The sequence below is a fragment of the Streptomyces sp. NPDC056835 genome (assembly GCF_042789485.1).
Taxonomy (GTDB): Bacteria; Actinomycetota; Actinomycetes; order Streptomycetales; family Streptomycetaceae; genus Streptomyces.
The window spans coordinates 1-57,671 of sequence record NZ_JBHUBB010000042.1 but is presented as its reverse complement, the minus strand read 5'-3'; the positions used below and the strand labels follow the sequence as shown (position 1 = coordinate 57,671).

Sequence of the window (57,671 nt, the reverse complement as noted above, 5' to 3'; positions counted from 1 at the left end):
GACCTCGAAGTAGAACCAGACATCTTCCTCGTCCCAGTAGCAGCGCATCCATGTCTTCACGAGCCCATGATGGCGGTGGTCTGCACGAACCGTGACGCCGACTTCAGCGGCCTTGCTCGCGTATCGGTCATAAAGAGGCAGGTCAGGAAGGTACTCCGGCCTCGGCTCCTCTTTCGCGGCCAACTCCGGCAACCCCGATCGGTAACCGGTATGGACCTCTCGGACATGAGCGGCCCGCACCCGCACTCCCTCTTCGTGATCAGTGAAGGGCTCGGCCTGCATGCCCAGGACATCGTCTTCCCCGGCGACGAAGCCCAGGCGTGGCTGACCGACAACGTCCTCACCGAATACGACATGGCCCCCGATGGCAGCGACTTCGCCGCCATCCACCGCGCGCAGAACATCCTGTTCGGTGTCTGGGCCAACACCGCGCTCCTGGCAGCCGAAGGCCGTACGGACACCGAACTGGCCGCCTACCTGTCCCGCTGGGCCCTGCTCTCCGACGCCGAGACCGGCGCAGCACTGGCCTCACTACGGGCCAGAGGTATGGCCCTGTACGTCCTCAGCTACTTCCACGGCTGGCGGCTCCTGGATTCCTGGCTCACCGGTCCTGACCGCAACGCCAGGACCCGCCGCCTGCTCACCGAGCAACTCCTCGCAGCTGACCTGCAGCCCGCAGCCTGACCCAGCCGGGCAGGTAGGGGTTGGACCGCTGCACAGACATCGCGGCAGACTCGCTCGCATGGTGCGTCTGCGGGTTCTCACGACCAACGACTGGCCGTTGTGGCGGGACGTTCGGCTCGCTGCGCTGGCTGAGGCTCCACACTCGTTCAAGTCCCGGCTCGAGGACTGGCACTGCGGTGGGAAGGAGCGGTGGCACGCGCGTCTGGCCATGCCCGAGGCTCACAACATCGTCGTGCTTCTGCGCGGGCAAGCGGTGGGCATGGCCAGTGGTCTTCTTGTGGACAGCGACGCCTGCGAGCTGAGATCGGTATGGGTCAGCCCCGAGGCTCGGGGCTGCGGCGTCGGAGATCTCCTGGTCGCGGTGGTCGAGGCGTGGGCCCGGCGTTCGGGCTCCAGCAGGTTGAGGCTGGCGGTGATCCCGGGCAACGAGCCTGCGGGACGCTGTATCAACGCCACGGGTTCGAGTTCTCCGGAGAACTCGGGGATCTCTTGTCCGACGCCGGGGTCAGAGAACAGGTGATGGTGAAGAACCTTCGCTGACAGGCGGAGACCCCTCAGTGCCAGGGGGTGTCGGCATACACCCTGGCCAGTGAGGTACGGAGCTCCGTCCCCAACCTGTAGGTGGGGCGTGCCCCTGCTGAGAAATCCACCATGAGTCGATCATGAAGTCTGGCGAGTCACCTGTGTCCAGTCCGCGGTTCTCACTATGAAAGGTCCGGACCGTGCTGCGGCCTTACTGTTCAGAGTCCTGCGCCTCCCTGCGCATCGCTCTGCCACCGGTCCTGGATGTCCCGAGGTAACGCTCCAAAGCCTGCTTGAGCACTTCGTACGGTGAGCAAACCTGTCGGCCTGCTTCAGCGTGCAGCCACTCCTGGAGCTCGCCGGGGAGGTACTTGGAGCGATTTGCCAGGTTCTCGAGCTTGGTCACCCAGCGGCAGTTGTCTGGGCTGTAGCCGCGGTCGTTGTCCCTGCGGTCGATCTCCTTGCCATCGGCATAACCGTTGGCAAGGGCCCAGTCCTGGAAGACGGCAAAGTCCTGCCATTCGTCGCAGACGGTGATGCCGCGTCCCACATAGCGGTGGGCGCTGCGAGTGTTGGGGCTGGAGCAGCGAAAGCGCATGCCGGTCCAGATTCGATGAAGCCGTGATGTGCACTGGCCGTGCTTGATCATCCGCTCGCGCCACAGGCAACCGCAGCTATTTGTCCGGCCGCTGCGCAGATTGCCGAGGCGCACTTCCTTGACCGTCTCGTCGTCGCATGAGCATTTCACCAGCGCGAAGTTGACGCGAGCTCCGGTGTTTATCTTGCGTACGCCTAACAGCTCGACGACGGTCAGCCGCCCGTACACGTCGCCCACCTGCGTCGGCGGCTGGGCAGCGGCCACGCTCATCCGTTGCCACCTGCAGGGCGCGTGCTCGCGCGTGCCGCCTGAAGGGCGTGCCGGATAACGGTGTAGGTGTCCGTACCGTCCGCGGCCGCGCGTTGCTCGAGGGCGGCGTGTAAGGGCTCGGGCAGGTAGCGGCTGCGATTCATCAGGTTCTCCAGGTCTGTCACCCACCGGCAGTTGTCTGGGTTGTAGCCGCGGTCGTTGTTGATTCGGTCGATGCTGAGGCCCTCGGCATAGCCATTGCCCTGAGCCCAGGCGGCGAAGGCGCGGAAGTTGTTCCACTCGTCGCAGACCGTGATACCGCGGCCACCGTACCGGGGATACTTCTCGGAATTCGGGTTCGAGCACCGCTCGCGCATGTGGGTCCACACGGAGTGGAGGCGGGTGCGGGACTGACCGTGGAAGCGGTAGCGCTTGTAGTGCTGGACCTGGCCGTTCCAAACACGCGTGACCGCGATGCGGTCCTCCGGGTCCATGTCAGCGCCGGCATAGCAGTAGCCGCACGGAGTGGCGACCCGGCGCTCCAAGTCGTCTTCGCGCACATCGATCTCGCGGCTGCAGTTCTGGCAGCGTAGCGGCACAAAGTACCGGTTGCGGGCCGCGGCCTGGCCGCTGCGGCCGGGTACCTGCTTGGCGACTGAGGGCCCGGTGACGGTGTAGATGCCGAGCTGGGTGCCGGTCGGTAAGGACTCTCGTTTGCGGGCAGGCACGGGGTGTTCCTTCCATCGATACTGGACACGCCCATCGTGCCGTGAGCCACTGACAGCGGGAGCGGCAAGGCGGTTCGGTCGAGGAAGCCACAGGCAGGGACGGCGGTGCGCAGGTTTGGGAACATGGGCCAGCCGACCTCTGTCCGTAAAACGCGATGGGTCCCCCACCGGGGCCCTATCCCGGGGCTGGCTAGCGATCGGTTGGCGCCGGACGTGCGACGGTCCTGTAGGCGAGGACTCTCGCCCGTACCGGGCTGGGGAAGGAACCGCGTACCCCGACAGGGGGCACCGTGGACTGGACAGCAGCGGCAACTTCCGCGCCGAACAGGGTGGGCTGCCTTCTGCGTCCCCGCTCGGCACGCTCGATCAAGGGCTGGCCCAGATCCTTTTCGAGCCGATTGATCTGGGTCACCAGGGCTTCCGGGTTGAGACCGAAGCTTCGGGGCGGCTTCGCCGAGAGTGGGGTAGGGCAATGCGGCGGCGAATCGCCGGAGCCGCTGCCATGCGTATTGGCTGGTGAGAGCCCTGCGCGGGATGGCAGGAGCGTCGGCGACCTCGTCGGTGGTGCGGAGGGCGGTGTCGTGGCTCGCTCCGCCGCGTCGTCACAGCACGCGGCCTGCCGCAGAGGGGACACCTTCGAGCTCAGCTCCCCGAAGGACTTCCAGGACCTCGGGGCTGAACAGCCAGTCCCTTCTATAGCCCGCTAGGAACCGGATGTTCTCCAGTTCCACGGCCGAAGGCTCGCTCCAGACCTCGTACTTCCATCCCGGTGATTCCACCGCCCGCCGAGTCCAGCCGAAGGTGAAAGCCACCTCTGGCTTGGACAACCGGTGCAGCGGCTTGACGTCGACGACCACCGGCACCTGCCCGGTGAGCAGGAGGTAGTCCGGGATGTGCCTGCAGACCTTCCCCTCCAGCACCGTCTTCAGCAAGAAGGGCTGGGCCACGATGCCGCGTACGGACAGATCGAAATCAGCGAAGAGCAACCGCGACAGCTCCAGTCGCGACTCGTAGATCACGTGATCGCGCATCGTCGCCGGCCAGTAGGTGCCCGAGTAGTGCTTCTGGCCCTTGTACCAGCGGAACGTCCGCCAGGGCATGGCCGAAGCCAGAGATTTGATTGGCTCCGTGCCCCAGAAGCGATCTTCGACGACCTGACCGTTCTGACGACGCACGCTCACAGTCGCAGCGATGTCCACCGCACCCTCAAGCCCACGAGTGACTGCCCGTGTAGCCAAGGTGCCAGCGCTCCCCGGGTGGAGAGGTCGCCCGTTCCGCCACTCGGAAGAGTGAACGCTCCGAGCTGCGAGTCTCACAATGGCTGCATAAATGCCATCCATTTGCAGCTGGCCCTGAGATTATGAAGCTGGATTTGAGACCCTACACATCGGGTTCTCAGGTCTGTGCCATGTCCACGAAGCGTGAGTAGTGGCCCTGGAACGCCACCGTGATCGTCGCCGTCGGGCCATTACGGTGCTTAGCCACGATGAGGTCGGCCTCACCCGCCCGCGGTGACTCCTTCTCGTAGGCGTCCTCGCGGTGCAGCAGGATCACCATGTCCGCGTCCTGTTCGATCGAACCCGACTCACGCAGGTCGGAGACCATCGGCTTCTTGTCCGTACGCTGCTCCGGACCACGGTTCAGCTGTGACAGCGCGATGACCGGCAGCTCCAGCTCCTTGGCCAGCAGCTTCAGGTTTCGCGACATGTCCGAGACCTCCTGCTGACGGCTCTCGGCCCGCTTCGAACCACCCGACTGCATCAGCTGCAGATAGTCGATGATCACCAGCTTCAGCTCGTTGCGCTGCTTCAGCCGCCGGCACTTGGCCCGGATCTCCATCATCGAGAGATTCGGCGAATCATCGATATAGAGCGGAGCCTGCGAGACATCCGGCATACGACGGGCCAGCCGGGTCCAGTCCTCGTCCGTCATCGTGCCCGATCGCATATGGTGCAGCGCCACTCGCGCCTCCGCCGACAGCAGACGCATCGCGATCTCATTGCGCCCCATTTCGAGCGAGAAGATCACACTCGGCAGATTGTTCTTGATCGACGCGGCCCGCGCGAAGTCCAGAGCGAGCGTGGACTTACCCATGGCGGGACGGGCCGCGATGACAATCATCTGGCCGGGATGCAGCCCGTTCGTGAGGGAGTCGAAGTCCGTGAAGCCGGTCGGCACACCGGTCATCTCACCGCTGCGCGAACCGATCGCCTCGATCTCGTCGAGCGCGCCCTCCATGATGTCGCCGAGCGGCAGATAATCCTCACTGGTCCGCTGCTCGGTGACGGCGTAGATCTCGGCCTGCGCGGAGTTGACGATCTCGTCCACATCGCCGTCGGCCGCGTATCCCATCTGCGTGATCTTCGTGCCGGCCTCGACAAGCCGCCGCAGCACCGCCCGCTCATGGACGATCTCCGCGTAGTACGAGGCGTTGGCCGCCGTGGGCACCGACTGGACCAGCGTGTGCAGATACGACGGCCCGCCGACGCGGGTGATCTCACCCCGCTTGGTCAGCTCGGCCGCCACCGTGATCGGGTCGGCCGGCTCCCCCTTCGCGTAGAGGTCGAGGATCGCCTGGAAGACGGTCTCGTGCGCGGGGCGGTAGAAGTCATGCCCCTTGATGATCTCCACCACATCGGCGATGGCGTCCTTGGAAAGCAGCATGCCGCCGAGAACCGACTGCTCGGCATCGAGATCCTGCGGCGGGACCCGCTCGAACCCGGGAGACCCACCGTCCCAGGCACCACTGTCCCGGCCGCGCTCGTGCTGCTCCTCGCGGCCCTGGCCCTCGCCACGGCGCTGCCGGGAGACAGGCAGACGGTCACTGGGACCGGCGTCGGTCCAAGGGTCGTCCAATGGCTCGGGAATGCTCACCGGCCACCTCCTCACGTCCGCTCAGCGGACCTCGCCGTGCCACTCTTTCTACGGCACGACACTGACAAAACGAGAGGCCTGACTCCGGTTCCGGCGCGTCGGACGCCGGTCCACGGTAGGCCCGTCGGCACCGTCAGCCAATCTGGTTATCCACAGGCCATGTGGACGACCGATCAGATGCTGTGGAGAACCCCTGCGATCCTGTGCACGGACCGGGGGACAGCACTGTGGACAAACTCATAGCAGCTCTGCCGCACCCACCCTGAGCTGGGGTTTTTCCATCCACCGACTGTGGGGGAGAAAAACTTTCCCGACTGGACCAAGATCAGAACAAACGGCACACAGCCGAGCCTCCACCGGACAGTCCAGTAAGGACCCAAATGGCATTGCGTCACTTACCTGTGGAAGATTAGATTGAGCGCATGACAAAGGCTCCCGCGATATCCAGGACAGGCCCTCGACGGCACGATCGCGAGATCATCGCCCTCGCCGTTCCCGCCTTCGGCGCTCTCGTCGCCGAGCCGCTTTTCGTGATGGTGGACAGCGCGATCGTCGGCCATCTCGGCACTCCCCAACTCGCCGGACTGGCGATCGCGGCGGCCCTGCTGACGACCGCGGTGAGCATCTTCGTCTTTCTCGCCTACGCCACCACCGCGGCCGTGGCCCGGCGCGTGGGCGCGGGCGATCTCCAGGCCGCCATCCGCCAGGGTATGGACGGTATCTGGCTCGCTCTTCTGCTCGGCGCGGTAGTCATCGCCGTCACGCTGCCCGCCGCACCGTGGCTTGTCGGTCTGTTCGGGGCATCGGACACCGCCGCCCCCTATGCGGTGACCTATCTGCGGATCTCCAGTCTCGGCATCCCCGCCATGCTGGTCGTGCTGGCCGCCACTGGCGTGCTGCGCGGGCTCCAGGACACCCGGACGCCGCTGTATGTCGCCATCGGCGGGTTCGGTGCCAACGCGGTGCTCAATGTCGTGCTTGTCTACGGTGCCGGTCTTGGGATCGCCGGTTCCGCCTGGGGGACGGTGCTGGCTCAGTGCGCCATGGCGGCCGTCTATCTGGTGGTGGTGATCCGCGGAGCGCGCCGGCATGGGGCGTCGCTGCGTCCCGACGCGGCGGGGATACGGGCGAGTGCCCAGGCCGGCGTGCCGCTGTTGGTTCGTACGCTGTCGCTGCGTGCGGTTCTGATGATCGCCACGGCGGTCGCCGCGCGTCTGGGTGACGCGGATGTCGCGGCCCATCAGATCATTCTGTCGTTGTGGAGCCTGATGGCTTTCGCGCTCGATGCGATCGCCATCGCGGGACAGGCGATCATTGGCCGCTATCTGGGGGCGGGTGACACTCAGGGCGCCCGGGATGCCTGCCGTCGCATGGTGCAGTGGGGTGTCGCGGCGGGTGTGGTGCTCGGTGTTCTGATCGTGGCGGCGCGTCCGCTGTTCATTCCCTTGTTCACCGGTGACCAGGTGGTGCGGGACACGTTGCTGCCGGCTCTGCTGGTGGTGGCCGTTACCCAGCCGATCTCGGGGATCGTCTTCGTGCTGGACGGTGTGCTGATGGGCGCCGGGGACGGCCCGTATCTGGCGGGAGCGATGCTGGTGACGCTGGCGGTTTTCGCCCCGGTCGCTCTGCTCGTTCCTGCCTGGGGCGGTGGTCTGACGGCTCTCTGGTGGACGATGGGGCTGATGATGGGGGTCCGTATGCTGACGCTCTGGCTGCGCACCCGCTCGGGCCGCTGGCTGGTCATAGGCGCCACCCGCTGACGGGAGAACACATGCCGTGTTTCACGTGAAACACGGCCGGTCCCGAACGGTCTCAGGGACGACGAGAGGGCCGCATCCCCTGGGGGATGCGGCCCTCTCCATGTACTGCTGAGCGCTTTGCTCAGGCGGCGATGACCTCGACGCCGAGCTTCGCGGCGACCTCGGGGTGCAGCCGGACGGACACCTGGTGCGAGCCCAGGGTCTTGATCGGCGAACCGAGCTCGATGCGGCGCTTGTCGACCTCCGGGCCACCGGCGGACTTGATCGCCGAGGCGAGGTCGGCCGGGGTGACGGAGCCGAAGAGGCGGCCGGCGTCGCCGGAGCGAACGGCCAGACGCACCTTCACGCCTTCGAGGCGGGCCTTGATCTCGTTGGCCTGCTCGATGGTGGCGATCTCGTGGATCTTGCGGGCGCGGCGGATCTGCGCCACGTCCTTCTCGCCGCCCTTGGTCCAGCGGATCGCGAAACCACGCGGGACCAGGTAGTTGCGAGCGTAGCCGTCCTTGACGTCGACGACGTCGCCGGCGGCACCGAGGCCTGAGACCTCGTGGGTGAGGATGATCTTCATGATTCGGTCACCCTTCCCTTATCGCGCGGTGGACGTGTAGGGCAGCAGCGCCATCTCACGGCTGTTCTTGACTGCCGTGGCGACGTCACGCTGGTGCTGCGTGCAGTTGCCGGTGACGCGGCGGGCACGGATCTTGCCGCGGTCGGAAATGAACTTCCGCAGCATGTTCGTGTCCTTGTAGTCCACGTACTGGGTCTTGTCCTTGCAGAATGCGCAGACCTTCTTCTTAGGCTTGCGCACAGGCGGCTTCGCCATGGTGTTTCTCCTGTGTGATCAAGAAGTGGGGTGCGAGCCCGCCCTAGAAGGGCGGCTCGTCCGAGTAGCCGCCGCCGGAGCTTCCGCCCCAGCCGCCTCCATTGCCCCCGCCGCTCTGCGGCTGCTGCTGGCTGCCGCCAGCCGGCGCGCTGGTGGCCCACGGGTCGTCGGCGGGTGCTCCGCCGCCGCCCTGCTGGCCACCACCACCGGGGCCGCCGCCCCAGTTTCCGCCGCCCTGCTGGCCGCCGCCGTAGCCGCCCTGGCCACCGCGACCGGTGGTCTTGGTGACCTTGGCCGTGGCGTTCTTGAGACTGGGGCCGACTTCCTCGACGTCCAGCTCGTAGACCGTGCGCTTGACGCCCTCGCGGTCCTCGTAGGACCGCTGCTTCAGCCGGCCCTGCACGACGACGCGCATGCCTCGCTGAAGCGACTCGGCGACGTTCTCCGCCGCCTGACGCCAGACCGAGCAGGTCAGGAAGAGGCTTTCGCCGTCCTTCCACTCATTGGTCTGGCGGTCGAAGGTGCGGGGAGTGGACGCGACGCGGAACTTCGCGACCGCCGCACCGGACGGGGTGAAGCGCAGCTCGGGGTCGTCGACGAGATTGCCGACGACCGTGATGACGGTCTCGCCTGCCATGGGTGAACCTCTCGGCGGGGATTGCTTCTGGCTGCTTGCTGCTGCTCGGACCCGATGACCTCTGAGCTAGGAGCTCAGTGGGTCTCGGGACGGAGGACCTTGGTCCGGAGGACCGACTCGTTCAGGTTCATCTGTCGGTCGAGCTCCTTGACGACTGCGGGCTCGGCCTGCAGGTCGATGACCGAGTAGATGCCCTCGGGCTTCTTCTTGATCTCGTAAGAGAGACGACGACGGCCCCAGGTGTCGACCTTCTCGACCTTTCCGTTGCCCTCACGGACGACGGAGAGGAAGTTCTCGATCAGCGGGGAGACAGCGCGCTCCTCAAGATCGGGGTCGAGGATGACCATCACCTCGTAGTGACGCATGTGGAACCCACCTCCTTTGGACTCAGCGGCCACGGTCGTTCCGTGGCAGGAGGGTCGTGATGCGTAAGCAACGGTATCGGCCGCCACTGACAATCCGGCTCGCCGGGCGAGGGGATCGTTTTCTGGCGTGGGCAGACACCGGCGCAGACCGTACAGACTACTCACAGACCGGCTTCCGGTTGAAATCCGGCCGCCCGCGGACGCAATCTGTACACATCGGGTGTGCGCGGCGCTACGATGCGCCGCCTTCCGGCAAGGCCAGGAGGTGCCAGATGGCACACGCAATGCGACCGAACTCCGCCACCTCTCTGTTTTCCACGGACGGCAAGCGTCATCCGCTCCAGGACACCCTGGTCGCGGTGACGCTGACGCTGGGCGTTCTCGCCTTCGTCTCGGCTTTCTTCCACAATCTGCATCTGCTCAGTTCGTGGGCGGGGCTGGTGGGGATCCTGACGGGCGCGTACGGGCAGTTCATCTCCGTGACGACGCGTGAACGGTTCCTGATCATCATCGGGCTCGGCGCCTCGGCGGTCGGGTTCTTCCTCGGAATGGCGCATGGCGGACCGTTCGGTGGGGTCGTCGGATAGCCGGACGCTCCGCCCACAGCCAGACGGGGCGCTCCATCGGCGCAGTAGGCTTCGGCGCGAGAGCCGGAGCCCCTGTATCGATGGGGACACACCTGCCGAGGAGCGCCCCGCATGAGCCTGACCCTGAGGACCATCAGTCGAGAGCAGCATCTGGCGTATATCCAGAGTCTGCCGGCGGCGAGTCATTGCCAGGTCCCGGCATGGGCTGACGTCAAGACGGAATGGCGCTCGGAGAACCTGGGCTGGTTCGACAAGAACGACCAGTTGGTCGGCGCGGGGCTGGTGCTCTACCGTCAACTGCCGAAGATCAAGCGGTATCTGGCGTATCTGCCCGAGGGGCCGGTGCTGAACTGGTACGCCCCGAATCTGGACGAGTGGCTGCGGCCGATGCTGGCGCATCTGAAGCATCAGGGTGCCTTCTCGGTGAAGATGGGCCCGCCGGTGGTGATCCGCCGGTGGAACTCGGGTGCGATCAAGTCGGGTATCCAGGATCCGGATGTGAAGCGTCTGCGTGATGTCGAGGCGACACATATCGAGCCGCGTGCGTTCGAGGTGTCCGACCGGCTGCGCAAGATGGGCTGGCAGCAGGGGGAGGACGGCGGCGCGGGCTTCGGTGACGTGCAGCCGCGTTATGTCTTCCAGGTGCCGTTGGCGAACCGGTCGCTGGATGATGTCCTCAAGGGCTTCAACCAGTTGTGGCGTCGCAATATCAAGAAGGCCGAGAAGGCCGGCGTCGATGTGGTGCAGGGCGGCTACGAGGATCTCGGTGAGTGGCAGCGGCTGTACGAGATCACGGCTGAGCGGGATCATTTCCGGCCGCGTCCGCTGTCGTACTTCCAGCGCATGTGGACGGTGCTGAACAACGAGGACCCGAACCGTATGCGGCTGTATTTCGCCCGTCACGAGGGTGAGAATGTCGCGGCGGCGACGATGCTGATCGTCGGCGGTCATGTCTGGTACTCGTACGGTGCGTCGGCCAATCACAAGCGTGAGGTCAGGCCTTCGAACGCGATGCAGTGGCGGATGCTGCGTGACGCGTACGCGATGGGTGCGACGGTCTATGACCTGCGCGGGATCTCCGACTCGCTCGATGAGACCGATCATCTCTTCGGTCTGATCCAGTTCAAGGTGGGTACCGGCGGCGAGGCTGTCGAGTACATCGGTGAGTGGGACTTCCCGCTCAACAAGCTGCTGCACAAGGCGCTTGACATCTATATGTCGCGTCGCTGACCACGGCGGTGGCCGGCGGCCTTGCCCGGTGGGCGTCTCCGTGCGGCGGTCGGTTCTTCCCCCTTCGTTTCGTTCCCTCTTCGTTTCGTTCCCCCCTCGTCTCCTCTCCCCCCTCGTTTTTCCTCCTCGTTCATCCATCTCTTCGATTCACGGCAGCCGAGAGAAAGGTTCCGGACCGGCATGGCGCTCTCCCTCTACGTCGACACCGCGCGCTGGCGGGCGCACCAGAAGTCGGTCATCGAGCAGTTCCCGGGGGTTGTCCCGGTCTGCAAGGGCAATGGCTACGGCTTCGGGCATGAGCGTCTCGCCGATGAGACCACGCGCTTCGGCTCCGACATGCTGGCCGTCGGAACCATCTACGAGGCGGCCAGGATCAAGGACTGGTTCAGTGGTGACCTGCTGGTTCTCACGCCGTTCCGGCGGGGTGAGGAGCCGGTGCCGCTGCCCGATCGGGTGGTGCGTTCGGTCTCGTCCGTCGATGGCGTGTTCGCGCTGGTGGGCGCTCGTGTGGTCATCGAGTGCATGAGTTCGATGAAGCGCCATGGCGTGAAGGAGGGGGAGCTCGGGCAGTTGCACGCGGCCATTGAGGATGTGCGGCTGGAGGGCTTCGCCCTGCATCTTCCGCTGGACCGTACGGATGGTTCCGACGCGGTGGAGGAGGTCATCGCGTGGATGGACCGGCTGCGTGCGGCGCGGCTTCCGTTGCACACGATGTTCGTGAGTCATTTGCGCGCCACGGAGCTGGCCAGGTTGCAGCAGCAGTTCCCGCAGACCCGCTTCCGGGCCCGTATCGGTACGCGGCTGTGGCTGGGGGATCATGACGCGACGGAGTACCGGGGCTCCGTTCTGGATGTCACCCGCGTCTCCAAGGGGGAGCGGTTCGGCTATCGCCAGCAGAAGGTCGCTTCCGACGGCTGGCTGGTGGTGGTCGCCGGGGGGACGTCTCATGGGGTGGGTCTGGAGGCTCCGAAGGCGCTGCACGGGGTGATGCCTCGTGCGAAGGGTGTCGCGCGGGCGGGTCTGGCCACGGTGAACCGCAATCTGTCGCCGTTCGTCTGGGACGGCAAGCAGCGCTGGTTCGCGGAGCCGCCGCATATGCAGGTGTCGATCCTGTTCGTGCCGTCGGACGCGCAGGAGCCCAAGGTCGGGGATGAGCTGGTGGCTCATCTGCGGCACACGACGACGCAGTTCGACCGTCTCGTCGACCGCTGAGCGGGACGTCACCCAAAAGGCCGCGGAGCGCCCCTGGAGCGCTCTGCGGCCTTTTGGGTCGGTGGCCGGGGTTCTGGGTGGGGTCGCGGGCCCGGGGGCCGCTCAGACGGCTCCTGGCGGCCGCACTCCCCACTCGACACGGGGTGCCTCCACCGACTGGGCGGTGGGCTGTATCGGCCTGGCGGCCCCGCCGAGGACGAATCTGTCCTCCGCGCGGTCGAGTACGCCGCCCGACGGGTCGTCGGAGCCGTCGGTGCGTACGCCGTCCTTCTCGGGCATCAGGATGTCCCGTACGACCAGTGCGCACAGGTACAGCGTCCCCAGCAGATGCAGGGCGATGGCGAGCTGGTAGCCCTCGGTGGGCAGTCCCTTGTGGGCGTCGCCGCTCGTCGTATAGGCGAGGTACATCCAGATGCCGAGGTAGTACATGACCTCGCAGGCCTGCCAGATCAGGAAGTCACGCCAGCGCGGCCGGGCGAGGGCCGCCAGTGGGACGAGCCACAGTACGTACTGCGGTGAGTAGACCTTGTTGGTGAGGATGAAGGCGGCGACGACGAGGAAGGCGAGCTGGGCGAAGCGCGGCCGGCGCGGGGCTGTCAGGGCGAGCGTCGCGATGCCCGCGCACGCCAGGAGCATCAGGAGCATCGCGTAGTTGTTGACGGTGCCGACGTCCAGGGACTCGCCCGTGCGCTGGGTGATGATCAGCCAGAAGGAGCCGAAGTCGACCTGGCGCTCCTGGCTGAAGGTGTAGAACTTCTTCCATCCCTCGGGTGCGAGCACCATGACCGGCAGATTCACCGCGAGCCATGCGGCGGCCGCGCCGAGGACGGCCGTTCCGTACTCGCGGAATCTCCCGGCCCGCCAGCACAGCAGGAGCAGCGGTCCCAGGAGCAGTACGGGGTAGAGCTTGGCGGCGGTGGCGAGTCCGATGAGGATGCCGAAGGCCAGGGCGCGGCCGCGTGACCACATCAGCATCGCGGCGGCGGTGAGCGCCACGGCCAGCAGGTCCCAGTTGATGGTGGCGGTGAGTGCGAAGGCGGGCGCGAGGGCGACCAGCAGGGCGTCCCAGGGGCGGCGGCGGTGGGTGCGGGCGACGCAGACCGCGATGACCGCGGCGCAGATCATCAGCATTCCCGCGTTGACCATCCAGTACATCTGTTCGCGGTACTGCAGGGAGCCGCCCGGTGTGAGCCAGGAGGCGACCTCCATGAAGAGGCCCGTCAGTACGGGGTACTCCAGGTACTCCATGTCACCGTTGAGCCGGTCGAAGTACGGCACCAGATTGTCGGAGAAGCCGCGCCCCAGGAAAAGGTGCGGGATGTCCGAGTAGCAGGCATGGGTGTACTGGGAGCTTGCGCCGCGGAACCAGGCCCAGTCGTAACACGGCATCTTCTGCACCATGCCCAGCGCAAACATGCCGATCGCCACGAGCGCGACAACGCGTACGGGGGTGAGCCTGCTGCTGCCGAACCAGGCCCAGCGTCCGACCGGGCCGCCGATCAGCTCGCTGCCGGCCGCGGCGATCTCGTCACGCCGCGTGGGCGGCACGTCCGGCCGGTCCTGGTCCACGGATGTCTCTTCTGCGCTGGGCATGGCGCCCATCCTGCCGTACGCCGCCCGGAACACGGCGAGGGCCGCCGCACCGTACACGTACGCGAGTCGGTACGTGCCGGTGCGGCGGCCCTCGTGGCGGGTGGCGTGGGCGGCGGTCAGCCTCCCGAGCCTGCCCGCGGCGGTCAGCCTCAGGGGCCTCCGAAGATGCCTCCGCTGTCGTCGGGAGTCTCGCCGGGGGAGGACGACGAACTGCTTTCCCCGCCGGGACCGCCGTTGCCATTGCCCTGATTGGCGCCGCCATCGGAGCAGCCGAACGGCCGGTTGCAGGATTCCTCCGAGGAGGACGGCGTCTCGGACGGCGTCTCGGACGGCGTCTCCGAGGGCGTCTCGGACGGCGTCTCGCTCGGCGTCTCGGACGGCGTCTCGCTGGGCGTCGGGGACGGTGACGCGCCGCTGCCGTACCAGGCCTCTCCGATGGGCTCGGGCTCGGGGAACTTCACGGGCGGCTTCCCCTTGAGCGCCTCCTCCATGTAGTCGTGCCAGATCTCCGAGGGGAACGAGGCACCGTGGATCTTGTCCTGGTCACCCGTGCCGAACATCTTCAGGAACTCGCGGTTCTTGTTCGTCGCGTCGTCGTCCATCCGGTACATGTCGATGGCGGTCGACAGCTGCGGGGTGTAGCCCACGAACCAGGCCGACTTGTTGCCGTCGGTGGTACCGGTCTTGCCGGCCACCTCGCGCCCTTCGAGCCGCGCGTTCTTACCGGTGCCCTTCTCCACGACGGTCTTCAGTACATCCGTGACGTTGTCGGCGACGGCCGGGTCGAACGGGCTCTTCACCTTGGTCTCGTGCTCATAGACGGGCTTGCCGCTCTGGAGCACTTTGGTGACGGAGTAGGGGTCGCGCTGCTTCCCGCTGGAGGCGAACGTGGCGTAGGCGCCGGCCATCCGGATGGCGCTGGGGTCGGAGATACCGATCGAGAAGGACGGCACGTTCGACTGGGAGAGGGAGCTGTTCAGCAGCCCGGCGTCGATGGCGGCGTCACGCACCTGGGGGATGCCCACATCCATGCCCAGCTGGACGAACGGGGAGTTGGCCGATTCCTGCATGGCGTAGCGCAGATCGATGGGCCCGTAGTCCTTGTCGCCGTCGTTGACCTGCAGCCACTCCTTGCCTTCTTCGTTGGTCCAGATCGAACGGTCGTAGTTCTTGATCTTCAGCTTGTTGTCGCCGTTGTAGATGGTCTTGTCGGGCGAGATGGGTGTGCGGCTGCCGTCTTCCGGGGCGCGGACGCCGTCCCGCATCGCCGCGGCCAGGACGAACGGCTTGAAGGTCGATCCGACCTGCGCGCCGGTCTGGTCGGCGTTGTTGGTGAAGTGCTTGGTGGCGTCCTGGCCGCCGTAGATGGCGACGATCTTGCCGGACTCGGGCTCGACGGAGGCACCGCCGAACTGGACGTGTGTGTCGGTCTCCGGGCGCTTCTTGGGGTCGATGTTCGCGTCGTAGACCTTCTCGACGGCGGTCCTCAGCTGTTCGACCTTCTTCTTGTTGAAGGTCGTGTGGATCTCGAAGCCGCCCCTGGAGAGGTCGTCCGCCGTGAGGCCCCTGGTGTTGTTGTTGACGAAGTACGCCTTGGCGAGGTCGACCAGGTAGCCGATCTGTCCGCTCTGCTGGGTGTTCTTCTTGATCCCGTCCGGCGTCGGGAACTTGGTGTACTTGGCCCGCTCGGACTGGTCGAGGTAGCCGTCCTTCACCATCTCGTCGAGGATCCAGGACCAGCGCTCGGTGGCTCTCTGCGTGTTGGCCTCCGGAGTCGCCCTCGGGTCGATGGAGGTCTGGCCGGCGGGGTCGTAGTACGTCGCACCCTTGAGGAGCGTGGCCAGGAGCGCGCACTCGCTGGGGTTCAGGTCAACGGCGTCCTTGCCGTAGTACGTACGGGCGGCTGCCTGGATACCGAAAGCGCCTCGCCCGTAGTAGGAGGTGTTCAGATAGCCCTCCATGATCTCGGGCTTCTCCATATCGGTGCCGACCTTCATGGAGATGAACAGCTCTTTGAACTTGCGGGTCAGGGTCTGGCTCTGGTCACCGAGCCGGGCGTTCTTGACGTACTGCTGAGTGATGGTGGAGCCACCCTGGGTGTTGCCGCCCTTGGCCATGTTGATCAGAGCCCGGCCGATACCCATCGGGTCGACGCCGGAATCTTCGTAGAACGACTTGTTCTCGGCGGAGACGACCGCCTTCTGCATCGCGTCCGGAATCTGGCTGATCCCGACGATCTGCCGGTTGACCTCCCCACCGGTGGCGATCATCTGGGTGCCGTCGTCCCAGTAGTAGACGTTGTTCTGAGCCGTGGACGCTTCCTGGACATTAGGGATACCGACCACGGCGTATGCGATGGTCCCGGCGGCCAGAATGGAGCCGACGAAGGCGATACCGAGTCCGGTGGTCTGCTTCCAGGACGGCACCCAGCGCCGCCAGCCGTACTTGCCCTGGCGCGGGTAGTCGATGAACCGCTTCTTGTACGGCTCGCCGCGGCCACGTCCGGCGCCCCCGTCGTCCGCCCCGCGCCTGCGGCCACCACGCTGGGCGGCGCGTCTGGCTGCGGCGCGGCCACCGTAGGGCGGCTCCTCCTGATAGGAGCCGGAGGGTGAGGCCGAAACAGTTTCTCGGGACGGTGCTGCGCGGCGGCCGGATGGCGGCTGGGCTGCACGCCTGGCCGCGGCACGACCGCCACCCTGCGGCTGCGGCTGTTTGCGACGGTGCTCGCTCATCGAACGACTACTCCTCGGGCAGGCGCGGACGCCTGGAAGCGGCAGTTGAGTTCCGGTCCCCCCGAAATGAATACGGACCGGTCCGGCATCGGGCTCATCCGATATGCATCCGGTAAGCCGACAGTCTTGACGCTTACCGGCGTCACTCGGTTCCCGGTGGTCTGCATGCCGCACAGACTACGCACGGTCAAAACCCCCTGAGAGCTGAAGTTCACCCTAAATCGGGCAAGTTGCTTCCTGAGAATTGGTGATGTGACGCCGTTCACCATGGCCCCTCTTGTCGCGACCTCCACTCCGTTCTATCGTCGGGATGTATCGAGTCGATACATCAGTACGGCATAAGAGTCCGGACAGCGAAGGAGGCGACGGGTGAGCAGACGCTCGGGCATCCTTGAGTTCGCTGTCCTCGGTCTGCTCCGCGAGTCCCCCATGCACGGCTATGAGCTGCGGAAACGGCTCAATACCTCGCTGGGGATCTTCCGCGCCTTCAGTTACGGGACGCTCTATCCCTGCCTCAAGACGCTGGTCGCCAACGGCTGGTTGATCGAGGAGCCGGGGAGCGCTCCGGAGGACGCGCTCGCCGCTTCGCTGGCGGGGCGCCGCGCCAAAATCGTCTACCGGCTGACGGCGGAAGGTAAGGAGCACTTCGAGGAGCTGCTGTCCCACACCGGTCCCGACGCCTGGGAGGACGAGCACTTCGCGGCTCGGTTCGCCTTCTTCGGACAGACGGAACGTGAGGTGCGGATGCGGGTGCTGGAAGGCCGCCGCAGCAGGCTGGAGGAGCGTCTGGAGAAGATGCGCGCCTCCCTGGCCCGTACCCGCGAGCGCCTCGACGACTACACGCTGGAGCTTCAGCGGCACGGCATGGAGTCCGTGGAGCGCGAGGTGCGCTGGCTGAACGAGCTCATCGAAAGCGAGCGGGCGGGACGGGATCAGAGACGGTCCGGCCCCGGGAGCCCCGCTGAGCAGGAAGGCACATCAGGTGAAGCGGACGGCCTGCCCCGGCACCGGGATGCCGCGTCTTCCGGAGGCATGCCTCCGGGACATCCCGGCCCGCCGGATCCGTCCGCGGACACCACCAAGTGAGGTCCTGCATCTCCGCAGGGTTTCATCACGAACACTGACATCACACAGGGAGCAACCGGAATGGGTTCGGTACGCGTAGCCATCGTCGGCGTGGGCAACTGCGCCGCCTCACTGGTGCAGGGCGTCGAGTACTACAAGGACGCCGACCCGGCGGGCAAGGTACCGGGGCTGATGCACGTCCAGTTCGGCGAGTACCACGTGCGGGACATCGAGTTCGTGGCCGCCTTCGACGTTGATGCGAAGAAGGTCGGCCTCGACCTCGCGGACGCCATCGGCGCCAGCGAGAACAACACCATCAAGATCTGTGACGTGCCGTCCTCGGGCGTCACCGTCCAGCGCGGCCACACCCTCGACGGTCTGGGCAAGTACTACCGCCAGACGATCGAGGAGTCCCCCGAGGCGCCGGCGGACATCGTCCAGACCCTCAAGGACAAGCAGGTCGATGTCCTGGTCTGCTACCTGCCCGTGGGTTCCGACGACGCCGCGAAGTACTACGCGCAGTGCGCCATCGATGCCAAGGTCGCCTTCGTCAACGCCCTCCCGGTCTTCATCGCCGGCACGAAGGAGTGGGCGGACAAGTTCACCGAGGCCGGTGTCCCGATCGTCGGTGACGACATCAAGTCCCAGGTCGGCGCCACGATCACGCACCGCGTCATGGCGAAGCTCTTCGAGGACCGGGGCGTTGTCCTGGATCGCACGATGCAGCTGAACGTCGGCGGCAACATGGACTTCAAGAACATGCTGGAGCGTGAGCGCCTGGAGTCCAAGAAGATCTCGAAGACGCAGGCCGTCACCTCCCAGATCCCGGACCGTGACCTGGGCGCCGACAACGTTCACATCGGCCCGTCGGACTACGTCGCCTGGCTCGACGACCGCAAGTGGGCGTACGTCCGCCTTGAGGGCCGTGCCTTCGGTGATGTCCCGCTGAACCTGGAGTACAAGCTGGAGGTCTGGGACTCCCCGAACTCCGCGGGTGTCATCATCGACGCGGTGCGCGCCGCGAAGATCGCCAAGGACCGCGGTATCGGTGGCCCCATCCTCTCCGCGTCCTCGTACTTCATGAAGTCGCCGCCGGTCCAGTACTTCGACGACCAAGCCCGCGAGAACGTCGAGAAGTTCATCGCCGGCGAGGTCGAGCGCTAGACCGGGTCCTCCCCCGTCACGATGAGAAGGGTCCCCGGACTGCTGGTCCGGGGACCCTTCTCGTCCATGCGGGAGCCGCGTATGTGACGCTGGCTCAATGTCTGTCGTGCGTGATCTGCGTGTGCTCCTGCGCCTCGGAAACTTCCGCCGACTGCTGGCGGTCCGGCTGCTCTCCCAGGCGGCCGACGGTGTCTTCCAGGTGGCGCTCGCCACGTACGTCGTCTTCTCCCCGGAGAAACAGACCTCGCCCGGCGCGATCGCCTCCGCTATGGCCGTGCTCCTGCTGCCGTATTCACTGATCGGCCCGTTCGCCGGACTGCTGCTGGACCGCTGGCAGCGCCGCCAGGTCTTTCTGTACGGGAATCTGCTGCGGGCCCTTCTCGCGGGCTGCACGGCGGTGTTGATCGTGGCCTCCGTGCCCGACTGGCTCTTCTATGTCTCGGCGCTGTGCGTAACCGCCGTCAACCGGTTCGTTCTCGCCGGACTCTCGGCCGCCCTGCCGCGTGTGGTCGACGACGAGCGGCTCGTCCTCGCCAACTCGCTTTCTCCGACTGCCGGAACGCTCGCCGCGACCGCGGGCGGCGGACTCGCCTTCGTCGTACGGCTGACGGTCGCGGACTCCGACGCGGCCGTGGTTCTGCTGGGCGCCGCCCTCTATCTCTGCGGGGCGCTCGCCTCGCTCCTGCTGGCACGCGAACTGCTGGGCCCCGGAGCGTCGTCACGGGGCCGGCCCCGACTGCGTGCCGCCCTGTCCGCCACGACGCATGGACTCGCGGACGGGGTGCGGCATCTGGCGAAGCGACGGGCGGCGGCCGGAGCGCTGGCAGCCATGACCGTGATGCGCTTCTGCTACGGGGCGCTGACGGTGATGGTGCTGATGCTCTGCAGATATGCCTGGACGGATCGGGAGGACAACGGGCTGGCGCTGCTCGGGCTGGCCGTCGGCATCTCCGGTGCGGGCTTCTTCGCCGCCGCGGTTCTCACACCCTGGGCGGCTGGACGACTCGGCCCGTTCGGGTGGATGGCACTGTGCGCGGGAGCGGCGGCCATCCTGGAGCCGGCCTTGGGGCTGACCTTCGCGCCGACGCCCATCCTGGTCGCCGCCTTCGTTCTCGGCTTGATCACCCAGGGGGCGAAGATCGCCACGGACACGGTGGTTCAGACGGCGGTGGACGATGACTTCCGCGGCCGAGTCTTCTCCCTCTACGACGTCCTCTTCAATGTCGCCTTCGTCGGCGCGGCGGGGGTGGCCGCGGTGATGCTGCCGCCGGATGGCCGCTCCGCGTCGCTCGTGGCGACGGTGGCCGTGCTCTATGCGGGCGTGGCCGCGGCCCTGATGTACGGAGCGCGGGGGCGATGTTTCACGTGAAACATCGCCCCCGGGGCATCGCGCGCGCGTCATGTTTCACGTGAAACATCACCCCGCGCGTTTCAGTTCTGCGCGGCCCACCATTCCTTGAGCGCGGCGACGGCCGTGTCGTGCTCCACCGGTCCGTTCTCCAGCCGCAGCTCCAGCAGGAACGTGTACGCCGCGCCGATCACCGGCCCGGGGCCGACGCCGAGGATCTCCATGATCTGGTTGCCGTCCAGATCGGGCCTGATGGCATCCAGCTCCTCCTTCTCCTGAAGCTGGGTGATGCGCTCCTCCAGGCCGTCATAGGCCCGGGAGAGAGCACTCGCCTTGCGCTTGTTGCGCGTGGTGCAGTCCGAGCGGGTCAGTTTGTGGAGCCTGTCGAGCAGGGGCCCGGCGTCACGTACGTAGCGCCGCACCGCGGAGTCGGTCCACTCGCCCGTTCCGTAGCCGTGGAAGCGCAGGTGCAGCTCCACCAGCCGGGAGACATCCCTCACCATCTCGTTGGAGTACTTGAGCGCGGTCATCCGCTTCTTGGTCAGCTTCGCGCCCACCACCTCATGGTGATGGAAGGAGACCCTGCCGTCCTTCTCGAAGCGGCGCGTCCGGGGCTTGCCGATGTCGTGCAGCAGCGCGGCCAGCCGCAGCACCAGGTCCGGCCCGTTCTCCTCCAGGTCGATGGCCTGCTCCAGGACGATCAGCGAGTGCTCGTAGACATCCTTGTGCCGGTGGTGCTCATCACTCTCCAGACGCAGCGCCGGCAGCTCGGGCAGCACCCGGTCGGCGAGACCGGTGTCGACGAGCAGCGCCAGGCCCTTGCGCGGGTGGGCGGAGAGGATCAGCTTGTTCAGCTCGTCCCGTACGCGTTCTGCGGAGACGATCTCGATACGGCCGGACATGTCCTTCATGGCCTCGACCACATCGGGGGCCACCTCGAAGTCCAGCTGCGCGGCGAACCGTGCGGCCCGCAGCATCCGCAGAGGATCGTCGGAGAAGGACTCCTGTGGGGTGCCGGGGGTGCGCAGTACCTGGGCGGCGAGGTCTTCCAGCCCGCCGTGGGGATCGATGAACTCCTTCTCCGGCAGCGCGACGGCCATCGCGTTCACCGTGAAGTCCCGGCGCACGAGGTCTTCCTCGATGGAGTCGCCGTAGGACACCTCGGGTTTGCGTGATGTCCGGTCGTAGGCCTCCGAACGGTACGTCGTCACCTCGATCTGGAAGCGCTGGTCAATATCTCCGACCCGGGCATCCTTCTGGACACCGACCGTGCCGAAGGCGATCCCCACTTCCCACACCGAATCCGCCCAAGGCCTGACGATCTTCAGAACGTCCTCCGGCCGGGCATCGGTCGTGAAGTCCAGATCATTGCCGAGCCGGCCGAGAAGGGCGTCCCTGACCGAGCCGCCGACCAGGGCGAGTGTGAATCCGGCCTCCTGGAACCGGCGCGCGAGATCGTCCGCGACGGGGGATACCCGCAGCAGTTCACTGACCGCACGGCGCTGCACCTGACTGAGGGCACGGGGATTGTCTTCATTGGCGTTCGGCACAACAGAAAAGGGTACGTGCCGCGGCCCCCGCGGGCGCCCCGGTTTCGGGCCGCCCCGCCTCGATGCGGAGGTTTCCGGTGGCTCATGAGATTCTTCCGATCATGTGGAGCAGTTCCCAGCACTTCGCCACAGCGCACATCGTTACCATGCGTGGACGCGGCAATTGACAACCACCAACGGCAACCGACGATGACAAGGGACGGGCGAGCGCGTGGCGGAGGCGGCAGACTTCCAGGGGATGGGTCATTCTCCTGCCCGCCGGTGGCTGCGGCGCACAGCCTCTGTGCTCGCCGGAGCGCCGCTTCTGGCGGGGTTGCTGGCCGGGATAGCGGCGCCCACGGCCCACGCCGCTCCGACGGCCACCGGCTCCCGTACGGTCCATGTGTCGCTCGACACACTGGCCCCCAGTGCGCCGGTGAAGGGCGACACGCTCACCGTCTCCGGGACGGTCACCAACGAGGGCAAGAGCACCATCACCGACGCCCAGGTCGATCTGCGGGTCGGCCCGCGGATGTACGGCAGGACGGCCATCGACGACGCCGCCGAGCGCACCAGTACCTCGGGTGATGTGGCTCCGATCGGCGGCAAGTACAAGGTCACCATCCCGAAGCTCGCCGTCGGCATCCCCCAGGACTTCGCCCTCTCGGTACCGGTGAGCAAGCTCGGACTCGGCCAGGACGGCGTCTATCAGCTCGGCGTCTCACTGACCGGACAGACCTCGTCCGCGCAGTACGACCACGTGCTGGGTATCCAGCGCACTTTCCTGCCCTGGCAGCCGGACGCGACGGAGGAGAAGACACAGCTCTCTGTCCTCTGGCCGCTGATCTCGTCGACGCGTCTGTCCGCGGAGACCGGCTCGGACGATCAGCAGACCCCGGTCTTCGAGAACGACGATCTGGCGGAGGAGCTTGCCCCCGGCGGACGGCTGGAGCAGCTGGTATCCCTCGGCAATCAGCTTCCCGTCACCTGGGTGATCGACCCCGACCTGCTCGCCACCGCCGACGCCATGACCAAGAACTACCAGGTCAGAAGCGGGGACACGACCGTCCCCGGCAAGAACCAGGCCGTGGCCACCAAGTGGCTCAACGCGCTGGAGAAGGCGGTGCAGGGACGCAAGGTCGTCGCGTTGCCGTTCGCCGATCCGGACCTGGCGTCGCTGGCTCACCGCGGCAAGGACGTGTCCGGTGCGCTCAGCCATCTGCAGCCCGCCACGGATGTGGCCGGGAAGACCGTGGAGACCATCCTCCATGTGAAGCCGTCCGTCGACTTCGCCTGGCCCGTGGACGGTGCGATCGACCCCTCGATCGTCGATGTGGCCACCTCTGCGGGTGCTCACAAGATCATCACCCGCAGCGACAGCCTCCAGGACAACCTGCCGTACACCCCCACCGCGGCACGGCCGATCGGCGGTGGGACGACAGCCGTCGTCGCCGACACCCGGCTCTCCACCGCTTTCCAGGGGGATATGTCGGAGGCGGGCGCGTCCACTCTCGCGGTCCAGAAGTTCCTCGCCCAGTCGCTGGCCGTGACGCTCCAGGACCCGGAGAATCAGCGCAGCATCGTCGTCGCTCCTCAGCGGATGCCGAGCGCCGCCCAGGCACAGTCGATGGCGCGCGCGCTGCGGGGCCTGGACCCCGAGCGCTGGACCGAGTCGTCCGATCTGATCACGGCGGCCTCGGCGACACCGGACTCGGACGCCACCACCAAGGTGCCCGGCTCTTCGCGTTACCCGAAGCAGTTGCGCGACCAGGAGCTGTCGACCGAGGTCTTCCTGGACATCAGGACGACGCAGGAGCGGCTGGACAACTTCCAGGCCATCCTCAGCGCTCCGGACCGGGTGGCCGCGCCCTTCGGTAACGCGATCGGCCGGGCGATGTCGACCTCGTGGCGTGGGGAGCCGGAGGAGGCTCAGCAGTACCGCGGCACGGTGGAGGACTATCTGGTGGGCCTCACCACCGAGGTGAAGCTCATCCCGAAGTCCGTCCTGACGCTGTCGGGGCGCAGCGCGACGATCCCGGTGACCGTCCAGAACCAGTTGTTGCAGGGCGTCCAGAATCTGGTGCTGCGCCTGAAGTCCGACAACCCGACACGCCTCAAGCTGGACGGCGACCGCGCGGTCGCGGAGCGGCCGATCAAGATCGACGGCGGGCACAGCCAGTCGGTGAAGTTCACCGGCGCGGGCAACGCCAACGGGCCGGTGCAGGTGACCGCCCAGCTGTACACGGTGGATGGCACGCCGTACGGCAGTCCGATGACGTTCCAGGTCAAGGTCTCCGAGATCACGCCCACCGTGATGCTCGTCATCGCCGGCGGTGTGCTGCTTCTTGTCCTCGCGGGGGTCAAGATGTACAGCCAGCGCAAGCGCGCGGTGGCCCGTAAGGCCGCCGCGGAGGACGCGGAGGACACGGACGGCGGAGAGGGCAGCGCAGACGGCACCGGCGCGGACGGGAACGCGCAGGACACGCAGAGCACGGACGGCGCGCGGGCCGCTGAGGACACAGATCCCGGGCAGCCGAGTGACCCGACACCGGACACCGGTCCGGAAAGCGCGGACGCGTCGGGCGCGGGTGAGAAAGTGGACCGTTGAGCGATGTCGTGGCCGGTCGGCCGGGGACGATGAGGTGGGGTAACCATGAACGCGCCGTACGACGGTGACCGTGGGCAGGGCGCGGGTGGCGACCCGGCGGGCCGGATTCCGCCTACTCCGCCGTCCGCCCAGGATCCCTATGTCCAGGATGCCTACAACCGGGACCCCTACTGGTCACAGGACCTTTCCGCGCAGGATCCGGTGACGGAGGCGCTTTACGACCGCGCCTCGCATCCGCCACCGCCTCCCGGCACCTACCCGGAGGCCCATCAGCTCTACCAGCAGCCGCCCACCCCGCAGAACGCGCCCGATCCCCGGGTATGGGCCCAGACCCCGCCGCCCGAGCCCTCCGGGCCGATGCGCCATCTCCCGTACGGAGAGGATCCGAGGACCACCCAGTTCACCGGCATCGACGACCTGGTCTCCCGGGCCGGCGACGAGAGCCCGCAGCCGGACGCGTTCGCTCACCTCTACCGCGACCAGCAGGGCTCGGGTCAGGTACTGACCGCGCCGGAGCCCGAAGCCGCGCCCGCACCGCCGCCCCCCAAGAAGTCGGGAGGCAAGGCCGCCGGTCTGCTCAAGTCCAGTGCCCTGATGGCCGCGGGCACGCTGGTCTCCCGGCTCACCGGCTTCGTACGGAGCCTGGTGATCACCGCCGCGCTGGGCGCGGCACTGCTCGGTGACTCCTTCACCGTGGCGTACACGCTGCCGACGATGATCTACATCCTCACCGTCGGGGGCGGTCTCAACTCCGTGTTCGTCCCGCAGCTCGTGCGGGCGATGAAGAACGACGACGACGGTGGCGTCGCCTACGCCAACCGGCTGCTGACCCTCGTCATGGTGGCGCTCGGCGCGATCGTGGCCCTCGCCGTGTTCGGGGCGCCGTGGCTGGTGCGTCTGATGTCCGACCCGATCGCCAGCGACGCGGCCGCCAACAACGTCGCCGTCACCTTCGCCCGCTACTGCCTGCCCACGATCTTCTTCATGGGTGTGCATGTGGTGATGGGCCAGATCCTGAACGCGCGCGGGAAGTTCGGCGCGATGATGTGGACTCCGGTCCTCAACAACATCGTCATGATCACCACGTTCGGTCTGTTCATCTGGGTGTACGGCACCGCCGCCGACTCGGGCATGACCGTGCAGACCATCCCCCCGGACGGCGTGCGGCTGCTGGGCATCGGTACGCTGCTCGGCCTGGTCGTCCAGGCGCTCGCGATGATCCCCTACCTCCGTGAGACCGGCTTCCGGTTCCGCCCGCGCTTCGACTGGAAGGGCCACGGCCTCGGCAAGACGGTCAAGCTGGCCAAGTGGACGGTTCTGTTCGTCCTCGCCAACCAGGCCGGTGTCCTGGTCGTCACCCAGCTCGCCACCGCCGCCGGCGTCGCGTCCGGCAAGGACGGCACCGGCATCCTCGCCTACAGCAACGCCCAGCTGATCTGGGGCATGCCGCAGGCCATCATCACCGTCTCCGTCATGGCCGCCCTGCTGCCCAGGATCTCCCGCGCCGCCCACGACGGCGACCCGGGGGCGGTACGTGACGACATCTCCCAGGGCCTGCGCAACTCGGCGGTCGCGATCGTTCCGATCGCCTTCGGGTTCCTCGCGCTGGGTGTCCCGCTGTCGATCCTGATGTTCTCGTCCAGCGGCCTGGAATCAGCACGCTCCATGGGCTTCATCCTGATGGCGTTCGCCCTCGGACTCATCCCGTACTCCGTGCAGTACGTCGTCCTGCGCGGCTTCTACGCCTACGAGGACACCAGGACGCCCTTCTACAACACGGTCATCGTCGCCGGGGTCAACGCCGCCGCCTCCGCCGCCTCGTATGTGGTCCTGCCCCCCCGCTGGGCCGTGGTCGGCATGGCCGCCTCCTACGGCCTCGCCTACGCGGTCGGCGTCGGTGTCGCCTGGCGCAGGCTGCGGAACCGGCTGGGCGGCGATCTGGACGGTGGCCGCGTGCTGCGTACGTACGCCCGGCTCTGCCTGGCGGCCGTCCCCGGGGCCCTCGCGGCCGGCGCGATCGCCTACGCCGTCCTGAACGCTCTGGGCAGCAGCGCCCTCAGCTCGCTGCTGGCACTGTTCGGCGGCGGTCTCGCCCTGCTGGCCGTCTTCTTCGTCGCGGCGAAGAAGATGCGGATCGAAGAGATGAACGCCTTGGTCGGCATGGTGCGCGGACGCCTCGGAAGGTAAGCGCGGCGCGGTCCAGCACAACCATCACTGGCTGCCGCGTGTCGTGCATAGCGTCCAACTGTGGGCACAATTGGCTTGGCTGTTGGATAGTGCGCAACGGATGGGGAGGCAGGAGCGACGGTGGCGGAACGTAGCACGGCTGCCGTCGACGTGGCCGACAACAGCGGTGATGAGCCGCTGACCGCCAAGGCGGGCAAGGCCACGACCGACGGGTTGGCGGAAGCCCAGGACGAGGCGGAGAAGTCCGCACCGGAGACGGGCAGCGAACGGCAGAACACCGAGCCGGGCATCTCGACGCCCGAGCTGCACAGCGGCCACAAACTCGCCAGACGCTACCGTCTGGAGGAGTGTGTCACCCGTCTGGACGGTTTCAGCAGCTGGCGAGCGGTCGATGAGAAGCTGCGCCGGGCTGTTGGCGTGCATCTCCTGCCGGCCGACCATCCGCGGGCCCGTACCGTACTGGCGGCGGCCCGGTCCTCCGCCCTGCTCGGCGACCCTCGCTTCGTGCAGGTCCTGGACGCCGTCGAGGAGAACGATCTCGTCTACGTCGTTCACGAGTGGCTGCCCGACGCGGTCGAGCTGACCGCGCTCCTCGCCTCGGGGCCGCTGGAGGCTCACGAGGCGTACCAGCTCGTCAGCCAGGTCTCCCAGGCCATGGCGGCGGCCCACCGTGAAGGTCTCGCCCATCTGCGGCTGACCCCCGGAGCGGTACTGCGTACGTCCACCGGTCAGTACCGCATCCGCGGCCTCGCGGTGAACGCCGCTCTGCGCGGGATCAGCGCGGACCGGCCGCAGCGCACCGACACCGAGGCGATCGGTGCGCTCCTCTACGCGGCTCTGACCCAGCGCTGGCCCTACGAGGCCGACGCGTACGGGCTCTCCGGCCTTCCCAAGGGCGTCGGGCTGATCGCCCCCGACCAGGTCCGGGCCGGAATCCATCGCGGACTCTCCGAGCTCGCCATGCGCGCCCTGATCAATGACGGCGCCACCGCCTCCCGCCAGGAACCGCCGTGCACGACCCCCGACGAGCTGGCCGCGGCCGTCGCGGAGATGCCGCGCATCCGTCCGCCGGAGCCCACGTTCACCGCCCCGCCGGAGTACCAGCGCACCACCTACCAGCAGGGCACCTACGGACGCTCACAGCCCGGCCTCGGGGCGCCTCCCCTCCCTCCGGTGGCGCCCCCGCCGCCCCCGCTGCAGAGCCGTACCGGCAAGGCGCTCAAGTGGACCGTCGCCGCGCTCCTCATCGCCGCGCTGGGACTCGGCAGCTGGCAGGTCGCCGACCGCCTCCTCGACGGGGGCAGCGAGAGCGACACCACGCCCACCCAGCCGGTCACCGACGACGACAAGGCGCCCAAGCCCCTCAAGCCGCTCCGGATCGCCGACGCGACGGAGTTCATGCCCAGCGGGTCCGGGATAAAGCCCGAACTCGCACCGAACTCCGCGGACGGCGACTCCGGCACCGCCTGGATCACAGCGCAGTACCAGAACTTCCCGAACTTCGGCAATCGACCGGACCGCAAGGAAGGCAGCGGAATCGTCGTCGACCTGGGCAGCGTGAAGGACGTGTCCGGTATCGACATCGCCATGTACCGCAGCGGCCAGAAGGCCGAAGTACTCGCCGCCGGTGCGGACGCGTCGGATCCATCGGCACTCGCGGACTTCTCGCAGCGCCTCACCAAGCTGGAGACGGTGGGCCGAACCCTCAAGACCACTCTCGACAAGCCCGTGCGAACCCGGTACGTATTGATCCACATCACCGAACTGCCGCGTGACGGGTCCGCCGACCGCTTCCGCGGAGGCATCTCCGAGATCAAGTTCACCGGCTGAGGGATCAGGGGAGGGGGGCTCACTGTTGGACGATGCCGCACTCGGCGACTCAAGCGACCAGGACCTTCTGAGCGCTCATGTCGCGGGCCACCCTCACGCCTTCGGTGAGTTGGTACGGCGCCATCGGGACCGGCTCTGGGCAGTGGCCCTCCGGACGCTGGGTGACCGGGAGGAGGCCGCCGACGCGGTCCAGGACGCACTGGTCTCCGCTTTCCGGGCGGCCCACACCTTCCGCGGACAGTCGGCCGTGACCACCTGGCTGCACCGCATCACCGTCAATGCCTGCCTCGACCGAGCCCGTAAGGCGGCCTCACGCAGGACCTCCCCCGTGGACGACACCGAGCGGCTGGAGCAGCTTCTTGAGCCTCACGAGTCGGCGGAGGCCCCCGCGGAGCGCCAGGATCTCCACCGTGAGCTGCTGGCGGCGCTGGCCAAGCTCCCCGTCGAGCAGCGGGCGGCCCTGGTCCTCGTCGACATGCAGGGCTACCCCGTGGCCGAGGCCGCCGCGGTTCTGGGAGTACCCACCGGAACGGTGAAGAGCCGCTGTGCGCGCGGCCGGGCCAGACTGCTGCCCATGCTCACGCATCTACGCGGGGCCACCAGGGATAACAGCGGTCTCAGCAGGGGAAGGAACCGGACGCCGGGGGCATCCGTCCCACCGGCATCGGAACCAAGAGACCCAGGACCAAATGATCCTGCTGGAGTGAAGGGCGGAGGTGGGCGCGCGTGACATCCACGACCGACACGGATCAGCACCCGGATGTCTCAGAGATCTCCGATCTCACGGAGGGACTGCTCTCACCGTCCCGTTCCGCCGATGTACGGCGCCACCTCGATGGCTGCGCTCTGTGCGCCGACGTCCATGAGTCACTCGAAGAGATCAGGGGACTGCTCGGCACGCTGCCCGGGCCGCCGCGGATGCCGGCGGATGTCGCCGGGCGTATCGATGCAGCGCTGGCGGCGGAGGCGCTTTTGAACGCCACCGCCCCCGACGAGGCCGTGGATGTTTCACGTGAAACATCGCTCTCGCCCCGGAAGCCCTCACCCCGGACCCTCACGGCACCGGCCATCGCCGCACCGACCGCCCCGCCGAGCCCGGCGGAGTCCACGGTGGTGGACACGGTACGAGCCGACCGGCCCGCCGGCCGTCCGAGGGCAGCCACCGGCCCCGGCCGCAGTGGACAGACCCGCCGTCGCCGACGCAATGCCGTCCTGGGGGCCGTCTTCGGAACAGCGGCCGTAGGCGTCAGCGTTCTCCTGCTTCAGTCGCTCGGAGTGTCGGACAACAGCAGCGGTCAGGCCGACACCGCGGCCAGCGCCCCGAGGAACGGCAGCAAGGAGTTCTCGGAAGCCCAGCTACAGAGCCGCGTGGACGCGCTGCTGGCGTCAGGCGCCGACGTCAAGGAGTCCAGGGGGGCGAAGGCCGAGGAGCCTCGCGACACCGGGGGTGACCGGAGCACAGCGAATTCGCCGCTTCTCCAGCCCGAGCCCGAGGTACCTCCTTGCGTTCGGCAGGGCACGGGCAGCACCGTGCCCGCCCTCGCCGCCGAGCCGGGCACGTACCAGGGCAGCAGTGCTTATCTCGTCGTGCTGCCGGACGCTACCGACAGCACCCGGGTCCAGGCCTATGTGATCGACGCGGCCTGCGTCGACAGCGATCCTTCGGGCAAGGGGAAGGTCTTCCTGAAGCACGCCTACCTCCGCCGCTGACGCCCTCCTTCGTGGAGCCAGGACACCTCGGGAATGCAGGACCCGTAGGATCCGTTGGATGGGGTGAAAGTCGTTGATCCGGCCCCAGTAGGCAGTCTGCAGAGACGAGGAAGAAACCCGTGAGCGACGTCCGTAATGTGATCATCATCGGCTCCGGGCCCGCCGGCTATACGGCCGCGCTGTACACCGCGCGTGCATCGCTGAAGCCGCTGGTCTTCGAGGGCGCCGTCACCGCCGGTGGTGCGCTGATGAACACCACCGATGTGGAGAACTTCCCGGGCTTCCGCGACGGCATCATGGGCCCGGACCTGATGGACAACATGCGGGCGCAGGCGGAGCGCTTCGGCGCCGAGCTCGTCCCGGACGATGTCATCGCCGTCGACCTCAGCGGTGACATCAAGACGGTCACCGACACGGCCGGCACGGTACACCGGGCCAAGTCCGTGATCGTCACGACCGGCTCCCAGCACCGCAAGCTCGGCCTGGCCAACGAGGACGCCCTCTCGGGGCGCGGCGTCTCCTGGTGTGCGACCTGCGACGGCTTCTTCTTCAAGGACCAGGACATCGCCGTGGTGGGTGGCGGCGACACCGCGATGGAGGAAGCCACCTTCCTGTCGCGCTTCGCCAAGTCCGTCACGATCATCCACCGCCGGAACACGCTGCGTGCCTCCAAGGCCATGCAGGATCGCGCCTTCGCCGACCCCAAAATCAAGTTTGCCTGGGACAGCGAGGTCGCCGAGATCCACGGCGAGCAGAAGCTCTCCGGTCTGACCCTGCGCAACACCAAGACCGGCGAGACTTCCCCGCTCCCCGTGACCGGTCTGTTCATCGCGGTGGGCCACGACCCGCGGACCGAGCTGTTCAAGGGCCAGCTCGATCTGGACGCCGAGGGCTACCTCACCGTCGATGCCCCGTCGACGCGGACGAACTTGTCCGGTGTCTTCGGCGCCGGTGATGTCGTCGACCACACCTACCGCCAGGCGATCACCGCTGCGGGCACCGGTTGCTCCGCCGCTCTCGACGCCGAGCGTTTCCTCGCCGCGCTCAGCGACAGCGAGAACGCCGCGCCGGAGAAGACCGCCACCGTCTGACCAGCTGTACCGACCCACACCCCGCAACTTTAAGGAGGCCGCCGTGGCCGGCGACCTGAAGCATGTAACCGACGCCTCGTTCGACGAGGACGTACTCAAGAGCGACAAGCCCGTACTGGTGGACTTCTGGGCCGCCTGGTGCGGACCGTGCCGCCAGATCGCCCCGTCGCTTGAGGCGATCGCGGCCGAGCACGGCGACAAGATCGAGATCGTCAAGCTCAACATCGACGAGAACCCGGCCACGGCCGCCAAGTACGGCGTCATGTCCATCCCGACGCTGAACGTGTACCAGAACGGTGAGGTCGCCAAGACCATCGTCGGCGCCAAGCCCAAGGCCGCGCTTGTACGCGATCTTGAGGACTTCATCGGCGAGTGAGTCCCCGGCCGCCGGCCCTCGATGTTTCACGTGAAACGGGCCGACTCCCCCACAGGGGAGTCGGCCCGTTTCGCTTTCCGTATACGCTGCCCGGCTCAGAGCGGCCGTAGTGCGGGTTCCTTCTTGACAGCTCCCAGCAGCCGGTCCAGCGCCAGCTCCACGTCCTCTTTCCAGGAGAGCGTGGTCCGCAGCTCAAGCCTCAGCCGTGGATACGTCGGATGCGGACGTACGGTCTTGAAGCCCACCGCCAGCAGATGATCCGCGGGGAGCACACAGGCCGGTTCCCTCCAGCGAGCGTTACCGAAGGCTTCGATCGCCTTGAACTCCCGCCGCAGCAGGTCCTTCACCACGGTCTGCACCATCACCCGGCCGAGTCCCTGCCCCTGATACCCCGGCATGATCCACGCGGTCATCAGCTGGACGGCGTCCGGGGAGACCGGGCTCGTCGGGAAGGCCATGGACCGAGGCGCATACGCCGGAGGCGCGTACAGCACGAAGCCAACCGGCACATCGTCGATATAGGCGACGCGGCCGCAGGATCCCCACTCCAGCAGAACGGCCGAGATCCAGGCTTCCTTCTCGGCCTCTGCTCTTCCTGCCCTTATCGCTGCTTCCCCGCTGACCGGATCAAGCTCCCAGAAGACACACGCTCGGCAGCGCTTGGGGAGGTCGGGAAGGTTGTCCAGCGTGAGCGGTACGAGCCGACGCCCCATGGAGGCTGTTCCTCACTTCCTTCGCCTGCCGCGCCACGGGCGGCCGTCAGCGCGCTCCGCTCTCGAAGCAGGCTGCCGACGAAGCCGCCGAGCACTCCAAGACCCAGTCCAGCCGATACCAGCCGGCTGCGGCTCACCGATCGCATGGCCCCCGCTCTCCTTCCGGGATGGATCAAGGTGGATGCGCCATACCAGAACGCATCGTATCCACCCGAAGATGTCCGGCACACCGCGAGACAGCAAAGGGCGGGCCGTGTTCCGGTAAGCGTGGAACACGGCCCGCCCGCAGGCTGTTTGAGAGCCTCAGCTCTCGTCGTCCTGCTCGGCTTCCTCGGCGAGGCCCTTGTCCAGGACGCGTCCCTCACCGGGCGCGAGAGTGCCGAGAATCCGGTCCAGATCGTCTATTGAAGCGAACTCAACGACGATCTTTCCCTTCTTCTGGCCCAGATCGACCTTCACCCGGGTCTCGAAGCGATCCGAGAGACGCGACGCCAGATCGGTGAGAGCCGGCGACAGCCGAGCCCCGGCCCGTGGTCCCTTGGCCTTGGGGGAGCTCTGCGGGCGCGAACCCATCAGGGTCACGATCTCCTCGACCGCGCGCACCGAAAGCCCTTCGGCCACGATGCGGTGCGCCAGCCGGTCCTGCTCCTCGGAGTCGTCGAGCGCGAGCAGCGCCCTCGCATGACCGGCCGAGAGCACACCGGCGGCGACCCTTCGCTGCACCGGAGGAGAGAGACGCAGCAACCGCAGCGTGTTGGAGACCTGCGGACGTGAGCGGCCGATCCGGTCAGCCAGCTGGTCATGCGTGCAGTTGAAGTCCTTGAGCAGCTGGTCGTAGGCCGCGGCCTCTTCCAGCGGATTCAGCTGGGCACGGTGCAGGTTCTCCAGCAGCGCGTCAAGCAGCAGCTTCTCGTCGTCGGTCGCGCGGACGATCGCCGGAATGCGTTCCAGACCGGCTTCCCGGCAAGCCCGCCAGCGCCGCTCGCCCATGATGAGCTCGTAGCGCTCGGACCCCACCTGCCGTACGACCACGGGCTGGAGGAGACCGACTTCCTTGATGGAAGTAATCAGTTCGGCGAGGGCGTCCTCGTCGAACACCTCGCGCGGCTGGCGCGGGTTCGGCGTAATGGAGTCGATCGGTACCTCGGCGAAGTGCGCCCCTGCCGTCGCCGGCAGCTCGGGCGCCGCTTCGGATTCCGGCGCGACCGTCTCCACCTCCGGCGCCATGGCGGCCTGCGGCAGCGAAGTCACCTTCGCGGCGGCCACACCCCGCTCCGCGGTCAGTACGGGAGCCGCCCCCGGAGTAGCAGCGGCCGCTCCTGGAGAGGTCACCTGCTTCTCCTGCGGAGCGGCAGGGATCAGCGCACCGAGCCCACGTCCCAATCCCCTGCGTCGCTCGCTCACTGGATCCCCTCCGACATACTCTGCTGACTGTTCTGACTGCCCACATGGGCCTGCTGGGCGTCGTAGTGCACCCCGACCCCCCGTAGAGCGATCTCACGGGCGGCTTCGAGATACGACAGCGATCCGCTGGACCCTGGATCGTAGGTCAGCACCGTCTGCCCATAGCTCGGTGCCTCGGAGATACGTACGGACCGAGGGATGCTCGTCCGCAGCACCTCCTTGCCGAAGTGGCTCCGTACCTCGTCCGCCACCTGCGAGGCGAGCCGCGTCCTGCCGTCGTACATGGTGAGCAGGATTGTCGAGACATGCAGTGTCGGGTTGAGATGTCCCCGCACCAGGTCGACGTTCCGCAGCAGTTGCCCCAGCCCCTCCAGCGCGTAGTACTCGCACTGGATGGGGATCAGAACCTCCGCGCCGGCGACCATCGCATTGACGGTCAGCAGGCCGAGCGAGGGCGGGCAGTCGATGAGGATGTAGTCCAACGGCTGCTCGTACGCTTCGATCGCCCGCTGCAGTCGGCTCTCCCGTGCCACCAGCGACACCAACTCGATCTCCGCACCGGCGAGATCGATGGTGGCCGGGGCACAGAAGAGACCTTCGACGTCGGGGACGGGCTGGACCACTTCCGAGAGTGGCTTGCTCTCCACCAGGACGTCATAGATCGAGGGAACTTCGGCGTGATGGTCGATCCCGAGCGCCGTGGAGGCGTTGCCCTGGGGATCGAGGTCGACCACCAGCACGCGCGCGCCATGGAGCGCGAGCGAGGCAGCGAGGTTGACCGTGGTGGTGGTCTTCCCTACGCCGCCTTTCTGGTTGGCGACGACGATGACACGCGTCTGCTCTGGGCGGGGCAGACCCTCGCCGGCGCGGCCCAGTGCCTCCACCGCCAGCTGGGCTGCACGGCCAATGGGGGTGTCGTCCATCGGGGGCGGTGTTTCACGTGAAACATCCTCCCCCGCCGACTCGGTACGGGGACCGGGGACCGGATCGGCCATCGGTCCCGCGATGTTGGCGTCGGACCGCAAGGATTCACTCTCCTCGACTTCAGACTCGCAATGGACAGAGCCTGCCATGCTTTCGGGGTCGTGAACCAGCGAGGCCCTTGGTTCTGTGGAGGAATCCACCTCTGTGGACAACCCCGTCCCTCTTACGAGGGGCTTTCGGCCGCGCGGTGTAGCAGCAGCGCGGCCACGGCCGATGATTCCCTGCAGCAGTGAGCGACGTTTCACGTGAAACACGATGCACGGGCCGCAGAGCTACACCGTCACGACACTCCGCAATGCGTAGGTATGGCAGCTTGTATGGAGCATCACTGATAGGCACTACGGACTGTACGGCTCAACGGCGCCGCCGCGCACGGCCGGCCCGTGCGGCCTTGGCCCGCTTCGTGGCGAATCGCACACCGCCGGGGCTCTCCCCGGCCTCCACCCGCACCACGGTGGCCAGAGGGTCGACGATGCCCTCACCGACATGCAGGACCGAGGTCTCGACCACGCCGAGCCTGCTCAGTGCGGCGCGTGCCCCGTTGATCTCCTCCTCGGCGGTGTCGCCCTTGAGCGCCAGCATCTCGCCGTACGGCCGCAGCAGGGGCACCCCCCAGCCCGCCAGCCGGTCCAGCGGAGCCACCGCGCGCGCCGTCACCACATGCACCGGCTGCAGGGTGCCAAGGACCTCTTCGGCGCGGCCACGCACCACCGTCACATGATCCAGGCCGAGCAGCTCGACCACCTCCTGAAGAAAGTTCGTCCGCCGCAGCAGAGGTTCCAGCAGCGTGATCTTCAGGTCGGGCCGTACCAGCGCCAGCGGGATTCCGGGGAGCCCCGCGCCCGAACCGACATCGCAGACCGTCACGCCCTCGGGTACGACCTCGGAGAGCACCGCGCAGTTCAGCAGGTGCCGCTCCCAGAGCCGTGGGACCTCACGCGGGCCGATCAGGCCACGCTTGACCCCCGCGTCCGCCAGCAGTTCCGCGTAGCGGACAGCCTCCGGAAAGAACTCACCGAAAACAGTGCGCGCCTCGTCCGGTGCGGGGGGAAGCTCTGCTGCCTCCGTCACGGGAACCGTCCTTCCATACCGAACCACCGACCGGTGGCTGACTATCAGGCTGACAAAGTTCGGCCCCGTCTGCGCAACAGACGGGGCCGAAAAGAATGGACCGCTCAGGCAGGGAGCACCACGACGAAGCGCTGCGGCTCCTCGCCCTCGGACTCACTGCGCAGACCCGCGGCGGCGACCGCGTCATGCACGACCTTCCGCTCGAAGGGCGTCATGGGGTTCAGCTTCACCGGCTCACCGGTGCTCTTCACCTCGTCCGCGGCCTTGGCTCCCAGCTCGGCCAGCTCGGTGCGCTTCTTGGCCCGGAAGCCGGCGATGTCCAGCATCAGCCGGCTGCGGTCGCCGGTCTCCCGGTGCACAGCGAGCCGAGTCAGCTCCTGAAGCGCCTCCAGCACCTCACCGTCGCGTCCGACGAGCTTCTGCAGATCCCGCGCCGAGTCACTGATGATCGAGACCGCGGCCCGGTCGGCCTCGACGTCCATGTCGATATCGCCGTCGAGATCAGCGATATCGAGCAGACCTTCGAGGTAGTCGGCCGCGATCTCCCCTTCCTGCTCCAGGCGGGTCAGGGTGTCGCCTCCCTCGTCGGCGGACTCGTCGGCGGAGATGGTGCCTTCCGTCACGGATGGACTCCTTCTTACTTCTTGGACGGGTGCTTGGGCCGCTGCTGGCCCTTACGCTGCCCCGACTTGGCTTGGCGTGCGGAACCGGCGGCGGGCTTGCCCGACGGCTTGGACTTGGTGTCCTGCGGCTCGCCCTTCTGCAACGAAGTCTTCGCCGGCTCACCAGCGGCCTCGGAGTCCGTGGGCTGTTCCGGCTTGTCCGTACCCGACTGGGCGGCGGCGGCCTGCCTCTGTGCCTTTGTCTGACGCTTCGGCTGCTGCCGCCTGGCAGCAGCACCGGACTCGGCCTCGGCAGCGGCGGTGTCGCTCTTGATCACCGTTCCGTCGGGCTGCGCGGCGAGCCCCGCCTTGGCCAGGCTCGTGACGAACTTGCGCTCGTTGTCATTGCGGTCCGGGCCCTTGGCCACGATCGCCTGGACGATGTTGCGCTTACGACGGGACCGCACCTCGCTGTGCGCCGTGATGGTCTTCAGCAGACGCCCCAAGTACTGGTCCTGCGCCTTGCTCCCCGGGGTCGGGTTCTGGTTGATCACATACATCTGCTGGCCCATGGTCCACACGTTGGTGGTCAGCCAGTAGACGAGCACACCGACGGGGAAGTTGACACCCGTGACGGCGAAGATCAGCGGGAAGATGTACATCAGCATCTTCTGCTGCTGCATGTACGGCGTCTTGACCGTCAGGTCGACGTTCTTCGTCATCAGCTGGCGCTGCGTGTAGAACTGCGACGCCGACATCAGCACGATCATGATCGCGGTGACGACCCGCACATCGGTCAGCGTGGCGTTCAGGGACGCGACCTTCTCGCTGCTGTCCATGAACTTGGCGGCCAGCGGGGCGCCGAAGATATGCGCCTGACGCGCGCTGTCGAGCAGCCCCTGGTCGATGACCCCGATGGTCTTGCCGCTCGCGATGCTGGAGAGCACGTGGTAGAGGGCGAAGAAGAACGGCGACTGCGCCAGGATGGGAAGACACGAGGAGAGCGGGTTGGTACCCGTCTCCTTGTACAGCTTCATCATCTCTTCGGACTGACGCTGTTTGTCGTTCTTGTAGCGCTCCTGGATCGCCTTCATCTTGGGCTGGAGCACCTGCATGTTCCGGGTCGACTTGATCTGCTTGACGAACAGCGGGATCAGACAGATCCGGATCAGTACCACCAGGGACACGATGGACAGTCCCCAGGCCCAGCCCGTGTCGGGGCCGAAAATCATCCCGTACAGCGAGTGGAACTGGACGATGACCCATGAAACAGGTGTGGTGATAAAACTGAAGAGACTGGCAATCGTGTCCACTAATCAGGCTCCTTGAGCGTTGGGCGAGGTCTCTGCGGCCGGACTCGGGGTGTCGGGGGCCGATCCCCCGGAAGGCACGCCAGCGGCGGAGTGTCCGCCCTTACGGCCGCGCCAGGCATTGCGCAGCGATTCATGCCAGCGCGGGCGTTTGCGCGGCGGAACATGGTCCACACCACCCGGCGACCACGGATTGCACCGCAGAATGCGCCAGGCGGTCAGCGCCGTGCCCTTCACCGCGCCATGTCGGTCGATGGCCGTGTATCCGTAGTGCGAACACGACGGGTAGTACCGGCAGACGGGCCCGAGAAGCGGGCTGATCGTCCACTGGTACAGCTTGATCAGAGCCAGCAGCGGGTACTTCATCGTGTGCCCCCTCCCAGCAGCCGCTGAAAGGCGGCGTCCAGGTCTCGGGCCAGGTGTGCATATTCGGCGTCGCCTGCTCCGGGCAGCGCCCGTACGACAACCAGGCTACCGGGGGGCAGCTCGGACAGTCGTTCGCGTATCAGATGACGCAGTCTCCGCTTCACCTGGTTACGTACGACGGCTCCACCCACGGCCTTGCTCACGACGAAACCCGCACGCGTCGGGAAGGCGCTCTCCCCAGGCGCGTGCGGGTCCGTTGCACCGCTACGTAGATGGACGACGAGAAGCGGGCGTCCGGCCCGGCGTCCCCGGCGTACCGCGGTCGCGAAGTCCTCGCGCCGCCTCAGCCGATTCTCGGTAGGCAGCACGTCATGACCTGTTGGCGATCAGGCGATCAGGCCGACAGACGGGCGCGACCCTTGCCACGGCGGGTCGCGAGAATCGCGCGGCCGGCACGGGTACGCATCCGCAGCCGGAACCCGTGGGTCTTGGCACGACGACGGTTGTTCGGCTGGAAGGTGCGCTTGCTCACTCGGGGGCTCCAGAAAATGATGTGTGGATGGCGGGACATCGCCTGGCTGTCACCGTGCGCCCACGAGAAGCTGAGAAGCTCGCGATCACGCCCGAGTGCACCGCTTCACAACCACAGATCGTGATCTTTGCCCATCGGAGGCAGGCGGCAGCAGCCATCGACAACTCGACCTGGTCACGGTACGCGCGGCTACGCCATCCGGTCAAACCCGCTCCGTGCCGGGTTCCATTGTGCACAGGCTGTGGACAACAACTTGAACCGCGCGGGTCGCCCTGACTACCGTGGCTGAACTCCGGCTTCATTTCCTGCCGGTCTTCCCATCCCGTCCCGAGAACCACGCATTCGTGGAACCTGGACCTGCGAGAGAGCGTGCCTTGTGGCTGATGTACCTGCCGATCTTGCTGCAGTGTGGCCACGAGTGCTGGAGCAGCTCCTCAGGGAGGGCCAGCAGGGCGTCGAGCCCAAGGACAAGCAGTGGATCGAGCGCTGTCAGCCCCTCGCACTGGTCGCCGACACCGCGCTGCTCGCCGTCCCCAATGAATGGGGCAAGCGTGTCCTGGAGGGCCGGCTCGCCCCTCTCATCAGCGAGACGCTGAGCCATGAGTGCGGCCGCCCCATCCGGATCGCCATCACCGTCGACGACTCGGCCGCCGAGCCCACGCCGCCGGCCCCGCCCGTGCCCCAGCAGCACCGCTACCAAGGGCCGTCCCACGACGAACAGCGGCAGGGCGATACATACGACGGCTACGGGCACCGCCCGTCGGACGACGGCATGCCGTCGGTACGGCCCGCGTACCCGGACTATCAGCAGCAGCGCCCCGATCCCGGCGCCTGGCCGCGGACCCAGGAGGACCTGTCCTGGCAGCAGCCCCGGCTCGGCGGCTACCAGGATCGCGATCCGTACGCCACCGCTCACCAGCAGCAGCCGCAGCACGACTACCGGCAGCCGCAGGGGCCCGAGCACTCCCCGTACGAGCAGCACCCCGACCGGCGCGAGCTCCAGGAGCCGCCGTCACCGCGCCACGGCGGCGGGCCCAATGTCGGCCGCGGGGGTCCGCGCGGCGGAGCGCTGGGACCGCTGGGCGCCCAGCCGGCCCCTGCGCCGGGTCCCGGCGAGCCGCATGCCCGGCTGAACCCCAAGTACCTCTTCGACACGTTTGTGATCGGGGCGTCCAACCGGTTCGCGCACGCGGCCGCGGTCGCGGTCGCCGAGGCCCCGGCGAAGGCGTACAACCCGCTCTTCATCTACGGGGAGTCCGGGCTCGGCAAGACGCATCTGCTCCACGCCATCGGGCACTACGCGCGCAGCCTCTACCCCGGCACGCGCGTGCGCTATGTGAGCTCGGAGGAGTTCACGAACGAGTTCATCAACTCGATCCGCGACGGCAAGGGCGACACCTTCCGCAAGCGGTACCGGGATGTCGACATCCTGCTGGTCGACGACATCCAGTTCCTGGCGAGCAAGGAGTCGACGCAGGAGGAGTTCTTCCACACCTTCAACACGCTCCACAACGCCAACAAGCAGATCGTGCTGTCCTCGGACCGGCCGCCCAAGCAGCTGATCACCCTGGAGGACCGGCTCCGTAACCGCTTCGAGTGGGGCCTGACCACCGACGTCCAGCCGCCGGAGCTGGAGACGCGTATCGCGATCCTCCGTAAGAAGGCGGTGCAGGAGCAGCTCAACGCCCCGCCCGAGGTGCTGGAGTTCATCGCCTCCCGTATCTCGCGGAACATCCGTGAGCTGGAGGGCGCGCTGATCCGCGTGACGGCGTTCGCCTCGCTCAACCGGCAGCCGGTGGATCTCGGCCTCACCGAGATCGTGCTCAAGGATCTGATCCCGGGCGGGGAGGACTCGGCCCCGGAGATCACCGCGAGCGCCATCATGGCGGCGACCGCCGACTACTTCGGGCTGACGGTGGAGGACCTCTGCGGCTCGTCGAGGAGCCGGGTGCTGGTGACGGCCCGCCAGATCGCGATGTACCTCTGCCGTGAGCTGACCGATCTCTCCCTGCCCAAGATCGGCGCGCAGTTCGGCGGCAGGGACCATACGACCGTGATGCACGCGGATCGCAAGATCCGCGCGCTGATGGCCGAGCGGCGCTCGATCTACAACCAGGTCACCGAGCTCACCAACCGCATCAAGAACGGCTGACAGCCGGCTCGCCGCCCGCTGCCGAGGCGCCCAGAGACCCCGTCCGCGACGGTCTCTGGGCGCCTTTTCGCGTGTCGTACGGACCCGCTTCGCGGTGTACGGACCCCGCGGCGGCCGGGTCCGCGTGTTGCCGCAGGGCCCTCGCTGTTCGAATACCTGGCGGTGGAGGGGCCTTCTCCACAGATCGGGGCCCGATCTTCCGTCCACAGCCTGGGGACCGAGAAGTTGTCCAGACAGCGTCCACAGGCACAGTCGGTGGGAGATCATCAGCCCAGGTCAGAGCCCTGTGGATTTGTGGCCGCCGCCGCTCCACAGACTGTGGACGAAAAATTCTTCCACAGGGCGCCTGCGCTGTTGTCCACTGGCAGCCCACAGGCGGGCCTCCCTTTCCCACAGCTTCTCCACACCCCTGTCCACTGTTCGGCAACGAAACGCCCGGGCTCACTGAGTCGAGTGAAAGGCGTCACACCAAGGAGGTCGATTGGGCTGTGGGGAACGTGGGTAAAGCTGGGGACGTGGCTGGGGAGAAGTCCCTGTGTCCTGTGCATCGGTTGTGCAGAACTTCCGCCCGTCCACAGAACGACCGGGTTGTCCACGGACGGCGCCCACAGGGTCGGTGGACAAAAAAACGGGTCTGACCTGCGCAGATGACGTTATCCACGGTTTCCACAGGCCCTACTACTACTCCCACTCAGAGTTAACGGGGAATCCGCTTCGAAGAAGGCCCTGTGCACAACTCGGCCCCGGAGCCCTCGCCGCCTGCCGCGCCGACTTGACCCGCAGCCGCACCGACTGTCGGTGCCGTACGTCAGACTGGTCCCCGGCATCACAGCCGACGACGAAGGCCAGCAGGGCGAGCCAGCAACAGCAGGAGGCGGTTCCGGTGAAGATCCGGGTGGAGCGCGATGTACTCGCGGAGGCGGTGGCCTGGGTGGCCCGCAGCCTTCCGGCCCGTCCGCCGGCGCCCGTACTCGCAGGCCTTCTGCTGAAGGCCGAGGACGGCGCTCTCAGCTTCTCCAGCTTCGACTACGAGGTCTCGGCGCGGGTCTCGGTGGACGCCGAGGTCGAGGAGGACGGCACCGTCCTCGTCTCCGGCCGGCTCCTCGCCGACATCTGCCGCGCGCTGCCGAACCGGCCGGTGGAGATTTCCACAGACGGTGTACGGGCGACCGTGGTCTGCGGCTCGTCGCGCTTCACGCTCCACACCCTTCCGGTGGACGAGTACCCGGCGCTGCCGCAGATGCCGACCGCGACGGGCACCGTTCCCGGCGAGGTCTTCGCCTCGGCCGCCTCCCAGGTCGCCATCGCCGCGGGCCGCGACGACACGCTGCCGGTGCTGACCGGTGTACGGATCGAGATCGAGGGCGACACGGTCACCCTGGCCTCGACCGACCGCTACCGCTTCGCGGTCCGTGAGTTCCTGTGGAAGCCGGAAGCCCCGGATGTGTCCGCGGTCGCGCTGGTGCCCGCCAAGACGCTGCTGGACACCGCCAAGGCGCTCACCAGCGGTGACACGGTCACCCTGGCGCTCTCCGGAGCGGGCGCCGGCGAGGGGCTGATCGGTTTCGAGGGCGCCGGTCGGCGTACGACCACCCGGCTGCTCGAAGGTGATCTGCCGAAGTACCGCACGCTCTTCCCGACCGAGTTCAACTCCGTCGCGGTGATCGAGACCGCCCCGTTCGTCGAGGCCGTCAAGCGTGTGGCGCTGGTCGCCGAGCGGAACACCCCGGTGCGGCTGAGCTTCGAGCAGGGCGTGCTGATCCTGGAGGCCGGTTCCAGCGACGACGCACAGGCTGTGGAGCGCGTCGACGCGCAGCTGGAGGGCGATGACATCTCGATCGCCTTCAACCCGACCTTCCTGCTCGACGGGCTGAGCGCGATCGATTCGCCGGTCGCCCAGCTCTCCTTCACGACGTCCACGAAGCCGGCACTGCTCAGCGGCCGCCCGGCCGTCGACGCGGAGGCGGACGAGGCGTACAAGTACCTGATCATGCCGGTACGCCTGAGCGGCTGACCCCACAGGTGAGTGGCCGGGTCCGGGCGTAGGCTCGGATCCGGGTACGAACCCGGGTACGAATCGCCTCAACGCTTAAGGAACACCTGATGGAGCTCGGTCTCGTCGGTCTCGGCAAGATGGGCGGCAATATGCGCGAGCGTATCCGCCGCGCAGGCCACACCGTCATCGGATATGACCGCAATCCGGACCTCGCCGATGTCCACAGCCTCCAGGAGCTGGTGAGCAAGCTCAAGGGTCCGCGAGTGGTGTGGGTGATGGTTCCGGCCGGTGCCGCGACCCAGGCCACGATCGACGAGCTGGCCGCGCTGCTGTCGCCCGGCGATGTGGTGGTGGACGGCGGGAATTCCCGCTGGACGGACGACGAGAAGCACGCGGTCGAGCTGGGTATCAAGGGCATCGGCTTCGTCGACTGCGGTGTCTCCGGCGGGGTTTGGGGCCTGGACAACGGCTACGCGCTGATGTACGGCGGCACCCCGGAGAATGTGGAGAAGGTGCAGCCGGTCTTCGACGCGCTCAAGCCCGAGGGCGACTTCGGTTCCGTGCACGCCGGCAAGGTCGGCGCGGGCCACTTCGCCAAGATGGTCCACAACGGCATCGAGTACGCCATGATGCAGGCCTATGCCGAGGGCTGGGAGCTGCTGGAGAGCGTCGACTCGGTCACCGATGTCCGTGAGGTGTTCCGCTCCTGGCAGGAGGGTACGGTCATCCGTTCCTGGCTGCTGGATCTGGCGGTGAACGCCCTGGACGCGGATGAGCACCTGGAGCAGTTGAAGGGCTACGCGGAGGACTCCGGCGAGGGCCGGTGGACGGTCGAGGCGGCCATCAACAACGCGGTGCCGCTGCCCGCGATCACCGCGTCGCTGTTCGCGCGGTTCGCGTCCCGGCAGGACGATTCACCGCAGATGAAGATGGTCTCGGCGCTGCGCAATCAGTTCGGCGGCCACGCGGTCGAGCCGAACAAGCCGAAGAAGTAGAGCCCTGAGCCGGGGGAGGCCCGCGTACATCCATGCACGTCACGCATCTGTCGCTGGCCGACTTCCGGTCCTACGCCCGGGTCGAGGTACCGCTCGATCCGGGCGTCACCGCGTTCGTGGGGGCGAACGGGCAGGGGAAGACCAATCTGGTCGAGGCGGTCGGCTATCTCGCGACCCTCGGCAGTCACCGGGTGTCGTCGGACGCCCCGCTGGTGCGGATGGGTGCGGACCGTGCGGTGATCCGGGCCGCGGTCACCCAGGGCGAACGTTCGCAGCTGGTGGAGCTCGAACTCAATCCCGGCCGCGCGAACAGGGCGCGTATCAACCGGTCCTCGCAGGTCAGACCGCGTGATGTGCTGGGGATCGTACGGACGGTGCTGTTCGCGCCGGAGGATCTGGCGCTGGTGAAGGGCGATCCGGGTGAGCGGCGCCGGTTCCTCGATGAGCTGATCACCGCGCGTTCGCCCCGGATGGCCGGGGTGCGGTCGGACTACGACCGGGTGCTCAGGCAGCGCAATACGCTGCTGAAGTCGGCGGCGATGGCGCGACGGCACGGCGGGCGTGGCATGGATCTGTCGACGCTGGATGTGTGGGACCAGCATCTGGCGCGCGCGGGGGCCGAACTGCTGGCGCAGCGGGTCGATCTGATCGCGACGCTCCAGCCGCTGGCGGACAAGGCGTATGAGCAACTGGCGCCCGGGGGCGGCCCGGTGGCGCTGGAGTACCGTTCCTCCGCCGGTGATCCCGGCGAACCCGGTGACCTTGGCGGTTCCGTGGCGCCCGGCGCTCGCGGCGAGCACGCTTCGGGGCCCGGGGCGGGGGACGGGCTCGTGGCCTCGGCAGGGACGTCGCGCGACGAGCTGTACGCGCATCTGCTGGCGGCCCTGGCCGAGGTGCGCAAGCAGGAGATCGAGCGGGGTGTGACGCTGGTCGGTCCGCACCGCGACGACCTGGTGCTGAGGCTGGGCCGGCTGCCCGCGAAGGGGTACGCCAGCCATGGCGAGTGCTGGTCCTTCGCGCTGGCGCTGCGGCTGGCCTCGTACGATCTGCTGCGCGCCGAGGGCAATGAGCCGGTGCTGGTGCTGGACGACGTCTTCGCCGAGCTGGACGCGCGGCGCCGGGAACGGCTCGCGGAGCTGGTGGTTCCGGGTGAGCAGGTGTTGGTGACGGCGGCCGTCGATGACGATGTGCCGGGGGTGCTCGCCGGGGCGCGGTTCGCGGTGGCCGACGGCGCGGTGGAGCGCGTATGAGCATCTCTCGCAAGCCGTCCGGGGCGGCCGGGTCCGGCGGATCCGGGGGGCCCGCCGAACTGCCGGGGTCCTCAGCGGCCTCCGGGGCGCCGGGTGCGCCGCTGCCCCCCGAGTCGTCGGGGGTGGATCTGGCGCGGGTCGCGCTGCGCGCGGCGAAGGAGCAGGCGCGGGCGAGGGGCGCCGCCGTACAGCAGAAGCGCCAGGCGGGGCGGGGCGGCGGGCTGCGTTCCGGGGCGCGGGCGGACGGCCGTGATCCGCTGCCGCTGGGTGCGGCGATCAACCGGCTGATCACGGAGCGGGGCTGGGAGACGCCGGCGGCCGTGGGCGGGGTCATGGGCCGGTGGCCGCAGATCGTCGGTGAGGACGTGGCGAAGCACTGTGTGCCGCAGCGGTACGACGACGGCGATGACGAGCGGGTGCTGACGGTGCGGTGCGACTCGACGGCGTGGGCGACGCAGCTGCGGCTGCTGGCGCCCCGACTGGTGGCGCGGCTGAACGAGGATCTGGGGCAGGGCACCGTACGGCTGATCAAGGTGTTGGGCCCGGGGGGTCCGCCGCAGCGGTACGGCCGGCTGCGTGCGCCGGGCAGCAAGGGCCCGGGTGACACGTACGGCTGATGGCGCCGGTTCCGCCTTGACAGCTGGAAGAAGGCTCTGACCAGGGATTTCGGCGTCGGCGGGACATGGCTGCCGACCGCTGCCCGCTCTGCGGCGGCGGGTCGGGCGTGCGGTCGCGGGGTCCGCCGCGGACCGGTCGCCCGGCTGCTCCGGCCCTCTCTCCGACTCCGGGATGCCCTGGCGGGACGCCTGGGGAGATTGAGGTGTCCCTCACCGTAGTGGGAGGTTGACAGGCCGAAGCGCTCAATGCCGGTGTGAGCCTCTTGGAGCCCCTTCCCGAATATGGGGAGTCGGTGGGCGCTCATTCAGGGCGGCACATGCGGACTCAGGTACCGGCAAACCCCCATTCGGGTCGGCGCTACCGGTAGACTGGTGGAAAATCCCGCTGTGCTTGCGGGACCCGTCGATACAAGCCGAACGACGCAGCCGCTCCCGCTTGCCGGAGAACGGCCTGTGCTGTGCCAGAAAGGGCGCTTCGTGGCCGATTCCGGCAACCCCAATGAGAAGACTCCGTCCACCGCCACTGGAGAGAACGGCGAGGTGACCGCCTCGTACGACGCCAGTGCCATCACTGTGCTTGAGGGCTTGGACGCGGTCCGCAAGCGGCCCGGCATGTACATCGGTTCCACCGGTGAGCGTGGGCTGCATCACTTGGTGTACGAGGTCGTCGACAACTCCGTCGACGAGGCCCTGGCCGGGCACGCGGACACCATCGACGTGACGATCCTCGCCGACGGCGGGGTGCGCGTGATCGACAACGGCCGCGGTATCCCGGTGGACATCGTTCCGTCCGAGAACAAGCCGGCCATCGAGGTCGTGCTGACGGTCCTGCACGCGGGCGGCAAGTTCGGCGGCGGCGGTTATGCCGTCTCCGGTGGTCTGCACGGCGTCGGCGTCTCGGTCGTCAACGCCCTGTCGTCGAAGGTCTCGGTCGAGGTCAAGCGGGACGGCTACCGCTGGACGCAGGACTACAAGCTCGGTGTGCCGACGGCTCCGCTGGTCCGTAACGAGGAGACCTCGGACTCCGGTACGACGGTGACGTTCTGGGCCGACCCGGACATCTTCGAGACGACGGAGTACTCCTTCGAGACGCTGTCGCGGCGCTTCCAGGAGATGGCCTTCCTCAACAAGGGCCTGACCCTGACGCTGACCGACGAGCGCGAGTCGGCGAAGGCCGTCGTGGGTGCCGATGTCGCGGGCACGGACGTGACCGAGGGCACGAGCGAGGAGCCGTCCCGTACGGTCACGTACTTCTACGAGGGCGGCATCGTCGACTTCGTGAAGTACCTCAACTCGCGCAAGGGCGAGCTGATCCATCCGACGGTCATCGACATCGAGGCCGAGGACAAGGAGCGGCTGCTCTCGGTCGAGATCGCGATGCAGTGGAACGCGCAGTACAGCGAGGGTGTGTACTCGTTCGCGAACACGATCCACACGCATGAGGGCGGTACGCACGAGGAGGGCTTCCGCGCGGCGATGACCGGCCTGGTCAACCGCTACGCGCGCGAGAAGAAGTTCCTGCGTGAGAAGGACGACAATCTGGCGGGCGAGGACATCCGCGAGGGTCTGACCGCGATCATCTCGGTGAAGCTGGGCGAGCCGCAGTTCGAGGGTCAGACGAAGACGAAGCTCGGCAACACCGAGGCGAAGACCTTCGTCCAGAAGATCGTGCACGAGCACCTGACGGACTGGTTCGACCGCAACCCGAACGAGGCGGCGGACATCATCCGCAAGTCGATCCAGGCCGCCACGGCCCGGGTCGCCGCCCGTAAGGCGCGGGATCTCACCCGGCGCAAGGGGCTGCTGGAGAGCGCGTCGCTGCCGGGCAAGCTGAGCGACTGCCAGTCGAACGACCCGTCGAAGTGCGAGATCTTCATCGTCGAGGGTGACTCCGCCGGTGGTTCCGCGAAGTCGGGCCGTAACCCGATGTACCAGGCGATCCTGCCGATCCGGGGCAAGATCCTCAACGTCGAGAAGGCGCGGATCGACAAGATCCTCCAGAACACCGAGGTGCAGGCGCTGATCTCGGCGTTCGGCACCGGTGTGCACGAGGACTTCGACATCGAGAAGCTTCGCTATCACAAGATCATCCTGATGGCGGACGCCGATGTCGACGGCCAGCACATCAACACGCTGCTGCTGACGTTCCTGTTCCGCTTCATGCGCCCCCTGGTCGAGGCAGGACACGTCTATCTGTCGCGTCCGCCGCTCTACAAGATCAAGTGGGGCCGGGACGACTTCGAGTACGCCTACTCCGACCGGGAGCGCGACGCCCTGGTGGAGCTGGGCAAGCAGAACGGCAAGCGCATCCGCGAGGACTCGATCCAGCGCTTCAAGGGCCTGGGCGAGATGAACGCCGAGGAACTGCGGGTCACCACGATGGACATCGACCACCGGGTGCTCGGCCAGGTCACGCTGGACGACGCGGCCCAGGCCGACGATCTGTTCTCGGTGCTGATGGGCGAGGACGTCGAGGCGCGGCGGTCGTTCATCCAGCGCAATGCCAAGGACGTCCGCTTCCTCGACATCTGAGTCGGTCTCAGCTGACGGATTCGACAAGGCCGAAAGGAACACTGACCAGCAATGGCCGACGAGAACACCCCTGACACCCCTGACACCCCCGAGAGCTCCGGCGCCCCCGGCACCCCTGGTACCCCTGTGGTCCAGGAGGTCGAGGCGGTCGAGGGTCTCGCGATGCGCGTAGAGCCCGTCGGGCTCGAAACGGAGATGCAGCGCTCGTATCTCGACTACGCGATGTCCGTCATCGTGTCGCGCGCGCTGCCGGACGTACGGGACGGTCTCAAGCCCGTCCACCGGCGTGTGCTCTACGCGATGTACGACGGCGGCTACCGGCCCGAGAAGGGCTTCTACAAGTGCGCCCGCGTCGTCGGTGACGTCATGGGTACGTACCACCCGCACGGCGACTCCTCGATCTATGACGCGCTGGTCCGGCTGGCGCAGCCGTGGTCGATGCGGATGCCGCTGGTGGACTCCAACGGCAACTTCGGTTCTCCGGGCAATGACCCGGCCGCGGCCATGCGGTACACCGAGTGCAAGATGATGCCGCTGTCGATGGAGATGCTCCGGGACATCGACGAGGAGACCGTCGACTTCACGGACAACTACGACGGCCGTAACCAGGAGCCGACGGTTCTGCCGGCGCGGTTCCCGAATCTGCTGATCAACGGCTCCGCCGGGATCGCCGTCGGTATGGCCACGAACATCCCGCCGCACAATCTGCGGGAGGTCGCGGCCGGTGCGATGTGGGCGCTGGAGCACCCCGAGGCGAGTCACGAGGAGCTGCTCGACGCGCTGATCGAGCGGATCAAGGGCCCGGACTTCCCGACCGGCGCGCTGGTCGTGGGGCGCAAGGGCATCGAGGAGGCGTACCGCACGGGCCGCGGCTCGATCACGATGCGCGCGGTGGTCGAGGTCGAGGAGATCCAGAACCGCCAGTGCCTGGTGGTCACTGAGCTGCCGTACCAGACCAACCCGGACAATCTCGCGCAGAAGATTGCCGACCTGGTCAAGGATGGAAAGGTCGGCGGCATCGCGGATGTCCGCGACGAGACGTCCTCGCGTACGGGCCAGCGGCTGGTCGTCGTCCTGAAGCGGGACGCGGTCGCCAAGGTCGTCCTGAACAACCTGTACAAGCACACCGATCTGCAGAGCAACTTCAGCGCGAACATGCTGGCGCTGGTGGACGGCGTGCCGCGCACGCTCTCGCTGGACGCGTTCATCCGGCACTGGGTGACGCATCAGATCGAGGTCATCGTCCGGCGTACGAAGTTCCGGCTGCGCAAGGCCGAGGAGCGGGCGCACATCCTGCGCGGTCTGCTCAAGGCGCTCGACGCGATCGACGAGGTCATCGCGCTGATCCGGCGCAGTGACACGGTCGAGATCGCGCGTGAGGGCCTGATGGGGCTGCTCACGATCGACGAGATCCAGGCGAACGCGATCCTGGAGATGCAGCTGCGCCGGCTGGCCGCCCTGGAGCGGCAGAAGATCGTCGCGGAACACGACGAACTGCAGCAGAAGATCAATGAGTACAACGCGATCCTGGCCTCGCCGGAGAAGCAGCGGCAGATCGTCCATGACGAACTGGCCGTCATCGTCGACAAGTTCGGCGACGACCGGCGTTCGAAGCTGGTGCCCTTCGACGGTGACATGTCCATCGAGGACCTGATCGCCGAGGAGGACATCGTCGTCACGATCACCCGTGGCGGCTATGTGAAGCGTACGAAGACGGACGACTACCGCTCGCAGAAGCGCGGCGGCAAGGGCGTACGCGGTACGAAGCTGAAGGAAGACGACATCGTCGACCACTTCTTCGTCTCGACGACGCACCACTGGCTGCTGTTCTTCACGAACAAGGGCCGGGTCTACCGGGCGAAGGCGTACGAGCTGCCGGACGCCGGGCGCGACGCGCGGGGTCAGCATGTGGCCAATCTGCTCGCTTTCCAGCCGGACGAGCAGATCGCCGAGATCCTGGCGATCCGTGACTACGAGGCCGTGCCGTATCTGGTCCTGGCCACGAAGGCGGGTCTGGTGAAGAAGACCCCGCTCAAGGATTACGACTCACCCCGCTCGGGCGGTGTCATCGCGATCAACCTCCGGGAGACGGACGACGGCGCGGATGACGAGCTGATCGGCGCGGAGCTGGTGTCGGCGGAGGACGATCTGCTGCTCATCAGCCGGAAGGCGCAGTCGATCCGGTTCACCGCGACGGACGACGCGCTGCGCCCGATGGGGCGCGCCACTTCGGGCGTGAAGGGGATGAGTTTCCGCGAGGGCGACGAACTGCTCTCGATGAATGTCGTCAGGCCCGGTACGTTCGTCTTCACTGCTACAGATGGCGGATACGCGAAGCGGACCGCTGTCGATGAGTATCGCGTTCAGGGTCGTGGCGGTCTGGGTATCAAGGCCGCCAAGATTGTGGAGGATCGGGGTTCTCTCGTCGGTGCTTTGGTGGTGGAGGAAACGGATGAGATCCTTGCCATCACTCTCGGCGGCGGTGTGATTCGCACGCGAGTCAACGAAGTCAGGGAGACCGGCCGTGACACGATGGGTGTCCAACTGATCAACCTGGGCAAGCGGGATGCCGTCGTCGGTATCGCGCGCAATGCCGAGGCGGGACGCGAAGCCGAAGAGGTCGACGGGACCGATGACCCGGGGACCGAAGAGGCTGGTACGGCCGAGGTCGTCGCCGAGGGCACTCAGCCTTCGGCCGGGGAGCACGAGGAGTAGAGCGTGAGTGGAGCCACGGGCGCCGGATCGGCCGCTTCCGGAGCGAACGGTGCCCGTGGCCCTGCCACGGACTCCCAGGGGGTAACGGTGACCGACACCCGGGGGCAGAAGCCCCCTTACGAGAAGTACGGCCCCGAGCAGCCGCAGCCGGCCGCTCAGCCGTATCACCCGCCGCAGGCGTATCCCTCGCCACAGGGCGGCGGGCCGAGCCAGGGCGGACAGCAGATGCAGCAAGGGGCTCCCGTGACATCTGCCGTTTCCGGTGGGGCCGGTCCTTCGGGGTCTCCCGCCGCTTCCGCGGTACGCCGGCCGCGGACGGGCGCGCGGACGACTCCGCGTACCCGCAAGGCACGACTGCGGGTGGCGAAGGCCGATCCGTGGTCGGTGATGAAGGTCAGTTTCCTGCTCTCCATCGCGCTGGGTCTGTGCACCATCGTCGCGGCCGCCGTGCTGTGGATGGTCATGGACGCGATGGGCGTCTTCTCGACAGTGGGCGGGACGATCAGTGAGGCCACGGGCTCGAACGAGAGCAATGGCTTCGACCTCCAGTCGTTCCTGTCGCTGCCGCGAGTGATCATCTTCACGTCGGTCATCGCGGTGATCGATGTGGTGCTCGCGACGGCGCTGGCGACGCTCGGGGCCTTCATCTACAACCTGTCCGCGGGCTTTGTGGGCGGTGTTGAGCTCACGCTCGCCGAGGACGAGTGAGGGCCGGGTATCGATTTTGGGGCTGGCCCTGAAGTGCGCTAATCTTCAGGGGCAGCGCGGGGCTATAGCTCAGTTGGTTAGAGCGCATCCCTGATAAGGATGAGGCCACAGGTTCAAATCCTGTTAGCCCCACCGCGACAATCGGCCCGTACGGATCGCATCCGTACGGGCCGATCGTATTTCGCGGCAGTCGCTCTTTGAGGCCCCCTTTGGGCTCGGCCTGAGTTCCGCCTCGCTTGCGGGCAGGTCACCGATCGGTATCGGTCGGTGTGTATAGTCGGGCGCCAGAAGTCCCCTACGTCAAGGAAAGACGAGGTCGCGCGGTGAAGAAGCTTCTCTTGGTCGCACTGGCCGCCATCGGCGGGCTCCTCGTGTACCGCCAGATCCAGGCGGACCGCGCCGAGCAGGATCTGTGGACGGAGGAGACCGACTCCGTGCCCGCAGGTTCGGGTGTGTGAGACGCAGTAGTCCTGATACGAGCCCCGGCCGCGGAGCGGTCGGGGCTCTGTGCTGTCCGGGCCCCATGCGCCTCTGATTTGAATTCACTCACGTGAATCTTTGTATTGCTTACGCAAAGGCTGGGTGGGTGGGCCGGGAGTGATCCGGCCGAGTGATCCGGCTGACCGTGCGGGCACCGCCGACAGTGGGCAGACAGCGGAGGGAGCCCCGGGGCAGGATGGACCGACCGACAGGGCCGGGCGGGCCGAGAGGGCGAGGGGAAGCGCGTGAAGTGGCAGTGCGGCAGGGGGCGGGCGGGGTCGGCGAGGGGCCCCGGGGCGGCGGCGGTGGGCGCGGCGGTGTGCGTGCTGGCGGCGCTGCCGGGCCAGGCCCGGGCGGACGGTGAGCCGAGCCCGTACGCCTTCGATCCCGGCGCGAAACGGATCAGCGGAGCGGCGACCACGAGCGAGGCGAAACCGCTTGACGCCGAAGGCACTTACCGCGATTCGATCGAGCCCGGTGGCACGCTCATCTACCGGCTGAACCTCGACGCGGAGACGAACGCCTATGTCTCGGCCGTCGCCGTGCCCGGACCGGCGACGACGGTCGCCTACGGAGACAAGATCAAGATCTCGCTGCAGAACAGCCAGGGCAGCGACTGCGGCTCCAACGACGCGCAGTTCGGCGCGGCGAGCAAATTCCCCCGGCCGCTCGCGGCCTACGCCTACCGGCTGATCGAGGAAGGGGCGTACTCCTGCCAGGAAGCCGGCCCCTACTACGTCGTCATCGAGCGGACCGGCGAGGACACCTCCACCCCCGAGCCGTGGGGGCTGGAGATCCGCCATGTCTCCGAGCCGAAGCTCACGGGCCCCGGACCGTCCGAGGCGCCCTCGGGGTGGCCCAGCGCCTCGCCCGTGCCGGCCGGTGACGAGCCGCAGGCACGCGCGGGCGGCACGGGCTTCTACAACGCGGCGGAGCTGGGGAAGGGCGAGTGGACAACGGAGATCGAGCCGGGTGCCTCGCTCTTCTACCGGGTGCCGGTGGACTGGGGGCAGCAGATCTTCGCCGCCGCGGACCTGGGCAGCGCGGCGGCATCCGGGCCGGGCTCGGGGTCCCGGTCGGGGTTTGTGAGCGGCGCGTTCTCCATGGCCCTCTACAACCCGGCGCGAGGGCTCGTCGACACCAGCAACTCGCTGTCGTACACCGGGAAGCAGAAGACGACGTCCCTCGATCCGCTGCCCCCGGTGGCGTACGAGAACCGCTTCGGCTCGCGGACCGGCGACAAGGAGATGAGGTTCGCGGGCTGGTACTACCTGCGCGTCAGCCTCAACCCGGAGGTGGGCGAGAAGTTCGGCGCGGGGCCGTACGGGCTGACGCTGCGGGTCGACGTCGAGGGCGACCCGAAGGACGCTCCGGCGTACGCGGGGTCCGCCGGCGATTTCAGCGTGAACCCGGACGACCGGCAGTCGGCGACGGACGACGGGACGACCGGGACCGGCGCCGCGGACAACGACGCGATGAAGCTGGTCGCGGCCGGGGGGATCGGTGTGGGCACCGTGCTGGTGCTGGGCCTCGGGGTGTGGACGCTGCTCGCGCGGCGGCGCGCGGAAGTGGGCTCCGGCTGAGAGCCCGGACGTTCAGTTCTGGATCTGGGTGAGGGCCCAGATGCCCACGGCGAAACAGGCCAGCGCCAGCAGCAGGACCGGGACCGTCACCTTCGGGGGCGGTCCCGGGCGTTTGGCGGGGGCGTGGTGGGCAGGTGTGCGCGGCTGGGGAACCGCCTGCTGCTGAAAGGGCACTTGCGGGCTCTGAGCGGTGTACGGGCGGGTGTGGGCCTGTTCGTGCCGGACGCCCGCTGTCTCCGCCTGGGAGAGGTGGGGCGGTGTCGCGTAGTCGTAGTGAGGGGGGACGTGCTGCGCCGGGTACGGCGGGACGTGGGCCGGCCGGGGGGTGGGCTGAGCTTGCGGGGCCTGCTGCGGGGCGTGCTGGTGCGGGGCGTTCTGGGGGGCGTGCGGGGCGGGCTGAGGCTGCTGGCTCTGCTGGGCCTGCTGAGACTGCTGGGGCGCGTGGTCCCGGTCCGGCGGCGGGGGGAGATGGAAACTTCCGGTCTCCGACATGGAGGCGGGCCCGGGCGCCGGGGTGGGGGGCGGCGGCGGTGTGAGGGACGACGCGGCCGTCGCCGGTCCGGCCGGGGGCTGAGCCGCGCGCGGGTCGGTGTACGGGCCGCCGGTGGCGCCGGTGGACGGAGCGGCGGGGTGGCCGCCGGTCTGGGGATCCATGACGCGACCGGCGCGACCGGCCGGGCCGACGGGGGCGGTGGGGCCGGTGGGAGTGGTGGGGCCGGTGGGACCGAACGCGGAGGGGAGCGGACCGATCTGGTCGAAGACCTCGACGATCTCGTCGTCGATGCCGGGCTCGGGCAGCAGCTCCACGGCCGTTGTCAGCGCCTTGCGGGCGCCCGTGGCCGTACGGAACCTCGCGTGCGGGTCGGGCTGCAGCAGGCCCGCCAGGACCTGCCACAGCGGCTCGGGGATGCCCTGGGGCGCCCCAGGGGTGCCGTGCGCGGCGAAATGCTCGACCAGGGCCTTGGCGTCCGGCTTCTGACCCTGGAGCAGATAGAGAGCCACGAGACCGACCGCGAAGAGATCGGCGGGGAAGTCCGGCTCGGCGCCCATCATCTGCTCGGGCGCGAAGTAACCGGGCGTTCCGACCACATAGTTGATCTCCGTCAGGCGCGGCTCGCCCTTGCGCATGGAGATGCCGAAATCGGACAGCCGCAGATGCGGTCTGCCCGTTCCGGTGGCCTCCAGCAGGATGTTGGCCGGTTTGATGTCGCGATGCACGACCCCCTCCGCGTGCACCGCGGCCAGACCGGCCAGCAACTGGTCGAGCAGGGTGCAGACGAAGCGCGGCGGCAGCGGCCCGTAGTCGCCTATGACATGCGCCAGCGAGCCGCCGCTCACCAGATCCATGGTGAACAGGACCTTGTCGTCGTCCGCGGCCCAGCTGGCCGGGGCGAGGACATGCGGGTGATCGATCCGCAGGGCCTGCTCCCGTACGAACCGCAGCAGGGTGTGCGCGTCGCTCTGCTGGAGGACCTTCGCCGCCACATAGCGCCGGCGCCGGTGGTCCCAGGCACGCCAGACGGCACCGACACCGCCGCGTCCGATCGGGTCGATCAGCTCGTACCGTCCCGCGAAGACCTCACCCATGCGCCGCGCTCGCTCCCCGTCGTCCCGTACGCCGTCAGCTTTGATGCGCCTCGTAGTGGGCGACCGCCTCCGCGGTGCGCCCGGCGCCGTAGACCCTGAGGAACTCTGCCAGTTCGGGCTGGGTCGGGGCGAGGGAGTCCGCGGCATCGATGATGTCGCCGGCCGCCGCGACCGAGCGCAGCAGGGACTGGATCTCGCGGACCACCCGGCGCACGGTCGGCGCGCCCGAGCTGTTCGTCGTCTGGCTGGTGCCGGTGAGGACGGAGCCCCCCTGCGACTTCTTGATCTCCTCCATCCGGTCCGTGGCCTCCCCGGCGCTCACGCTTCCGTCGGCCACCTGACCGGCCAGATCCTGCAGCGCCTGGACCCGCTGGACCACGGCCGGGTTCCCGATCTTCGCGCGTTGACCGCTCATCAACTGGGAGAGCATCGGCGCGGAGAGTCCGAGGACCGCCGCGAGCCGGGCCTGATTCAGGCCCAGGTCATCTATGAGACGACGGAAGAGCGCCCCCAACGGCTCTCCGTACCAGCTCCGCTGAAGTTCTCTGGCTCTGGCAGTCGATTCCTGCTGTGCGGCGTCCATGCGCGTCTCCCCATCGCTTCCCCAATTGCGGCAGCTTCGCTGCTGCGAACCTCGTGGGGCATCTTACGGAGCGTGGTCGTGCACGGGGAGTCCCAATCCTTTTGCGGGATCACTCGGTATACCCGGTACCCTGGTCCCGGTGATGGACGAGCGCTGCTCCGCGCTCGGCCGTACCCATCCCATCGAGGGGCCTTAGCTCAGTTGGTAGAGCGCTGTCTTTGCATGGCAGATGTCAGGGGTTCGACTCCCCTAGGCTCCACACCCCAAGAGCCCATCTGACCTGCGGAAACACAGGTCAGATGGGCTCTCTGTGTTCATAACGTCAGCACCGTGTCAGCGCCGACCTCAGCTGCTCACGGTCGCCGGATCCGGCGCGGACTGTGCGCCGTGGGCCGGAGGCCGTGTGCGCGTGGTGGGTCAGATGACCGGGAGCGTGCCGCCATCGATCACATGCTCGGCACCGATGATGGAAGGCGCCCGGTCCGAGACGAGGAAGGCGATGAGTTCGGCGATTTCCGCGGTGGCCACCGGCCGGCCCAGAGGGATACCGCCCGGCACCATGGCGTGGGCGAACTGCCGCAGCACGGTGGTCCGGTCGGAACCGGTGGCAGCGGCGATCTGATCGGCGATCTCCTCGATGGCGGGCTTCTGGATGAAGCCCGGGGCCACCGTGTTGACGCGTACGCCACTGGGCGCGACCTCGGTGGCCAGGCCCTTGCTGTAGGCGGTCAGGGCGGCCTTGGCCGCGGTCAGGGCGATGCTGTTCTGCGGGACATCGTCCGGGCCCCCCAGGCGCACATCCGTCAGCGGCATACGGCGTTGGATCGTGGTGACGTGCAGGACCACGCCGCGGCCCGCCGCGACCATGTCCGGCACCAGAGCGCGGTCCAGACGCACGGCCGCCATCAGGGCGGTGTTCAGGAACTCGGCCCACTGACCGTCGTCGATGTCGGCGAACCCGCCCGCGGTCAGGCTCGCGCCCACGTTGTTGATCAGCACGTCCACGCCGCCGAGACGTTCACGGACCCGGGCCACGACCGTCTCGACACCTGCCGTGGTGGACAGGTCGGCCGCGACGAACAGCTCCGGGTCATGAAGATCGTCCGGTGTGGTCCGGGCCGTGGTCATCACCGTGGCGCCTGCCCGGCCCAGCCGCGCGACGATCCGTGCTCCCAGCCCCTGGGAGCCACCGGTGACCAGGACACGCCTGCCGTGGAGGGACTCGCCGGCTGCCCAGTCGTCCGAAGTGTTCGCCGCGGTCATCACACTGCTCCTCAGGTAGGGAAAGGGTCGTTCTCACTCACGAGTGTCGAGGACGGTTCTGAGACAGTGGATGCTCCGAACGCCCGGAAAGATGTCCGGTCGTCCCGAGGATGGGTGTGAAGCGGGACAGTCGCGCAAGGGCGCGGTCCGGCCGCGGCCACCGTCCACGGCTACCGCATTGCCCTGCTCGTAGGCGCCGCGGTCGTCCTGGCGGGCGCCCTCAGCGCCCTGCTCCTGCCCAGGCCGCCAAAGGACGCAGCCGCAGTGGCATGACCCGCTTCGGCCTTGGGACTGGTAGGCGCGCATGTTCAGGAGTCGCGCTATTCGCCATGGGCGCCGGTCGATCGTCACCCTGTGTCGGTGCTCCGCGGGCATGATGACCGCCGTGGACACCGAGATACCGGCTGGGGCTCTCGGCTCTCGGCTCTTTGCCGGGGCCGGGGGCGGGATGGGTGGCTGCCGAGCGGGATGGGTGGCTGCCGAAACGAGGGCGTTCAGAGGTGGGTGCGCAGGAAACTGTCGATCTTGGTGACGGCGGGGGTGACGAACTCAGGGAGGTCGTAGAAGTCGAAGTGGGTGCCGTCCTCGATGAGGAAGAGTTCCTTCGGTTCCTGGGCGGCGGCGTAGGCGGCCTGGCTCTGCTGGAGGGTCTCGGCCTTGGTGCCGGCGATGAGCAGGAGCGGGGTGGGCGCGAGGAGTTCGATGGTGTCCAGGGCGGAGAACTGG

At 67.6% G+C, this 57,671-nt stretch carries 49 protein-coding genes, 2 tRNA genes and 2 pseudogenes (1 of these 53 running past the window's edge); 28 read left to right on the top strand and 25 right to left on the bottom strand.

Features of this window, described 5'->3' with window-relative positions; all coding sequences use genetic code 11:
• A protein-coding gene (locus ACFRMN_RS34065; RefSeq protein WP_383027235.1) for a hypothetical protein crosses the window boundary here: on the bottom strand, positions 1-48 show its 5' portion. The gene continues 255 nt to the left of window position 1, outside the view; only the first 48 of its 303 coding nucleotides appear in the window; the start codon lies at positions 46-48; the stop codon falls past the left edge of the window.
• Positions 49-225: 177 nt separating this feature from the next.
• Between ACFRMN_RS34065 and ACFRMN_RS34060 the strand changes: the two genes are divergently transcribed.
• Together ACFRMN_RS34060 and ACFRMN_RS34055 are read left to right on the top strand one after the other, a co-directional pair.
• Entirely contained in the window at positions 226-684 is a 459-nt protein-coding gene (locus ACFRMN_RS34060) for a hypothetical protein (protein ID WP_383027201.1), read from the top strand.
• Between the two features lie 58 nt (positions 685-742).
• A pseudogene (locus ACFRMN_RS34055) lies at positions 743-1,224 on the top strand (GNAT family N-acetyltransferase).
• Between the two features lie 193 nt (positions 1,225-1,417).
• Here ACFRMN_RS34055 and ACFRMN_RS34050 read toward each other — a convergent pair.
• From ACFRMN_RS34050 to dnaB, 4 genes are all read right to left on the bottom strand, one after another.
• On the bottom strand, positions 1,418-2,074 hold the full coding sequence (locus tag ACFRMN_RS34050) for a hypothetical protein (RefSeq protein WP_383027199.1): 657 nt from the start codon (positions 2,072-2,074) through the stop codon (positions 1,418-1,420).
• Positions 2,071-2,781 carry a hypothetical protein gene (locus ACFRMN_RS34045; protein WP_383027197.1) on the bottom strand — a complete coding sequence of 237 codons (711 nt, stop codon included), beginning with the start codon at positions 2,779-2,781 and terminating at the stop codon, positions 2,071-2,073. Before ACFRMN_RS34045 ends, ACFRMN_RS34050 begins: the two co-directional genes overlap by 4 nt.
• 602 nt (positions 2,782-3,383) lie before the next feature.
• The gene (locus tag ACFRMN_RS34040; protein ID WP_383027195.1) at positions 3,384-3,980 is read right to left on the bottom strand and encodes a TnsA-like heteromeric transposase endonuclease subunit; all 597 of its coding nucleotides are present in this window, start codon (positions 3,978-3,980) and stop codon (positions 3,384-3,386) included.
• A 196-nt stretch (positions 3,981-4,176) separates the two neighbouring features.
• Positions 4,177-5,655 (bottom strand): replicative DNA helicase, encoded by a 1,479-nt coding sequence (gene dnaB, locus ACFRMN_RS34035; protein ID WP_249951484.1) that lies wholly within the window; start codon positions 5,653-5,655, stop codon positions 4,177-4,179.
• A 422-nt stretch (positions 5,656-6,077) separates the two neighbouring features.
• Here dnaB and ACFRMN_RS34030 point away from each other — a divergent pair, with 422 nt between their 5' ends.
• Positions 6,078-7,415, top strand: coding sequence for an MATE family efflux transporter (locus ACFRMN_RS34030; RefSeq protein WP_383027193.1), 1,338 nt, complete (start codon positions 6,078-6,080; stop codon positions 7,413-7,415).
• Positions 7,416-7,536: 121 nt separating this feature from the next.
• On the opposite strand, the gene rplI is transcribed toward ACFRMN_RS34030, so the two are convergent.
• The 4 genes from rplI to rpsF form a co-directional block, all read right to left on the bottom strand.
• On the bottom strand, positions 7,537-7,983 hold the full coding sequence (gene rplI, locus ACFRMN_RS34025) for a 50S ribosomal protein L9 (protein ID WP_030354350.1): 447 nt from the start codon (positions 7,981-7,983) through the stop codon (positions 7,537-7,539).
• 18 nt (positions 7,984-8,001) lie between these two features.
• A complete protein-coding gene (gene rpsR / locus ACFRMN_RS34020) occupies positions 8,002-8,238 on the bottom strand; it encodes a 30S ribosomal protein S18 (protein WP_003967857.1) in 237 nt (78 codons plus the stop codon).
• Between the two features lie 43 nt (positions 8,239-8,281).
• On the bottom strand, positions 8,282-8,875 hold the full coding sequence (locus tag ACFRMN_RS34015; protein ID WP_030354351.1) for a single-stranded DNA-binding protein: 594 nt from the start codon (positions 8,873-8,875) through the stop codon (positions 8,282-8,284).
• Positions 8,876-8,949: 74 nt separating this feature from the next.
• Positions 8,950-9,240 carry a 30S ribosomal protein S6 gene (gene rpsF, locus ACFRMN_RS34010; protein WP_006604399.1) on the bottom strand — a complete coding sequence of 97 codons (291 nt, stop codon included), beginning with the start codon at positions 9,238-9,240 and terminating at the stop codon, positions 8,950-8,952.
• Positions 9,241-9,512: 272 nt separating this feature from the next.
• On the opposite strand from rpsF, the gene ACFRMN_RS34005 reads away from it, so the two are divergent.
• From ACFRMN_RS34005 to ACFRMN_RS33995, 3 genes are all read left to right on the top strand, one after another.
• Entirely contained in the window at positions 9,513-9,827 is a 315-nt protein-coding gene (locus ACFRMN_RS34005; RefSeq protein WP_383027191.1) for a hypothetical protein, read from the top strand.
• A gap of 111 nt (positions 9,828-9,938) precedes the next feature.
• Positions 9,939-11,057, top strand: coding sequence for a lipid II:glycine glycyltransferase FemX (locus tag ACFRMN_RS34000; protein WP_383027189.1), 1,119 nt, complete (start codon positions 9,939-9,941; stop codon positions 11,055-11,057).
• Between the two features lie 180 nt (positions 11,058-11,237).
• Positions 11,238-12,269 (top strand): alanine racemase, encoded by a 1,032-nt coding sequence (locus tag ACFRMN_RS33995; RefSeq protein WP_383027187.1) that lies wholly within the window; start codon positions 11,238-11,240, stop codon positions 12,267-12,269.
• Between the two features lie 102 nt (positions 12,270-12,371).
• Here the strand turns inward: ACFRMN_RS33995 and ACFRMN_RS33990 are convergent, their stop codons facing one another.
• A complete protein-coding gene (locus ACFRMN_RS33990) occupies positions 12,372-13,862 on the bottom strand; it encodes a glycosyltransferase family 87 protein (RefSeq protein ID WP_383027185.1) in 1,491 nt (496 codons plus the stop codon).
• Positions 13,863-14,011: 149 nt separating this feature from the next.
• A complete protein-coding gene (locus ACFRMN_RS33985; RefSeq protein ID WP_383027183.1) occupies positions 14,012-16,594 on the bottom strand; it encodes a transglycosylase domain-containing protein in 2,583 nt (860 codons plus the stop codon).
• A 369-nt stretch (positions 16,595-16,963) separates the two neighbouring features.
• Between ACFRMN_RS33985 and ACFRMN_RS33980 the strand changes: the two genes are divergently transcribed.
• The 3 genes from ACFRMN_RS33980 (at position 16,964) to ACFRMN_RS33970 (ending at position 20,192) form a co-directional block, all read left to right on the top strand.
• Positions 16,964-17,680 carry a helix-turn-helix transcriptional regulator gene (locus tag ACFRMN_RS33980; RefSeq protein WP_383027181.1) on the top strand — a complete coding sequence of 239 codons (717 nt, stop codon included), beginning with the start codon at positions 16,964-16,966 and terminating at the stop codon, positions 17,678-17,680.
• Positions 17,681-17,740: 60 nt separating this feature from the next.
• Positions 17,741-18,823 carry an inositol-3-phosphate synthase gene (locus tag ACFRMN_RS33975; RefSeq protein WP_030354358.1) on the top strand — a complete coding sequence of 361 codons (1,083 nt, stop codon included), beginning with the start codon at positions 17,741-17,743 and terminating at the stop codon, positions 18,821-18,823.
• A gap of 97 nt (positions 18,824-18,920) precedes the next feature.
• On the top strand, positions 18,921-20,192 hold the full coding sequence (locus ACFRMN_RS33970; RefSeq protein ID WP_383027179.1) for an MFS transporter: 1,272 nt from the start codon (positions 18,921-18,923) through the stop codon (positions 20,190-20,192).
• A gap of 62 nt (positions 20,193-20,254) precedes the next feature.
• Here the strand turns inward: ACFRMN_RS33970 and ACFRMN_RS33965 are convergent, their stop codons facing one another.
• Positions 20,255-21,721, bottom strand: coding sequence for a CCA tRNA nucleotidyltransferase (locus ACFRMN_RS33965; RefSeq protein WP_383027176.1), 1,467 nt, complete (start codon positions 21,719-21,721; stop codon positions 20,255-20,257).
• A 211-nt stretch (positions 21,722-21,932) separates the two neighbouring features.
• On the opposite strand from ACFRMN_RS33965, the gene ACFRMN_RS33960 reads away from it, so the two are divergent.
• From ACFRMN_RS33960 to trxA, 7 genes are all read left to right on the top strand, one after another.
• A complete protein-coding gene (locus ACFRMN_RS33960; RefSeq protein WP_383027173.1) occupies positions 21,933-24,308 on the top strand; it encodes a DUF6049 family protein in 2,376 nt (791 codons plus the stop codon).
• A 45-nt stretch (positions 24,309-24,353) separates the two neighbouring features.
• Entirely contained in the window at positions 24,354-26,495 is a 2,142-nt protein-coding gene (gene murJ, locus ACFRMN_RS33955) for a murein biosynthesis integral membrane protein MurJ (RefSeq protein ID WP_383027170.1), read from the top strand.
• A gap of 120 nt (positions 26,496-26,615) precedes the next feature.
• The gene (locus tag ACFRMN_RS33950; RefSeq protein ID WP_383027168.1) at positions 26,616-28,325 is read left to right on the top strand and encodes a protein kinase family protein; all 1,710 of its coding nucleotides are present in this window, start codon (positions 26,616-26,618) and stop codon (positions 28,323-28,325) included.
• Positions 28,326-28,350: 25 nt separating this feature from the next.
• Positions 28,351-29,055, top strand: a complete 705-nt coding sequence (sigM, locus tag ACFRMN_RS33945) for an RNA polymerase sigma factor SigM (RefSeq protein WP_383027165.1) — start codon at positions 28,351-28,353, stop codon at positions 29,053-29,055.
• The gene (locus tag ACFRMN_RS33940) at positions 29,052-30,035 is read left to right on the top strand and encodes a hypothetical protein (RefSeq protein WP_383027162.1); all 984 of its coding nucleotides are present in this window, start codon (positions 29,052-29,054) and stop codon (positions 30,033-30,035) included. The genes sigM and ACFRMN_RS33940 overlap by 4 nt, the downstream gene beginning before the upstream one ends.
• A gap of 119 nt (positions 30,036-30,154) precedes the next feature.
• On the top strand, positions 30,155-31,126 hold the full coding sequence (trxB, locus tag ACFRMN_RS33935; protein ID WP_383027160.1) for a thioredoxin-disulfide reductase: 972 nt from the start codon (positions 30,155-30,157) through the stop codon (positions 31,124-31,126).
• Between the two features lie 43 nt (positions 31,127-31,169).
• Positions 31,170-31,502, top strand: a complete 333-nt coding sequence (gene trxA / locus ACFRMN_RS33930; RefSeq protein WP_030354367.1) for a thioredoxin — start codon at positions 31,170-31,172, stop codon at positions 31,500-31,502.
• Between the two features lie 95 nt (positions 31,503-31,597).
• Here the strand turns inward: trxA and ACFRMN_RS33925 are convergent, their stop codons facing one another.
• The 9 genes from ACFRMN_RS33925 to rpmH form a co-directional block, all read right to left on the bottom strand.
• Entirely contained in the window at positions 31,598-32,215 is a 618-nt protein-coding gene (locus ACFRMN_RS33925; protein WP_383027157.1) for a GNAT family N-acetyltransferase, read from the bottom strand.
• Between the two features lie 303 nt (positions 32,216-32,518).
• Positions 32,519-33,619: a ParB/RepB/Spo0J family partition protein gene (locus tag ACFRMN_RS33920; protein WP_383027154.1), complete on the bottom strand. Its 1,101-nt coding sequence runs from the start codon at positions 33,617-33,619 to the stop codon at positions 32,519-32,521.
• Positions 33,616-34,692, bottom strand: a complete 1,077-nt coding sequence (locus ACFRMN_RS33915) for a ParA family protein (protein WP_383027152.1) — start codon at positions 34,690-34,692, stop codon at positions 33,616-33,618. Before ACFRMN_RS33915 ends, ACFRMN_RS33920 begins: the two co-directional genes overlap by 4 nt.
• 265 nt (positions 34,693-34,957) lie before the next feature.
• Positions 34,958-35,674 (bottom strand): 16S rRNA (guanine(527)-N(7))-methyltransferase RsmG, encoded by a 717-nt coding sequence (gene rsmG, locus ACFRMN_RS33910; RefSeq protein WP_365743971.1) that lies wholly within the window; start codon positions 35,672-35,674, stop codon positions 34,958-34,960.
• 104 nt (positions 35,675-35,778) lie between these two features.
• Complete coding sequence (locus tag ACFRMN_RS33905; protein WP_351416711.1) at positions 35,779-36,297, bottom strand: R3H domain-containing nucleic acid-binding protein; 519 nt, start codon at positions 36,295-36,297, stop codon at positions 35,779-35,781.
• A 14-nt stretch (positions 36,298-36,311) separates the two neighbouring features.
• A complete protein-coding gene (yidC, locus tag ACFRMN_RS33900; protein ID WP_383027147.1) occupies positions 36,312-37,589 on the bottom strand; it encodes a membrane protein insertase YidC in 1,278 nt (425 codons plus the stop codon).
• 3 nt (positions 37,590-37,592) lie between these two features.
• Complete coding sequence (yidD, locus tag ACFRMN_RS33895) at positions 37,593-37,952, bottom strand: membrane protein insertion efficiency factor YidD (protein ID WP_383027144.1); 360 nt, start codon at positions 37,950-37,952, stop codon at positions 37,593-37,595.
• Positions 37,949-38,320 (bottom strand): ribonuclease P protein component, encoded by a 372-nt coding sequence (rnpA, locus tag ACFRMN_RS33890; protein ID WP_383027141.1) that lies wholly within the window; start codon positions 38,318-38,320, stop codon positions 37,949-37,951. Before rnpA ends, yidD begins: the two co-directional genes overlap by 4 nt.
• 26 nt (positions 38,321-38,346) lie before the next feature.
• On the bottom strand, positions 38,347-38,484 hold the full coding sequence (gene rpmH, locus ACFRMN_RS33885; RefSeq protein ID WP_030354375.1) for a 50S ribosomal protein L34: 138 nt from the start codon (positions 38,482-38,484) through the stop codon (positions 38,347-38,349).
• Positions 38,485-38,860: 376 nt separating this feature from the next.
• On the opposite strand from rpmH, the gene dnaA reads away from it, so the two are divergent.
• From dnaA to ACFRMN_RS33830, 11 genes are all read left to right on the top strand, one after another.
• On the top strand, positions 38,861-40,636 hold the full coding sequence (gene dnaA / locus ACFRMN_RS33880; RefSeq protein WP_383027139.1) for a chromosomal replication initiator protein DnaA: 1,776 nt from the start codon (positions 38,861-38,863) through the stop codon (positions 40,634-40,636).
• A gap of 883 nt (positions 40,637-41,519) precedes the next feature.
• Entirely contained in the window at positions 41,520-42,650 is a 1,131-nt protein-coding gene (gene dnaN / locus ACFRMN_RS33875; protein WP_030354377.1) for a DNA polymerase III subunit beta, read from the top strand.
• An 89-nt stretch (positions 42,651-42,739) separates the two neighbouring features.
• Positions 42,740-43,627, top strand: coding sequence for a phosphogluconate dehydrogenase (NAD(+)-dependent, decarboxylating) (gnd, locus tag ACFRMN_RS33870; protein ID WP_383027136.1), 888 nt, complete (start codon positions 42,740-42,742; stop codon positions 43,625-43,627).
• Positions 43,628-43,659: 32 nt separating this feature from the next.
• Complete coding sequence (gene recF, locus ACFRMN_RS33865) at positions 43,660-44,877, top strand: DNA replication/repair protein RecF (RefSeq protein ID WP_383027134.1); 1,218 nt, start codon at positions 43,660-43,662, stop codon at positions 44,875-44,877.
• A complete protein-coding gene (locus ACFRMN_RS33860; RefSeq protein ID WP_383027131.1) occupies positions 44,874-45,494 on the top strand; it encodes a DUF721 domain-containing protein in 621 nt (206 codons plus the stop codon). The genes recF and ACFRMN_RS33860 overlap by 4 nt, the downstream gene beginning before the upstream one ends.
• Before the next feature lie 453 nt (positions 45,495-45,947).
• Entirely contained in the window at positions 45,948-48,026 is a 2,079-nt protein-coding gene (gyrB, locus tag ACFRMN_RS33855) for a DNA topoisomerase (ATP-hydrolyzing) subunit B (RefSeq protein WP_383027128.1), read from the top strand.
• Positions 48,027-48,077: 51 nt separating this feature from the next.
• The gene (gene gyrA / locus ACFRMN_RS33850) at positions 48,078-50,741 is read left to right on the top strand and encodes a DNA gyrase subunit A (protein ID WP_383027126.1); all 2,664 of its coding nucleotides are present in this window, start codon (positions 48,078-48,080) and stop codon (positions 50,739-50,741) included.
• Between the two features lie 87 nt (positions 50,742-50,828).
• Complete coding sequence (locus ACFRMN_RS33845) at positions 50,829-51,449, top strand: DUF3566 domain-containing protein (protein ID WP_383027123.1); 621 nt, start codon at positions 50,829-50,831, stop codon at positions 51,447-51,449.
• A gap of 58 nt (positions 51,450-51,507) precedes the next feature.
• Positions 51,508-51,581 (top strand) — tRNA-Ile (locus tag ACFRMN_RS33840).
• A 191-nt stretch (positions 51,582-51,772) separates the two neighbouring features.
• Positions 51,773-51,907 (top strand): DLW-39 family protein, encoded by a 135-nt coding sequence (locus tag ACFRMN_RS33835; protein WP_211266759.1) that lies wholly within the window; start codon positions 51,773-51,775, stop codon positions 51,905-51,907.
• A 267-nt stretch (positions 51,908-52,174) separates the two neighbouring features.
• A complete protein-coding gene (locus ACFRMN_RS33830) occupies positions 52,175-53,512 on the top strand; it encodes a hypothetical protein (RefSeq protein ID WP_383027120.1) in 1,338 nt (445 codons plus the stop codon).
• A 12-nt stretch (positions 53,513-53,524) separates the two neighbouring features.
• Here the strand turns inward: ACFRMN_RS33830 and ACFRMN_RS33825 are convergent, their stop codons facing one another.
• Both ACFRMN_RS33825 and ACFRMN_RS33820 read right to left on the bottom strand, forming a co-directional pair.
• Positions 53,525-55,099: a protein kinase gene (locus ACFRMN_RS33825; protein WP_383027117.1), complete on the bottom strand. Its 1,575-nt coding sequence runs from the start codon at positions 55,097-55,099 to the stop codon at positions 53,525-53,527.
• Positions 55,100-55,133: 34 nt separating this feature from the next.
• Positions 55,134-55,682, bottom strand: coding sequence for a transcriptional regulator (locus ACFRMN_RS33820; protein WP_030354386.1), 549 nt, complete (start codon positions 55,680-55,682; stop codon positions 55,134-55,136).
• Positions 55,683-55,868: 186 nt separating this feature from the next.
• Between ACFRMN_RS33820 and ACFRMN_RS33815 the strand changes: the two genes are divergently transcribed.
• Positions 55,869-55,941 (top strand) — tRNA-Ala (locus ACFRMN_RS33815).
• Positions 55,942-56,099: 158 nt separating this feature from the next.
• Here ACFRMN_RS33815 and ACFRMN_RS33810 read toward each other — a convergent pair.
• Together ACFRMN_RS33810 and ACFRMN_RS33805 are read right to left on the bottom strand one after the other, a co-directional pair.
• Complete coding sequence (locus ACFRMN_RS33810; RefSeq protein WP_383027115.1) at positions 56,100-56,945, bottom strand: SDR family oxidoreductase; 846 nt, start codon at positions 56,943-56,945, stop codon at positions 56,100-56,102.
• Positions 56,946-57,439: 494 nt separating this feature from the next.
• A pseudogene (locus ACFRMN_RS33805) lies at positions 57,440-57,671 on the bottom strand (alpha/beta hydrolase); the annotation flags it as partial.

Coding starts and splice junctions, on each gene's coding strand:
- rplI (WP_030354350.1), bottom strand. CDS start 7,983: ATGAAGATCATCCTCACCCACGAGGTCTCAGGCCTCGGTGCCGCCGGC.
- recF (WP_383027134.1), top strand. CDS start 43,660: ATGCACGTCACGCATCTGTCGCTGGCCGACTTCCGGTCCTACGCCCGG.
- ACFRMN_RS33825 (WP_383027117.1), bottom strand. CDS start 55,099: ATGGGTGAGGTCTTCGCGGGACGGTACGAGCTGATCGACCCGATCGGA.
- ACFRMN_RS33915 (WP_383027152.1), bottom strand. CDS start 34,692: ATGGCAGGCTCTGTCCATTGCGAGTCTGAAGTCGAGGAGAGTGAATCC.
- rpsF (WP_006604399.1), bottom strand. CDS start 9,240: ATGCGTCACTACGAGGTGATGGTCATCCTCGACCCCGATCTTGAGGAG.
- ACFRMN_RS34015 (WP_030354351.1), bottom strand. CDS start 8,875: ATGGCAGGCGAGACCGTCATCACGGTCGTCGGCAATCTCGTCGACGAC.
- ACFRMN_RS33990 (WP_383027185.1), bottom strand. CDS start 13,862: ATGCCCAGCGCAGAAGAGACATCCGTGGACCAGGACCGGCCGGACGTG.
- ACFRMN_RS33860 (WP_383027131.1), top strand. CDS start 44,874: ATGAGCATCTCTCGCAAGCCGTCCGGGGCGGCCGGGTCCGGCGGATCC.
- ACFRMN_RS34030 (WP_383027193.1), top strand. CDS start 6,078: ATGACAAAGGCTCCCGCGATATCCAGGACAGGCCCTCGACGGCACGAT.
- ACFRMN_RS33985 (WP_383027183.1), bottom strand. CDS start 16,594: ATGAGCGAGCACCGTCGCAAACAGCCGCAGCCGCAGGGTGGCGGTCGT.
- gnd (WP_383027136.1), top strand. CDS start 42,740: ATGGAGCTCGGTCTCGTCGGTCTCGGCAAGATGGGCGGCAATATGCGC.
- ACFRMN_RS34005 (WP_383027191.1), top strand. CDS start 9,513: ATGGCACACGCAATGCGACCGAACTCCGCCACCTCTCTGTTTTCCACG.
- ACFRMN_RS33925 (WP_383027157.1), bottom strand. CDS start 32,215: ATGGGGCGTCGGCTCGTACCGCTCACGCTGGACAACCTTCCCGACCTC.
- rpsR (WP_003967857.1), bottom strand. CDS start 8,238: ATGGCGAAGCCGCCTGTGCGCAAGCCTAAGAAGAAGGTCTGCGCATTC.
- yidD (WP_383027144.1), bottom strand. CDS start 37,952: ATGAAGTACCCGCTGCTGGCTCTGATCAAGCTGTACCAGTGGACGATC.
- ACFRMN_RS33975 (WP_030354358.1), top strand. CDS start 17,741: ATGGGTTCGGTACGCGTAGCCATCGTCGGCGTGGGCAACTGCGCCGCC.
- ACFRMN_RS33810 (WP_383027115.1), bottom strand. CDS start 56,945: ATGACCGCGGCGAACACTTCGGACGACTGGGCAGCCGGCGAGTCCCTC.
- ACFRMN_RS34050 (WP_383027199.1), bottom strand. CDS start 2,074: ATGAGCGTGGCCGCTGCCCAGCCGCCGACGCAGGTGGGCGACGTGTAC.
- ACFRMN_RS34060 (WP_383027201.1), top strand. CDS start 226: ATGAGCGGCCCGCACCCGCACTCCCTCTTCGTGATCAGTGAAGGGCTC.
- murJ (WP_383027170.1), top strand. CDS start 24,354: ATGAACGCGCCGTACGACGGTGACCGTGGGCAGGGCGCGGGTGGCGAC.
- ACFRMN_RS33970 (WP_383027179.1), top strand. CDS start 18,921: ATGTCTGTCGTGCGTGATCTGCGTGTGCTCCTGCGCCTCGGAAACTTC.
- gyrA (WP_383027126.1), top strand. CDS start 48,078: ATGGCCGACGAGAACACCCCTGACACCCCTGACACCCCCGAGAGCTCC.
- ACFRMN_RS34000 (WP_383027189.1), top strand. CDS start 9,939: ATGAGCCTGACCCTGAGGACCATCAGTCGAGAGCAGCATCTGGCGTAT.
- ACFRMN_RS33820 (WP_030354386.1), bottom strand. CDS start 55,682: ATGGACGCCGCACAGCAGGAATCGACTGCCAGAGCCAGAGAACTTCAG.
- ACFRMN_RS33995 (WP_383027187.1), top strand. CDS start 11,238: ATGGCGCTCTCCCTCTACGTCGACACCGCGCGCTGGCGGGCGCACCAG.